Source organism: Streptomyces malaysiensis subsp. samsunensis (genome assembly GCF_024519315.1).
GTDB lineage: Bacteria > Actinomycetota > Actinomycetes > Streptomycetales > Streptomycetaceae > Streptomyces > Streptomyces malaysiensis.
The window spans coordinates 1-55,618 of record NZ_JANIIC010000040.1 but is presented as its reverse complement, the minus strand read 5'-3'; the positions used below and the strand labels follow the sequence as shown (position 1 = coordinate 55,618).

The 55,618-nt window shown below is 72.0% G+C and carries 52 protein-coding genes and 3 pseudogenes; 29 read left to right on the top strand and 26 right to left on the bottom strand.

The window, feature by feature from the left end; translation table 11 throughout:
* Positions 1-67: 67 nt before the first annotated feature.
* From NQU54_RS29960 to NQU54_RS29945, 4 genes are read right to left on the bottom strand one after another with little or no spacing between them, the layout of a single operon-like run.
* Positions 68-874 (bottom strand): class I SAM-dependent methyltransferase, encoded by an 807-nt coding sequence (locus NQU54_RS29960; RefSeq protein ID WP_372506080.1) that lies wholly within the window; start codon positions 872-874, stop codon positions 68-70.
* Positions 871-2,226 carry a helix-turn-helix domain-containing protein gene (locus tag NQU54_RS29955; RefSeq protein WP_257633776.1) on the bottom strand — a complete coding sequence of 452 codons (1,356 nt, stop codon included), beginning with the start codon at positions 2,224-2,226 and terminating at the stop codon, positions 871-873. The genes NQU54_RS29960 and NQU54_RS29955 overlap by 4 nt, the downstream gene beginning before the upstream one ends.
* On the bottom strand, positions 2,148-2,543 hold the full coding sequence (locus NQU54_RS29950) for an HAD family hydrolase (protein ID WP_257633775.1): 396 nt from the start codon (positions 2,541-2,543) through the stop codon (positions 2,148-2,150). Before NQU54_RS29950 ends, NQU54_RS29955 begins: the two co-directional genes overlap by 79 nt.
* Before the next feature lie 56 nt (positions 2,544-2,599).
* Entirely contained in the window at positions 2,600-3,970 is a 1,371-nt protein-coding gene (locus tag NQU54_RS29945) for an MFS transporter (RefSeq protein ID WP_257633774.1), read from the bottom strand.
* Positions 3,971-4,374: 404 nt separating this feature from the next.
* Between NQU54_RS29945 and NQU54_RS29940 the strand changes: the two genes are divergently transcribed.
* The gene (locus NQU54_RS29940; protein WP_257633773.1) at positions 4,375-5,361 is read left to right on the top strand and encodes a D-2-hydroxyacid dehydrogenase; all 987 of its coding nucleotides are present in this window, start codon (positions 4,375-4,377) and stop codon (positions 5,359-5,361) included.
* Positions 5,362-5,469: 108 nt separating this feature from the next.
* On the opposite strand, the gene NQU54_RS29935 is transcribed toward NQU54_RS29940, so the two are convergent.
* The gene (locus NQU54_RS29935; protein WP_257633772.1) at positions 5,470-7,176 is read right to left on the bottom strand and encodes a CocE/NonD family hydrolase; all 1,707 of its coding nucleotides are present in this window, start codon (positions 7,174-7,176) and stop codon (positions 5,470-5,472) included.
* Positions 7,177-7,270: 94 nt separating this feature from the next.
* On the opposite strand from NQU54_RS29935, the gene NQU54_RS29930 reads away from it, so the two are divergent.
* Positions 7,271-7,993 (top strand): TetR/AcrR family transcriptional regulator C-terminal domain-containing protein, encoded by a 723-nt coding sequence (locus NQU54_RS29930; protein WP_257633771.1) that lies wholly within the window; start codon positions 7,271-7,273, stop codon positions 7,991-7,993.
* Here NQU54_RS29930 and NQU54_RS29925 read toward each other — a convergent pair.
* Positions 7,990-8,448, bottom strand: a complete 459-nt coding sequence (locus NQU54_RS29925; RefSeq protein ID WP_167500028.1) for an RrF2 family transcriptional regulator — start codon at positions 8,446-8,448, stop codon at positions 7,990-7,992. The genes NQU54_RS29930 and NQU54_RS29925 overlap by 4 nt on opposite strands.
* A gap of 33 nt (positions 8,449-8,481) precedes the next feature.
* Entirely contained in the window at positions 8,482-9,708 is a 1,227-nt protein-coding gene (locus NQU54_RS29920) for an acyl-CoA dehydrogenase family protein (RefSeq protein ID WP_306279188.1), read from the bottom strand.
* A gap of 125 nt (positions 9,709-9,833) precedes the next feature.
* Between NQU54_RS29920 and NQU54_RS29915 the strand changes: the two genes are divergently transcribed.
* The gene (locus NQU54_RS29915; protein WP_257633769.1) at positions 9,834-12,824 is read left to right on the top strand and encodes a SpoIIE family protein phosphatase; all 2,991 of its coding nucleotides are present in this window, start codon (positions 9,834-9,836) and stop codon (positions 12,822-12,824) included.
* 93 nt (positions 12,825-12,917) lie between these two features.
* Here NQU54_RS29915 and NQU54_RS29910 read toward each other — a convergent pair whose 3' ends face one another.
* Positions 12,918-13,658, bottom strand: coding sequence for an SDR family NAD(P)-dependent oxidoreductase (locus NQU54_RS29910; RefSeq protein ID WP_257633768.1), 741 nt, complete (start codon positions 13,656-13,658; stop codon positions 12,918-12,920).
* A gap of 173 nt (positions 13,659-13,831) precedes the next feature.
* On the opposite strand from NQU54_RS29910, the gene NQU54_RS29905 reads away from it, so the two are divergent.
* Both NQU54_RS29905 and NQU54_RS29900 read left to right on the top strand, forming a co-directional pair.
* Positions 13,832-14,677 carry an SDR family NAD(P)-dependent oxidoreductase gene (locus NQU54_RS29905; protein WP_257633767.1) on the top strand — a complete coding sequence of 282 codons (846 nt, stop codon included), beginning with the start codon at positions 13,832-13,834 and terminating at the stop codon, positions 14,675-14,677.
* 96 nt (positions 14,678-14,773) lie between these two features.
* The gene (locus tag NQU54_RS29900) at positions 14,774-16,507 is read left to right on the top strand and encodes an IlvD/Edd family dehydratase (RefSeq protein ID WP_257633766.1); all 1,734 of its coding nucleotides are present in this window, start codon (positions 14,774-14,776) and stop codon (positions 16,505-16,507) included.
* A 34-nt stretch (positions 16,508-16,541) separates the two neighbouring features.
* Here NQU54_RS29900 and NQU54_RS29895 read toward each other — a convergent pair whose 3' ends face one another.
* From NQU54_RS29895 to NQU54_RS29880, 4 genes are all read right to left on the bottom strand, one after another.
* Complete coding sequence (locus NQU54_RS29895) at positions 16,542-17,552, bottom strand: alpha/beta hydrolase fold domain-containing protein (RefSeq protein ID WP_257633765.1); 1,011 nt, start codon at positions 17,550-17,552, stop codon at positions 16,542-16,544.
* Between the two features lie 137 nt (positions 17,553-17,689).
* Positions 17,690-18,409 carry a TIGR03943 family putative permease subunit gene (locus NQU54_RS29890; RefSeq protein WP_257633764.1) on the bottom strand — a complete coding sequence of 240 codons (720 nt, stop codon included), beginning with the start codon at positions 18,407-18,409 and terminating at the stop codon, positions 17,690-17,692.
* On the bottom strand, positions 18,406-19,419 hold the full coding sequence (locus NQU54_RS29885) for a permease (RefSeq protein ID WP_257633763.1): 1,014 nt from the start codon (positions 19,417-19,419) through the stop codon (positions 18,406-18,408). The genes NQU54_RS29890 and NQU54_RS29885 overlap by 4 nt, the downstream gene beginning before the upstream one ends.
* A gap of 128 nt (positions 19,420-19,547) precedes the next feature.
* Complete coding sequence (locus NQU54_RS29880) at positions 19,548-20,702, bottom strand: Gfo/Idh/MocA family protein (protein WP_257633762.1); 1,155 nt, start codon at positions 20,700-20,702, stop codon at positions 19,548-19,550.
* A 146-nt stretch (positions 20,703-20,848) separates the two neighbouring features.
* Between NQU54_RS29880 and NQU54_RS29875 the strand changes: the two genes are divergently transcribed.
* The gene (locus NQU54_RS29875) at positions 20,849-21,877 is read left to right on the top strand and encodes a LacI family DNA-binding transcriptional regulator (protein WP_257633761.1); all 1,029 of its coding nucleotides are present in this window, start codon (positions 20,849-20,851) and stop codon (positions 21,875-21,877) included.
* A gap of 187 nt (positions 21,878-22,064) precedes the next feature.
* Here NQU54_RS29875 and NQU54_RS29870 read toward each other — a convergent pair whose 3' ends face one another.
* Both NQU54_RS29870 and NQU54_RS29865 read right to left on the bottom strand, forming a co-directional pair.
* Positions 22,065-22,397, bottom strand: coding sequence for a hypothetical protein (locus NQU54_RS29870; protein ID WP_257633760.1), 333 nt, complete (start codon positions 22,395-22,397; stop codon positions 22,065-22,067).
* Between the two features lie 128 nt (positions 22,398-22,525).
* Positions 22,526-23,740, bottom strand: coding sequence for a helix-turn-helix domain-containing protein (locus NQU54_RS29865; protein ID WP_257633759.1), 1,215 nt, complete (start codon positions 23,738-23,740; stop codon positions 22,526-22,528).
* A gap of 239 nt (positions 23,741-23,979) precedes the next feature.
* Here NQU54_RS29865 and NQU54_RS29860 point away from each other — a divergent pair, with 239 nt between their 5' ends.
* From NQU54_RS29860 to NQU54_RS29820, 9 genes are all read left to right on the top strand, one after another.
* A complete protein-coding gene (locus tag NQU54_RS29860; protein WP_257633758.1) occupies positions 23,980-24,159 on the top strand; it encodes a hypothetical protein in 180 nt (59 codons plus the stop codon).
* Positions 24,160-24,161: 2 nt separating this feature from the next.
* On the top strand, positions 24,162-24,806 hold the full coding sequence (locus tag NQU54_RS29855; protein ID WP_257633757.1) for a TetR/AcrR family transcriptional regulator: 645 nt from the start codon (positions 24,162-24,164) through the stop codon (positions 24,804-24,806).
* An 86-nt stretch (positions 24,807-24,892) separates the two neighbouring features.
* Positions 24,893-26,122: a cytochrome P450 gene (locus NQU54_RS29850; protein WP_257633756.1), complete on the top strand. Its 1,230-nt coding sequence runs from the start codon at positions 24,893-24,895 to the stop codon at positions 26,120-26,122.
* Between the two features lie 17 nt (positions 26,123-26,139).
* Positions 26,140-26,334, top strand: coding sequence for a ferredoxin (locus NQU54_RS29845; RefSeq protein ID WP_069867705.1), 195 nt, complete (start codon positions 26,140-26,142; stop codon positions 26,332-26,334).
* A gap of 200 nt (positions 26,335-26,534) precedes the next feature.
* Entirely contained in the window at positions 26,535-27,299 is a 765-nt protein-coding gene (locus NQU54_RS29840) for an SDR family NAD(P)-dependent oxidoreductase (RefSeq protein WP_257633755.1), read from the top strand.
* Positions 27,300-27,453: 154 nt separating this feature from the next.
* Positions 27,454-29,058 (top strand): NAD(P)-binding domain-containing protein, encoded by a 1,605-nt coding sequence (locus NQU54_RS29835; RefSeq protein WP_257633754.1) that lies wholly within the window; start codon positions 27,454-27,456, stop codon positions 29,056-29,058.
* A gap of 9 nt (positions 29,059-29,067) precedes the next feature.
* Complete coding sequence (locus tag NQU54_RS29830) at positions 29,068-30,186, top strand: alpha-hydroxy acid oxidase (RefSeq protein WP_257633753.1); 1,119 nt, start codon at positions 29,068-29,070, stop codon at positions 30,184-30,186.
* Positions 30,183-31,655, top strand: a complete 1,473-nt coding sequence (locus NQU54_RS29825) for a cytochrome P450 (protein WP_257633752.1) — start codon at positions 30,183-30,185, stop codon at positions 31,653-31,655. The genes NQU54_RS29830 and NQU54_RS29825 overlap by 4 nt, the downstream gene beginning before the upstream one ends.
* Positions 31,652-32,929 carry a cation:proton antiporter gene (locus NQU54_RS29820; RefSeq protein WP_257633751.1) on the top strand — a complete coding sequence of 426 codons (1,278 nt, stop codon included), beginning with the start codon at positions 31,652-31,654 and terminating at the stop codon, positions 32,927-32,929. The genes NQU54_RS29825 and NQU54_RS29820 overlap by 4 nt, the downstream gene beginning before the upstream one ends.
* 139 nt (positions 32,930-33,068) lie before the next feature.
* Here the strand turns inward: NQU54_RS29820 and NQU54_RS29815 are convergent, their stop codons facing one another.
* Together NQU54_RS29815 and NQU54_RS29810 are read right to left on the bottom strand one after the other, a co-directional pair.
* Positions 33,069-34,643 (bottom strand): class I adenylate-forming enzyme family protein, encoded by a 1,575-nt coding sequence (locus NQU54_RS29815; RefSeq protein ID WP_257633750.1) that lies wholly within the window; start codon positions 34,641-34,643, stop codon positions 33,069-33,071.
* 163 nt (positions 34,644-34,806) lie between these two features.
* Positions 34,807-35,412: a GOLPH3/VPS74 family protein gene (locus NQU54_RS29810; RefSeq protein ID WP_257633749.1), complete on the bottom strand. Its 606-nt coding sequence runs from the start codon at positions 35,410-35,412 to the stop codon at positions 34,807-34,809.
* Positions 35,413-35,572: 160 nt separating this feature from the next.
* Between NQU54_RS29810 and NQU54_RS29805 the strand changes: the two genes are divergently transcribed.
* Positions 35,573-35,800 (top strand): hypothetical protein, encoded by a 228-nt coding sequence (locus NQU54_RS29805; protein ID WP_257633748.1) that lies wholly within the window; start codon positions 35,573-35,575, stop codon positions 35,798-35,800.
* Here NQU54_RS29805 and NQU54_RS29800 read toward each other — a convergent pair.
* Positions 35,743-36,429, bottom strand: coding sequence for a hypothetical protein (locus NQU54_RS29800; RefSeq protein WP_257633747.1), 687 nt, complete (start codon positions 36,427-36,429; stop codon positions 35,743-35,745). The genes NQU54_RS29805 and NQU54_RS29800 overlap by 58 nt on opposite strands.
* A 171-nt stretch (positions 36,430-36,600) precedes the next feature.
* Here NQU54_RS29800 and NQU54_RS29795 point away from each other — a divergent pair, with 171 nt between their 5' ends.
* Complete coding sequence (locus NQU54_RS29795) at positions 36,601-37,506, top strand: NADP-dependent oxidoreductase (RefSeq protein ID WP_257633746.1); 906 nt, start codon at positions 36,601-36,603, stop codon at positions 37,504-37,506.
* A 17-nt stretch (positions 37,507-37,523) separates the two neighbouring features.
* Here NQU54_RS29795 and NQU54_RS29790 read toward each other — a convergent pair whose 3' ends face one another.
* Positions 37,524-38,990, bottom strand: coding sequence for a glycoside hydrolase family 76 protein (locus NQU54_RS29790; RefSeq protein WP_206331455.1), 1,467 nt, complete (start codon positions 38,988-38,990; stop codon positions 37,524-37,526).
* An 18-nt stretch (positions 38,991-39,008) separates the two neighbouring features.
* Positions 39,009-40,220, bottom strand: a complete 1,212-nt coding sequence (locus tag NQU54_RS29785; protein ID WP_257633745.1) for a glycoside hydrolase family 64 protein — start codon at positions 40,218-40,220, stop codon at positions 39,009-39,011.
* A gap of 320 nt (positions 40,221-40,540) precedes the next feature.
* On the opposite strand from NQU54_RS29785, the gene NQU54_RS29780 reads away from it, so the two are divergent.
* From NQU54_RS29780 to NQU54_RS29770, 3 genes are all read left to right on the top strand, one after another.
* Complete coding sequence (locus NQU54_RS29780) at positions 40,541-41,119, top strand: DsbA family protein (RefSeq protein WP_257633744.1); 579 nt, start codon at positions 40,541-40,543, stop codon at positions 41,117-41,119.
* 143 nt (positions 41,120-41,262) lie between these two features.
* Positions 41,263-41,433: a hypothetical protein gene (locus NQU54_RS29775; RefSeq protein WP_257633789.1), complete on the top strand. Its 171-nt coding sequence runs from the start codon at positions 41,263-41,265 to the stop codon at positions 41,431-41,433.
* Between the two features lie 277 nt (positions 41,434-41,710).
* Complete coding sequence (locus NQU54_RS29770) at positions 41,711-42,361, top strand: TetR/AcrR family transcriptional regulator (RefSeq protein WP_257633743.1); 651 nt, start codon at positions 41,711-41,713, stop codon at positions 42,359-42,361.
* Here NQU54_RS29770 and NQU54_RS50665 read toward each other — a convergent pair.
* Genes NQU54_RS50665 through NQU54_RS29750 form a run of 4 tightly spaced genes read right to left on the bottom strand, consistent with a single transcriptional unit; the run spans position 42,256 to position 45,144 of the window.
* On the bottom strand, positions 42,256-42,561 hold the full coding sequence (locus NQU54_RS50665) for a hypothetical protein (RefSeq protein ID WP_502362206.1): 306 nt from the start codon (positions 42,559-42,561) through the stop codon (positions 42,256-42,258). The two genes, NQU54_RS29770 and NQU54_RS50665, sit on opposite strands and share 106 nt — an antisense overlap.
* A 52-nt stretch (positions 42,562-42,613) precedes the next feature.
* Positions 42,614-43,678, bottom strand: a complete 1,065-nt coding sequence (locus NQU54_RS29760) for a 4-oxalomesaconate tautomerase (RefSeq protein WP_257633742.1) — start codon at positions 43,676-43,678, stop codon at positions 42,614-42,616.
* On the bottom strand, positions 43,675-44,436 hold the full coding sequence (locus tag NQU54_RS29755) for a 4-carboxy-4-hydroxy-2-oxoadipate aldolase/oxaloacetate decarboxylase (protein ID WP_257633741.1): 762 nt from the start codon (positions 44,434-44,436) through the stop codon (positions 43,675-43,677). Before NQU54_RS29755 ends, NQU54_RS29760 begins: the two co-directional genes overlap by 4 nt.
* A 57-nt stretch (positions 44,437-44,493) precedes the next feature.
* A complete protein-coding gene (locus NQU54_RS29750) occupies positions 44,494-45,144 on the bottom strand; it encodes a GntR family transcriptional regulator (RefSeq protein WP_069867692.1) in 651 nt (216 codons plus the stop codon).
* A 195-nt stretch (positions 45,145-45,339) separates the two neighbouring features.
* On the opposite strand from NQU54_RS29750, the gene NQU54_RS29745 reads away from it, so the two are divergent.
* Positions 45,340-47,898 (top strand): polysaccharide lyase family 8 super-sandwich domain-containing protein, encoded by a 2,559-nt coding sequence (locus NQU54_RS29745; RefSeq protein WP_257633740.1) that lies wholly within the window; start codon positions 45,340-45,342, stop codon positions 47,896-47,898.
* Here the strand turns inward: NQU54_RS29745 and NQU54_RS29740 are convergent.
* Positions 47,885-48,600, bottom strand: a pseudogene (locus tag NQU54_RS29740) (APC family permease); the annotation flags it as partial. The gene NQU54_RS29745 and the pseudogene NQU54_RS29740 overlap by 14 nt on opposite strands.
* Here NQU54_RS29740 and NQU54_RS29735 point away from each other — a divergent pair.
* From NQU54_RS29735 to NQU54_RS29720, 4 genes and pseudogenes are all read left to right on the top strand, one after another.
* A pseudogene (locus NQU54_RS29735) lies at positions 48,594-49,142 on the top strand (polysaccharide deacetylase family protein); the annotation flags it as partial. The pseudogenes NQU54_RS29740 and NQU54_RS29735 overlap by 7 nt on opposite strands.
* Positions 49,143-49,194: 52 nt before the next feature.
* Positions 49,195-49,731: a DoxX family protein gene (locus tag NQU54_RS29730; protein ID WP_069867688.1), complete on the top strand. Its 537-nt coding sequence runs from the start codon at positions 49,195-49,197 to the stop codon at positions 49,729-49,731.
* A 130-nt stretch (positions 49,732-49,861) separates the two neighbouring features.
* The gene (locus tag NQU54_RS29725; protein ID WP_257633739.1) at positions 49,862-50,911 is read left to right on the top strand and encodes an alpha/beta fold hydrolase; all 1,050 of its coding nucleotides are present in this window, start codon (positions 49,862-49,864) and stop codon (positions 50,909-50,911) included.
* 65 nt (positions 50,912-50,976) lie between these two features.
* Positions 50,977-51,450 carry a hypothetical protein gene (locus NQU54_RS29720; RefSeq protein ID WP_257633738.1) on the top strand — a complete coding sequence of 158 codons (474 nt, stop codon included), beginning with the start codon at positions 50,977-50,979 and terminating at the stop codon, positions 51,448-51,450.
* 72 nt (positions 51,451-51,522) lie between these two features.
* Here NQU54_RS29720 and NQU54_RS29715 read toward each other — a convergent pair whose 3' ends face one another.
* Positions 51,523-52,290, bottom strand: coding sequence for an NPP1 family protein (locus tag NQU54_RS29715; protein WP_069867686.1), 768 nt, complete (start codon positions 52,288-52,290; stop codon positions 51,523-51,525).
* Between the two features lie 292 nt (positions 52,291-52,582).
* On the opposite strand from NQU54_RS29715, the gene NQU54_RS29710 reads away from it, so the two are divergent.
* The 4 genes and pseudogenes from NQU54_RS29710 to NQU54_RS50220 form a co-directional block, all read left to right on the top strand.
* A complete protein-coding gene (locus NQU54_RS29710) occupies positions 52,583-53,533 on the top strand; it encodes a formylglycine-generating enzyme family protein (protein ID WP_372506078.1) in 951 nt (316 codons plus the stop codon).
* A 56-nt stretch (positions 53,534-53,589) separates the two neighbouring features.
* The gene (locus NQU54_RS29705; RefSeq protein WP_257633737.1) at positions 53,590-54,804 is read left to right on the top strand and encodes an ROK family transcriptional regulator; all 1,215 of its coding nucleotides are present in this window, start codon (positions 53,590-53,592) and stop codon (positions 54,802-54,804) included.
* Positions 54,805-54,820: 16 nt separating this feature from the next.
* Complete coding sequence (locus NQU54_RS29700) at positions 54,821-55,078, top strand: ABC transporter permease family protein (RefSeq protein ID WP_257633736.1); 258 nt, start codon at positions 54,821-54,823, stop codon at positions 55,076-55,078.
* A pseudogene (locus tag NQU54_RS50220) lies at positions 55,063-55,161 on the top strand (ABC transporter permease); the annotation flags it as partial. The gene NQU54_RS29700 and the pseudogene NQU54_RS50220, both read left to right, overlap by 16 nt.
* Before the next feature lie 58 nt (positions 55,162-55,219).
* On the opposite strand, the gene NQU54_RS29695 reads toward NQU54_RS50220, so the two are convergent.
* The coding region (locus NQU54_RS29695; protein WP_257633735.1) for an RNA-guided endonuclease TnpB family protein at positions 55,220-55,618 on the bottom strand (399 nt) is incomplete at its 5' end.

Genomic DNA, 55,618 nt, shown 5'->3' with positions numbered 1-55,618 from the left:
CACCGTCATCGGCCCCGGCTTCCGGCCGAGTGTCATCGTCGGCCACGGGATCCGTGGCCCTCACCGCTCAGCGGGGCCGCCGTCCCCAGCAGGTGATGAGCGGCGCTGTGGTGACGTCCATGCCCTCACCGCGCAGATGGTCCAGATGGCGCTCGACCTCCTCCTCGGTGGCCGCTCCGCCCGCCACCAGTCGCCCGCGCAGCTGACGTACGGTGGCCGCCTCCAGCTCCCGGCAGGCCGGGGAGGTCAGCGGGAAGCAGCCCTCGGCGCGGACGTCGTGGAGTCCGGCGCCGCGCAGCAGGGCGGGCAGGGTGCGGCCGAAGGCGAGGTCCACACCGCGCTCGGCGAGCAGCGCGCGGAAACCGCGGCGGATCCGGTTGGCCAGCTCCTCGGCCGGACCGCGCTCATCGGGGCAGGCCAGGGGCTGGAGTGCCGGGTCGGCGTCCTCCACCACCAGCCATCCGCCCGGCCGCACCGCCTCGGCCATCCGCCGCAGCGCCTCGCCCCGGTCGGGCAAATGCACCAGCACCAGCCGGGCGTGGACCAGGTCGAAGCCACCGCCGGGTGGCTCATCGCGGGCCACGTCATGGCGCCGCACCTCGATCGGGCCCGCGGCCGGGCCGGACAACCGCGTCAGCCAGGAGGTGTCGATGTCGGTCACCAGCACCTGTCCGGTGGGCCCGGTCCGCTCGGCGAGGGCGGTGGGTATCGAGGGCCCGCCCGCTCCCACCTCCCAGCAGCGCCATCCGGTGGCCGGGCCGAGCCGGTCGAGGTGGTCCAGGGTCCAGGGGTCGAAGAGCTCGGCCAGCGCGTCGAAGCGCCGCCCGGCCTCGCGTTGCCGGTTGTCCAGCAGATAGCCGCTCTCGGATGTCATGCGCCCCATCCTTCCGCGCCGGCCGCCGTCAGCGTGTCCAGGGCGGTGACGGCGACATGGAGCTGGGTGCGCTGCGCACCGGACTCCAGATCGCGGCCGAGGAGCCGTTCGATGGTGTGCAGCCGCTGGTAGAACGCCTGGCGGGACAGGCCGATCTGTTTGGCGGCGATGGACTTGTTGTCCGCTGCGAGGTAGTGGCGCAGCGTGGTCAGCAGATCGCCGGCGTGCCGCTCGTCGTACTCGATCAGCCTGCCCAGATGGTGCTCGACGTACTTCTGCACACGGATGTCGTCGCGGAGCGCGTACAGCAGCTCGGGAAGGCCGATGTCGGAGGGTACGTGGAACGGCCGGTGCGGGGTGCCCGGGCCGATGGCGTCCACGACCTCCTCGGCCTCCCGGAACGCCCGTGCCACCTGGTCGATCTCCGTCACCCCCGGGCCGACCGCCACCACCGCCGCCGTGCCCAGAGTTTCCTCGGTGAGCCGGCTGACCCGCTCCACCACCGGCTGCCAGGCGCTGGCCCGGGCCAGTGCGAGCAGCACCCCGGTGCGGTCCGGGGAGAGCCGCCCCACCAGGGCCCGGATGCCGGAGTCGCGCAGGGTGTCGGCGAGCCGGTCGTCCAGGCCCGTCTCGTCGGCCGTGGCACCGTGGTGGCCGATGGCGAGGGCGATGAGGCGGTGGCCGACGACGGGTATGCCGAGGGCCTCGACGCGGATGCGGGCCTCGGTGCGTCCGCGGTAGCTCCAGCGCAGCAGTTCCCGCAGCGCGCAGGTGTGGGCCTGGCGGTCCCACTGGGCGTGGCCGGTCAGCCGGGCCAGGGTGAGGGCGGTGGCGGCGCGTTCCAGGATCATGGTGTGTTCCGGGTCGGCCGCGGTGGCGGCCGCGTCCGGCACCGCCACCAGCCGCCCCCAGCGCCGCCCGTTGTGCTCGACGGGCGCCACCAGCCAGTCCTCCGGCCCGCTGACCGCCGTGGTGTCGGGGGTCGGCGTGGCGCGGGAGCGGCGCGCCCACGCCTCCAGGACCTGGCCGGCCGTGCCGCCCGCCGTACGGGAGACCACCGCGTGGTGCAGCAGGTTCTCCAGGACCACCGGGCGGCCCATCAGATCGGCGGCGGTGCGCACCAGCTCGTCCGGGTCCGCGTTGCGCAGCGTCAGCGCGGTGAAGATCTCATGCACCTGCTGGGAGCGGCGCAGCAGCTCGCCCTGCGCGTCGAGGATCAGTGCGTGCACGGTCTGGGTCACCTCGATGAAGCGGATGCCCCGGGACAGCACGATCAGCGGGAGGTCCCGTGCGCGGCAGGCGGCCACCAGCTCCGGTGGCACCTGCTGGTAGCGGCGGCCGAGCTCCACCACGAGCCCCGCGGCGCCGATGTCGGCCAGCTGGTCGGCGTAGCCGCGCTGACGGCCTCGATCAGCGCCTCGCCGTCCTCGTCCCGGTACTCCAGGCCGTGCAGTGTCATGACATTGCGCAGGGTGCGGCGGAGGATCTCCCGGTAGGGCAGATACTCGTCCAGGACGCCCTGGAAGCGCATCACATACGCGTCGTGGTGGAACCGATCGGGGTCCACGCCGATCTCGGCGAGCCGGTCCTCGACGATCTCATGGGTGGCGGTACGGGTGTCGAAGTTGATGAGGGTGCGGTAGCAGTCGAAGGAGACCAGCTTGCGCATGGGCGAGTCCTTTCCGGTGGCGGCGCCGTGAAGCATTGTGACGGGGCGTCAGGTTGTCAGGGGCGGCGGCTGCTGGCTTCGGCCAGGCCGAGGTCCTTGGTCTCGGGGGCGAGGAGGACGGAGACCACCAGGCCGATGAGGGTGATCACCACCCCGATGGCGAGGGTGCCGAGGACCCCGAGGTCGGCGGTGGCCATCGGGAGCAGGAAGGTGCTGGAGGCGGAGCCCACCCGGCTCATGGCGGTGGCGACGCCGACACCGGTGGCCCGCAGATCGGTGGGGAACAACTCGCTGGGGTAGACGAACTGAAGTCCGCTGCCCGCGGCCTCGAAGAACTGGAAGGCGGCGAAGAGGGCCACCACCAGGGCAGCGTAGTGCAGTGGCAGCACGGTGAGCGCGATCAGGGAGACATTGACGCACAGGAAGCTGCCGATGAGCAGCGGACGCCTGCCGATGCGGTTGACCACGGCCAGCCCGATGCCGGTTCCGGCGACCGCGATGGTGGTGATCAGCGCGCTGGCGCCGAAGGTGCCGGTCACCCCGAAGGACTCCAGCATCTGCGGCTGGAAGGAGCGCACCGCGAAGGCCGGTGCCACCTGACAGATCCAGAACAGCGAGCAGAACAGCGCGGGCATCCCATAGCCGCGGCGGAACATCTCGGCGAGATTGCCCAGACCCGAGCCGCCGCGCCGGTCCTGGCGGACCTCGGCGAGCAGTTCCCCGGCGCTGACCTCCTGGCCGAGGTGACGGCGTACGACCTGTCTGGCCTCGTCCACCCGTCCCCGTGACGCCAGCCAGCGCGGCGATTCCGGAACACCCGCCCGCAGAAGGAGGAAGAGCACGGCGGGGACCGCGCCGGAGGCGAGCATCCAGCGCCAGGAGTCGTCACCGGTGCCCAGCAGCAGCCAGCCGGCCCAGTAGCTGACCCCGTAGCCGACCCACCAGGCCAGGACCAGCCCGGACAGGGCGGGGCCGCGCATCCGGCGCGGCACCAGCTCGGTGGTGAGGGCCGAGGCGATCGGGTAGTCGGCGCCGATCGCGACACCGATGAACAGCCGCAGCACCACCAGTTGCCACGCCTCGGTGACGAAGAACTGAAGCGCGGAGCCGATCACGAACGCGACCAGGTTGAGCACATACATCAGATGGCGGCCCACCCGGTCGGTGATCGGGCCGAACACCGCGCCGCCGAGGAAGACACCGATGAGGACGGACGCCGCGACGAGCCCGGTCCACAGCGTGTCCAGGTCCAGGGCCGGGGTGATCAGGCTGAGCGCGACGCCCATGATGCCGAGCAGATAGCCGTCGCAGAACGGACCGCCCATGGCGACGGCGACCATCCTGCGGTGGAAGGCGGTGACGGGGGCGTTGTCCAGGGTCTCGGCGGAGTTCCGGAGGGGCTCTCGGGAGGTTCTGGGAAGGGACATGCTTGCATCTCCTGGGGACGAGGAGGGGCGCTGCGGCGCGGGCCGATGCCATGCCGGGGCGGTGGCGGGCATCGTGTGTCAAGCATTCGGTGGGCACGCACGGCGGGGTACGCGGCGGGACGGACGCGTACGGCGGGTACGCGGCGGGGCGGGGTGTGCCCCGGGGACGGGGATGGGCTCCGGAGCGACCGGTGGCGCGTTCCGGCTGGCCATCACCCTGGTTCAGCCGTCGGCCACCGTCAACGTCCACCGTGTTCCGTCCCTCGTCATCGGGTGGACACTCTGTCCGTTGCCCATCGGCGTGGCGGCGGCCACGCTTGAGGCGTCCGCACGTACCCGGCACGCCCGTGGGAGGCCCGCCATGACCGATGCCACCGCCGCGGCCGCCGCCGTGGGAGCCGGACGTGGCTGACCGGCTCGTCGTCCTGTACCGGGACCATCTGCCGCCCGACCGGGCGCGGATCGAGTCCCTCGCCGAGACGGTGTACGCCACCGAGGAGGAGCTGCCGCTCTTCCTCCCCGGCGCGGACACACTGCTCGCGTGGTGGCCGCTGTCCTCCGCGGTGGCCTCCGCCTGGCCGGACGACCCGGCGAAGGCCCCGCGCTGGGTGCATGTGGCGGCGGCGGGGGTGGACCCGTTTCTGTTCCCCGCGCTGACCGGCAACCCCGAGGTGGTGCTCACCAACTCGCGGGGCGTCTACGACCGGCCCATCGCCGAGTACGTCCTGGGGCTGATCCTCTCCCTCGCCAAGGACTTCCCCGGCACCTGGGAGCATCAGCGCCGCCGCGAGTGGCGCCCCTCGGACAGCGAACGCATCGGCGACCGCACGGTCCTGGTCTGGGGCACCGGCTCCATCGGGCGTGCCGTCGCCCGTCTGCTGCGCGCGGTCGGCATGCGGGTCGGCGGCGCCGGCCGCCCACCACGGGCCGCCGACCCGGACTTCGGCGTGGTGCACGGCCCGGCGACCCTGCGCGCGGCGCTGGGCGAGGCGGACTATGTGGTTCTCGCCGCCCCGCTCACCCCCGCCACCCGTGGCATGGTCGACGCGCCCGTACTGGCGGCGATGAAACGGGGCGCGCGGCTGGTCAACGTCGGGCGTGGCCCGCTGGTCGATGAGCAGGCCCTCGTGGACGCCCTGGCCCAGGGCAGGCTGGCCGGGGCGGCGCTGGATGTCTTCGCCCATGAGCCGCTGCCCGTGGAGTCGCCCCTGTGGGAGATGCCGGGCGTCATCGTCTCCCCGCACACCGCGGGCGAGGTGACGGACTGGCGCGGAGACCTCGGCGAGCTGTTCCTCGACAATCTGATCCGCCGCGGTGAGGGCCGTCCGTTGCGCAATGTGGTCGACAAGGCCCTCGGCTATGTGGTGGACGAACCGGCGCCGCCACGGTAGGAAGCCCGCGGCGGCGCGGGGCTCCTGTCGCGGCCGGGTGTCCGCCCGGTGCCGGGCGGGCCGGTGCGCCGGCTGCCGGCGCGCCCCCTGCACGCGCCGGTCGCCGGTTCACCGCTCGGCGCGGACCCGGGGGAGCTCCAGCGCCGAGGTCCCGTGCACGGTGATGCGCACGGGCGTGAGGGTGGTCGCGTCGAGCGTGGGCTCGCCGCTTCCGGTGTTGCGTGCGAAACGGGGGTGGGCGCCCCCGCTGATCTGGAGGCGGACCCGGTGGCCGGGGGCGAAGCGGTGGGCGGTGGAGCTCATCGGCACGGTGACCTCCAGGGGATGCTCCGGCCCGGTCGGCAATCTCATCAGCCCGTCGCACACATTGATCGAACGGCCCTCTTCGTCGACATCACACAGGCGGGCGAAGACATCGGCGTATCCGGTGTCCGTGGAGATCCGCAGCCGCGCGGCGACCGGGCCGAGGACGTCCACCGGCTCGTCCAGCGGCTCGCTGGTGAACGTCAGCACATCGGGGCGCGCCTCGAGTTCGCCGTTGTCACGCCTCCCGGCGGTGCCGGAGACCAGCGGCCCGCCGATGGACGGGGTGGGGTCGGCCGGGTCGTAGCGGAAGGAGGCGAGGGCGTCACGGGAGGATGCCGGGGAGCCGGACACCTCGGGTGGCCGCCGGGCGAGCCTCCCGTCCGGCGCGAGGTGCCACTGGCCGGTGGCCGTGGGCGGCGGCCAGTCGTCGAGGTCCCGCCACTCCCCCTGACCGCCGATGTGCGCCCGCACCCGGGCCGGGCGCAGCCCCGAGGGGTCGTCGCACAGATGCGCGCGCAGCCAGGCGAGGCTTTCGGCGAACACCTCCGGCCAGCCCTCCTGGAGCGCGGAGGTGTGCGTCCACGGGCCGATGAGCAGGGAGGTGTCACAGCCGGACCGGCGCAGCCTGGCGTACTGCTCGACGGTCTGGTCCACCAGGGCGTCCTGCCAGCCGCTGATCAGACAGGTGGGAGTGCGCAGCCCGTCGGCGGCGCCACCCGTGGACGCGCCCTTCCAGAACGGGTCGCCGGCGTCCGGATGGGACATCGCTCCGTCCAGCCAGGGCACATCGCCCCCGAGGCCGCGCACATACGATCCGCGCAGCGGCAGCGCCCGCGTCATTCGCTTCAGATGGCGCCGCAGGCGCAACGTGGCCCGTACGAAGGTGCCGAGCCCCCGGTGCTGGGAGGTCATACCGGAGCCGACGAGCAGGGCGTTCTCCAGTTGGAGCGCGCCACCGCGGTGGAACAGGGCGTGCGGGTCGTGCAGCCCGACCTGCACCACCATCGCCCGCAGCTCCGGCGGCGGGTCCAGGGCGAGCGCCCACTGCACATAGCCGAGATAGCTGGGGCCGAGGGTGCCCAGCGCGCCGTTGAACCAGGGCTGGTCCCGCAGCCAGTCCACGGTGGCCCGGCCGTCGGCCGCCTCATTGCGCCACAGGTGGAACTCGCCGCCCGAGCCGCCGGTGCCTCGGCAGCTCTGGAGGACGACATGGAAGCCCTGCTCGGCGAAGAGCACACCGTACATGGGCGACCAGGGCACTCCCCTGCCGTAGGGCGAGCGCACCAGCAGGGTGGGGAAGTCGCCCTCCGCGCGGGGGAAGTAGTGGTCCGTGCGGAGGGGGCTGCCGTCGGCGGCCGGCACGTCGAGGTCCGGCTCCCATCCGGCCTCGTATCGCCTGGCCGGAAGGCCACGCCAGAGCGCCCTCAGCAGCCGCGCCGACAACGGCGGTTTGCCGGAGGGCGGCACCCAGGTGGCCCCGGACACCCCATCGCGCGTGGGTGACGTCATCGTGTACCCCCCCTAATCTCGTACCGCGTACGAGAATAGTGGATGCTTGGATGGTTTCCGCAAGTAGCCATGGCGGGGAAGGAGCGATCAGGTCGTGGTCAGCGGTGATGGGCCGGGCGCCGGGGGCGTCGACCCCCAGCAGCTGTGGCTGAGTTCCCCTCGCCCCCGCAAGGGGCGCAAACCCGCCTTCAGCCGCGCGGCGATCACCGCCGCGGCCGTCGCCCTCGCGGACGCCGAGGGAATCGACGCGGTCACCATGAGACGGGTGGCCTCGCAGGTCGGAGCCGGTGTGATGTCGCTGTACAGCTACGCTCCCGACAAGGAGACGCTGCTGCACCTGATGGTCGACCACGTCAGCGGCGAACTGTCACCGCCGGCCCCGCCGACCGGCGACTGGCGCGCCGATCTGAAGGCCATCGCCCATGCCCAGCGCGCCCTGATGCTCCGCCACCCCTGGCTGCCCACCGCGCTGTTCAACCGCCGCTGGTCCCTGGGGCCCAACACCCTGGCCTTCGTGGAGCACGCGCTGGCCGCCCTGCGGCCCACCGCGCTGGACGGCGCCGCGAAGCTGGAGGTGTTCAGCCTGATCACCGGTTTCGTCGCCAGGCTCGTCGCCGACGAGATCGCCCAGGCCGCGCTCGCCGGCTCGCCCGAGCGGGCCGCCGCCGAGGCCCGCTACCTCGCCGCGGTGGCCGCCGACGGACACCATCCGGAGCTCGCCGAGGCGCTCGCCGCCCCCGTGCGCCCGCTCACCCCCGACGCCACGTTCGCCCGGTTGCTCGACCGCATGGTCGACGGTCTGGACACCGGCCCCTAGGGGTTGGTCCACGCCTCCGGGTCCTCGGCGAGGCCGAGGACGTCGCCGGGCAGCTTGGCCGCGGCCACCTCCGCGAGGGTCACCTCGCCGAGGATCTTGCGCACATTGGCCCGTACCGCGATCCACAGCGGCAGCAGCGACTCCGCCGGTCCGCGGTACGACAGCTCGGGCGGGCGCACTCCGCGCACCGACACCAGGGGGCCGTCGACCACCCGGATCACCTCGGCGATGCTGATCGTGTCCGCCGGGCGGGCCAGCCGGTAACCGCCCTTGCCGCCGCGCTGGCTGGCCACCAGTCCGCCCCGGCGCAGATCGCCCAGGATCCCTTCGAGGAACTTGTGCGGTATGCCCTGCGCGCCGGCGATCACCTCGGCCTTGACCGAGGTGTCCTCCCCCGCCGCGGCCAGTTCCAACGCCGCCCGCACCGCATAGTCCGCCTTCGCCGAGATCCGCATGCGCCGATTATCCGCCACCGGCCCGCCGGGCCCTCAGAAGGGCAGGGTGAACGGGGGGTGCTCGCCGTTGAGGAAGTAGTCCCCGACCTCGTGGAGCCGGTGGGCGACGGGGTCGTAGAGCGTATGGGTGCGCGCGTTGCGCCAGAAGCGGTCGAAGCCGTAGGCGGAGGAGGCGGAGCGCGCGCCGACGACGTCCAGGGCGCGCGCGGTGGCGTCGTGGGCCGCGCGGGCGGCGGCGGCCTCGGCCGCGGCGGCGAGCACGGTGATCTCGGCGCATTCGTCGTAGGTCAGGGCCTCACCCCGCGCCAGCCCGCCGTCCAGGGCCTCCAGCGCCTGATCGGCGAGGGCGGCGGCGGAGAAAGTGGCGACGGTGAGCTCTCCGTAGGTGGTCAGCGCGTACGGATCGCGCGGGGAGGTGTGCGGCCAGGGGGCGTGCACCGCCCTGGTGTACTCGCGGGCCTCGGCGAGCACTCCCTGCGCGATCCCGAGACATATCTGCGCCGAGACCAGACGTCCGGTCGGCGCGGACAGACCGCTGAAGGGCGAGAGGGTGTCCTCGTCCCAGGAGAGCGGGCCGAGCACCGCGCCGTCCTCGACCGGCACCCCGTCGAACTCCACACTTCCGCCGGCCGCCAGCCGCTGCCCGAAGGTGTCCCCGTCGTCGCCGCCGCACACCACACCGGGATGGGCGGTGTCGATGAGTACGGCCAGCGGTTCGCCGGTGTCGGCGTGGGTGGCCCGGACGGCCAGCCGGTCGGCGACCAGGACACCGGTGGCGTACCCCTGGCGCCCGTTCACCACCGGGCCGTCCCTGCCGGGGGTGAACGTCAGCCGTGGCTCGCGGGCGGCCAGACCGCCGCCCCAGCACCACTGACCCGCCGCCGACTCCTTCTCCAGCCGGGCGGCGAGCTCGGCACCGCCGAAGAAGCGGGCGCTGAAGGACAGCAGATAGTGACAGCCGAGCACCTCGCCGATCGCGCCATCGGCCGCGGCGATCTTCCGCACCACGGCGCAGGCCGTGGACCAGCCCGCTCCCCCGCCCCCGTGCTCGACGGGGATCAGCAGGGTCAGGAGGCCCGCCTCGCGGAGCCGGGCGATCTCGCCGTACGGCGTCTTGCCCGCCTGGTCGCGGGTGACCGCGTCCGTGGCGAGGTCATCCGCCGCCTCGGCGGCGATCTGAAGCCACCACGCTCGGCCGGGTGCTTCGGCCGCCGCATTCACCACCGTCACGCCCGCTCCCCTCCATCCGCCGGATCCCATCATTCCCTATTTTTCCAGTAGGGAAAATAGGGAACTTGACGGCGGACGTCCAGCGAGTGATGTTGGGCATATGCCAGTGCTACGTTTGTTCGAGAATGCCCTATTCCATGAGGTGAGGTTCCGGGATGGTGGAGCGGCTCGGCACAGACATGGCGGAGCGTTCCCACTCATGGGGTGATGAACGGCTCTCCCTGCTCTCGGCGGTCGGCACCGCGCTCACCGACCGTGAGGTGATGCGGCACGCCCTGGACCAGGCGGTCTCCGAACTCGGTGGGCTCGCGGGGCTGGTGCACTGGTCCTGCGGCCCGGCCGGCAGCCGTACGCTGCGCCTGGTCCTCGCCAGCGGGCTGCCGCTGCCCGCCCTCAAAGGGTGGGAGGAGATCCGCGAGGACGAGGCCCCGAACGCCCCCGCCCGAGCCGTGCGCGACGCCCGCTTCGTATGGCTTCCGGCCGCCCCCGACGCGTCCCCCGGCCCCGGGGAGACCGGCCGTACCTCCTCGGGGACGCTGCCGCCGGGGACCACGGTGGCGGCCGTTCCGCTGTCCGGGCCGGGCGGTCCGGTGGGCGCGCTGTCCGTCCTCACCGGCCCACGGGAGCCGACTCCGGAGCAGACCGGCTTCCTCGAGGCGGTGGGACGCTGGGCGGAGCGCCGCCTCTCGCGCTCGACGGCGATCGGCGGCTGCGACGAACACCCGTGGTGGCAGCAGCGGCCGGGCGGCTCGGTGGTCCAGCAGTCCCTGGAGGCGGTCAAGGCCGGCTCCTGGGAGTGGGGCATCCGCAGTGGTGAGATGCGCTGGGACCGGGCGGGCCTGGCGCTTCTGGGCATTCCCGGCAGCTATGAGCGGCGGATCGAGAGCTGGATCAACCTGATCCACCCCGAGGACATGCCGCGGGTGATGGCCGCCACCGAGAAGTCGCTCCGCGAGCGGAGCTGCTACGAGGCCGAGTACCGGGTCCGCCGCCCCGACGGCACCACCGGCTGGGTGCAGAGCCGCGCCCATCTCGAACTCGACGAGGGCGGCGAGCCCGTCCGCATGATCGGGAAGATCTGGGACACCACCGAGAGCCGGATGGCCCGGGAATCGGTGGGGCAGGCGCTGCGGTACATGAGCGACGCGTTCTTCGCGGTGAACCGGGACTGGCGGATCACCTTCCTCAATGTCGAGGCCGAGCGGCTGATCGGCGCGGCCGGAGAGGTGCTCGGCCGACCGCTCTGGGAGGGCCCCGCGGGCACGGTCCCCGAGCTGGAGGACCGCTGCCGGCGCGCCGCCACCGACGGCAGGCCGACCGGGTTCGACATCCGGTGGCCCACCGATGACCGCTGGTATCACATCCGGCTGGTCTCGGTGCCCGATGGGCTGACCGCCTATCTCACCGATGTCACCGAACGGCGCACCCAGGCCGCGCGGCGCGCGGCGGCCGAGCGTATCGGCGCCGAACAGGCCGCCAGGATAAGCGAGTTGAGCAACGCTCTCGCCGACGCGGTGACCACCAAGGACGTCGTCCGGGTCGTCGCCGCGCATGTGCTGCCGCCGTTCGGCGCCTCGGGTCTGCTGATCCTGTGGCTGGAGGGCGGCCGGCTGAACGTGGTGGGCTCGGTCGGCTATTCCCGCGCCTTCATCAGCATGGTCGACGGGGTCCCGGCGTTCGGGGGCTACCGTCTGCTCAACGAAGTGCTCGGCTCGCGCCGTCCGTGCTTCATCTCCTCGACCGAGGAGTACCAGCAGCTGTTCCCCGATCTGGCCGGCAATCCCGCCATCGCCCGGAAGAACGCCTGGGCCGTGCTCCCCCTGATCGCCTCGGGCAACGCCATCGGCACCTGCACCGTCTCCTTCGACGAGCCCCACGACCTGTCCGCCGATGAGCGCACCCTGCTCACCGCCCTCAGCGGAATGGTCGCCCAGGCGCTGGCCCGGGCCCGTCTCTACGACACCGAGCACGCCCGCGCCCAGGCGCTCCAGCGCGGTCTGCTGCCCCGGGCGCTGCCCTCCCTGGCCGCCCTCACCCCCGCGGTGCGCTATCTGCCCGCCAGCAGCGGTACGGACATCGGCGGCGACTGGTACGACGTCATTCCCCTGTCCGCGGAGCGGGTGGCCCTCGTCATCGGCGATGTGATGGGCCACGGTCTGGCCGAGGCCGCCACCATGGGGCGGCTGCGCACCGCCGTGCACACGCTCGCCAACCTCGAACTGCCCCCCGAGGAGGTTCTGGCCCATCTGAACGAGGTCGTCTGCGATCTGGGCGACGACTCCTTCGCCACCTGTCTGTACGCGCAGTACGACCCCGTCACGGGGCTCTGCTCGCTCGCCCGCGCCGGTCATCCGCCGCCGCTGATCGTGGACCCCGAAGGTGGCGTGGAGTGCCTGGACCCGACGCCCGATCCGCCGCTGGGCGCCGCCGAGCCCCCGTTCTCCACCGTGGATCTCCGGCTGCCCGACGGCAGTCTGCTGGTGCTGTACACCGACGGTCTGGTGGAGTCCGCGGCGCGCGACATCGACACCGGCATCGCCGAGTGCACCCAGGTGCTCACCAGCGACTACGGCCGGCTTCTCACCTGCCCTCCGCGGCGTTCGCGCATCGGCGTCCGGGGAACGGGCGGCCGGCAGGCGGTGGACCACGACCGGCTCGACCGGCTCTGTGACCTCCTGGTCGGGGCCATGCTGCCCGCCCAGCGGCTGACCGCCGACGACACCGCCCTGCTGATCGCCCGGCTCCACGGGCTGGAGTCCGGGAACATCGCCGGGTGGCCGCTGCCGGAGGGCCCGGTGGCCGCCGGACTCGCCCGTACCCGGGTCCGTGAACAGCTCCGGGCATGGGGGCTCGACGAGCTGGTCGCGACCACGGAACTGCTGGCCAGCGAGCTCGTCGCCAATGTCGTCCGGCACGCCAGGGGGCCGACCCGGCTCCGGCTGATCCGCGGCAGATCGCTGATCTGCGAGGTCTCGGACGCCGGCGCCGCCGCTCCACGGATCCGCCGGGCCACCGAGCTGGACGAGGGAGGCCGGGGGCTCCAGCTGGTCTCCGCGCTCTCACAGCGCTGGGGGACCCGCTACACCGACGAGGGCAAGTGCGTCTGGACGGAGCAGCCCATCGCATGGGCCGGCACCCCGCGCTGACGGTCGTACACACCCACCGGCGGCGGCCAGGGCACCCGGCCGGGCTCGCGGTGGCCGTCGCATCCGCCGCCCGCGCGCCCGGCCGGGCGTGTGTCAGCCGAAGGCGGGCTCGCCGCCCCGGGCCTCCAGGACCGCACCGGTGATGTAACTCGCCCGCGGGGAGACGAGGAAGACAACGGCCTCGGCGATCTCATCGGGCTCCGCGGGCCGGTCGAAGACCGTGGCCCGCGCCACGGTCCGGAGCGCCTCCTCCCCCATCTCGGCGGTGCCCGGGGTACGGACCGGGCCCGAGCGGACGGCGTTGACCCGGACTCCCCGGCCGCCGAACTCATCGGCCCACACCCGGGTCAGCAGCTCCAGCGCGGCCTTCGAGGCGCCGTAGGCCCCTGCGTTGCGGGCGGGGGCACCCGCGGCGATGGTGCTGAGGTTGACGATGACCCCGTGGCCACGGGCGGCCATGCCCGGTGCGAGCCGCCCGACCAGCAGAAGCGGTGCGCGCGCGTTGATGGCCATATGGACGTCGAACATCTCCGGCGAGGTCCCGGCGGTGTCCGCGAACCGGTAGACACCGGCGTTGTTGACCAGGATGTCCACCTCCCCCGCCTCGGCGGCCAGCCGCCGCACATCGTCGGCCTCGGCCAGATCCGCGGCCACGAACCTGGCCCTGACCCCCGCCGCCGACACCTCCTCGGCCACGCTCGCACCCCGTCGCGCGTCCCGGCCGTGGACGACGACCTCGGCTCCCCGCGCCGCCAGGCGCAGCGCCACGGCGCGGCCGATCCCCGCCGTGGCACCCGTGACCAGGGCAGTGGCACCGGACAGTTCACCACTCATGCGGACACTCCTCACGTAGGCCGGACGCCGGACCACTCCGCGCGTACCGGATGATTACCGCACCCGCCCACGCCCGGCCGAACGGCTCGCCGCCCCTGGGGCTGAACGGGCGCGCCGGGCCGATGAGATGACACGCGCTTCCGCGGGGCGCCGGTCTTTGCTGTACTGCGGGGGTGCGCGATACATCGTCAACCAGCCATGTCGCCCTGGTGACGGGGGCGAATCAGGGGATCGGCGCCGCGACGGCACGAGCGCTGGCGGCCCGCGGGGTCGCCGTGCTCTGCGCCTATCTGCGCCCATCCGGTTCCCGCGAAGGCTCCGGCGAAGGGGACACCCCGGATCCCTCCCACACCGCGGACCCCTACCACGCCGCGCGGTCCGTCGACGGCGAAGAGGTGGCGGCGGAGATCCGCCGGGCCGGAGGGCGGGCCGAGGCATTCGAGGCGGACCTCGCCGACCCCGCGGTTCCCGGGCGCCTCTTCGACCTCGCCGAGGACCGCCTGGGCCCGGTCGACATCCTGGTCAACAACGCCTCGGGGTGGATCCAGGACACCTTCACCCCCGATCCGGCCGACCGCTTCGACCGGCCGCTGCGCCCCGTCACCGCGGAGACCTGGTCCCGGCAGTTCTCGGTGGACGCGATGGCGCCGGCGCTGCTGATCGGCGAACTGGCCCGCCGCCACCGGGCACGCGGCGCCGGCTGGGGGCGGATCGTGGGCCTGACATCGGGAGGAGAACTCGGTTTCCCCGGAGAGGTGTCCTACGGTGCGGCGAAGGCCGCGCAGACCGACTACACCCTCTCGGCCGCCGCAGAGCTCGCCGGCCTCGGTATCACGGCCAATGTGGTGCGGCCGCCCGTGACCGACACCGGGTGGGTCACGGACGAGGTCCGGCGGTTCGTCGCCTCGAGCCCCACCCATTTCCATGTCGCCGATCCAGCCGAGGTGGCGAAGACCATCGTCTTCCTCGCCTCGGACGATGCCGCGCTCATCACCGGAAACGTCATCACCCTTCGCTGAGGAGGCGCTTACCGACACGGCTCGTCGCGCAGAAGGCTCCTCGCACCGCCGGACACCTCGTAGACGCCATCACCGTTCGCCAGAGGGAGTGCAGAAGTGACTGACACGGGAACACACGGCCGTCGGCGCAGCTCGGCCTGGTTCGGCGCGGAGGGCCGCTCCGGCATGGTCTACCGGTCCTGGATGCGCAACCAGGGCTATTCCGGGGAGGTGTTCGACGGCCGTCCGGTGATCGGCATCGCCACGACCTGGTCGGAGCTGGCGCCCTGCAACAGTCATCTGCAACGGGTGGCGGAGTCGGTCAAGCGCGGGGTCTGGCAGGCCGGTGGCTTTCCGCTGGAGTTCCCCGCGATGGCGCTGGGCGAGACGCTGATGCGGCCCACCGCGATGCTGTACCGCAATCTGCTGGCCATGGAGGCCGAGGAGCTGATGCGGGCCAATCCGCTGGACGGTGTGGTGCTGCTGTCCGGCTGTGACAAGACCACCCCCGGTCTGCTGATGGCCGCCTCGAGCGTCGATCTGCCGGCCGTCATGGTCACCGGCGGCCCGATGCTCAACGGCAAGTACCGGGGCGCGGACGTGGGCTCCGGCACTCAGGTGTGGCGGTTCGAGGCCGAGCTGGCGGCCGGGCGGATGACGCAGGAGGAGTGCTTCTTCGCCGAGGGCTGTATGGCCCGGTCCAACGGGCACTGCATGACCATGGGCACCGCGTCCACCATGGCGTCGATGGCCGAGGCGCTCGGTATGCAGCTGCCGTATTCGGCGAGCTGGCCGGCGGTGGACTCGCGGCGGTACGAGACGGCGCAGCGCGCCGGGCAGCGGATCGTGGCCATGGTGGAGGAGGATCTGCGGCCGTCGCAGATCATGACCCGGGAGGCGTTCGAGAACGCGATCCGGGTCAACGCGGCCATCGGCGGTTCGACCAACGCGGTGATCCATCTGCTGGCCATCGCGGGGCGGCTGGGGGTGCCGCTGAGCCTCGACGACTTCGACGCGCTGGCCCGGGAGGTGCCCACACTGGTCGATCTCCAGCCCTCCGGACGGTTCCTGATGGAGGACTTCTGCTACGCCGGTGGGCTGCCGGTGGTGATGCGCGAGCTGGGGGCGCTGCTGCACACGGACGCGGCCACGGTGAGCGGGCACACGGTGGCGGAGAACGTCGCCGACGCCGAGTGCTGGAACCGTGAGGTGATCCGGACGCTGGACGAGCCGTTCCAGGAAGCGGGCACCGGCACCGCCGTGCTGCGCGGCAATCTCGCGCCGAACGGCGCGGTGATCAAACAGTCCGCCGCCTCGCGCCATCTGCTCCGGCACCGCGGCCGGGCCCTGGTGTTCGACACACCGGAGGACTACATCGCCGTACACGCCGACGAGGACCTGCCGGTGGACGAGAACACCGTGCTGGTGATACGGGGCAGCGGCCCTCGTGGCTACCCGGGCATGCCCGAGGTCTCCAATGTGGTGCTGCCGCCCAAGTTGCTGCGCAAGGGCGTCGAGGACATGGTGCGCATATGTGACGGCCGGATGTCCGGCACCGGCTTCGGCACCGTGGTCCTCCATGTGGCCCCCGAGTCCGCCGTCGGCGGCCCGCTGGCGCTGGTGCGCGACGGCGACTGGATCACCCTGGACGTCCCGGCGCGCACGCTGGCCCTGGAGGTGGGCGAGGAGGAGCTGACGCGCCGAAGGGCCGCGTGGGAGCCCCCGCCACCGGTCGCCGACCGGGGCTGGAGCAGGCTCTACACCGACCATGTGCTTCAGGCGGACCAGGGCCTGGACCTGGACTTCCTGGTCGGCTCCAGCGGACATCCGGTGCCCCGCGAATCACACTGAGTCCCTCGCGGGGCGCCTCTGGCGGGCGTGCCGGTCAGTGGGCCAGCAGCCTGCGCAGCCACCGCAGCCGCGCCTGCCACGCGTCCCGCGAGATGGCCGCCTGCGGTGCCATGCTGTCGAATCCGTGGAAACCGCCCGTCCAGACGTGCAGTTCGGCCTCTCCCCCGGCCTCCCAGATGCGGCGGGCGTAGTCGACGTCCTCGTCGCGGAAGGTCTCGGCGGACGCCACGTCGACGAACGCGGGCGGCAGGCCGGACAGATCCGCCGCACGGGCCGGTGCGGCGTAGGGCGAGACGTCGTCGGTGCCGCGCGCGGCACCGAGCAGCGCCGTCCACCCGGCCTCGTTGGCGGCCCTGTCCCACACCCCGACGCCGGTCATCTGGCGGGCGGAGGGCGTGTCGTTGCGGTCGTCGATCATGGGGCACATCAGCACCTGCCCGAGCAGGGCGGGGCCGCCGCGGTCACGGGCCAGCAGGGCGACGGCCGCGGCGAGGCCACCACCCGCGCTGCCCCCGACGACGATGACGCGCTCCGGGTCGATGCCCAGCTCCGCGGCGTGTTCGGCCGTCCAGACCAGACCGGCGTAGCAGTCCTCGACCGGCCCGGGGTGCCGGGTCCCGGGTGCCAGGCGGTACTCGACGGAGACCACGGAGAGCCGCAGTTCCTGGGCGAGGTCGAGCATCTCCGGTACGCCCGTGCGGTTGTCCCCGACCGTCATACCGCCGCCGTGGATGTGGTAGAGCGCGGGCACCGGGGTGGCCGCGTCCGCCAGGCGGCAGATCAGCAGTGAGACGTCCGGCGCGCCCGCCGGGCCGGGGACGGACCGCTCCTCGACCCGGAAGGCCCCGTCGCGCTCCAGGGTCTCGTTCGTCACCGGCCGCATCCCGGGCACGTCCTCAGGAGGTGTCGCACCCGGGTCGGCCCCGGACCCGCCGGGCGGCATGAGCTCATGGATGGCCGCGAGCGCGGTGGCGAGTTCCGGGTCGAACGGCGGCGGCGGGCCGAGCGGTGCCGTGGCCGCACGGTCGGGGGAGGTGTGCTCCATGGTCGGCTCCCAGGGTCGTGGCAGGAGGAATCTCCTATGGTCGGGCGCCCACTGCCCCAAGATCAGCAGCCGCGCGGCGGGATTCTACCGGCCGGGTGGCGGGCGGGATGTGGACCGGTTTGACGCGTGGTCGGCCATCAGCCGTTCCAGCTCTCGTCGTACGGATCGCGCGGGGCCGGGACCGGCCTGGACCGGCTGACCTCGAGGTACGGGATGGCGCCACCGCCCACCGGGTCCTTGGTCCGTTCGCTGGTGTAGGTGCCGATGACCTGGAGCCAGGTGTCGGGTTGCAGCACCGGTGGGATCCGCCCGGTCAGGCCGATCTTGACGGGCTGGGCGTCGGCGGCGCAGCAGTTGAGGGCCATGCGGACGAGGTAGGGGGCGCCGTGGCCGTCGAGGGCGACGAAGCCGGTGATCTCGACCCTGCGGTGCTCCAGGGAGCGCCCGTGGTCGTACACCGCGCGCCCGGCGTAATCGGCCACGTTGAGCGGCAGCGGGTCACCTGCGGGGAGGTCGGGGAAGCCCCAAGGGCGTTGCAGCGCCGTACCGGTGTGCATGGCGGTGTACGAGCCCAGCGCGGGCGGCGCCACCAGGATGAGGGCGAACAGCGGGAGCACGAGCAGCCAGGAGACACGTGGCTCCCGGTGGGCATGGCCTCCGTCTGCGTCCCCCGCGTCCCGCGGTCGCCGCTCGTACCAGACGGTGGCGACGGCGGCCGCGATCAGGACGACGCCGGCCGCGAGGAGCAACGGGCGCAGCCCCGCCTTCACATAGCGCAGATAGAGGTCGGTGAATCCGGCCCGCAGCACCGCCACGCCGACCAGGAACAGCACGATCGCCTGAGCCTTGCGGTTCACAGCAGCACCGCCCCGACCAGGGCCGACACCAGAACGGCGAGGACGAAGGTGGCGGGGGCGAACCGCAGCGCGAACCCGCGGCCGAACGTGCCGGTCTGCATGGCGAACAGCTTCAGGTCGATCATCGGCCCGACGACCAGGAACGCCAGCCGGGCGGTGAGCGGGAACTGCGACAGGGACGCGGCCACGAAGGCGTCGGCCTCGGAGCAGATCGACAGCAGCACCGCGAGGACCGCCAGCGCGAGGACCGATACGACCGGGTCATCCGCGGCGCCACGCAGCCAGCTCGCCGGCACCACGGCCTTGAGGGTGGCCGCGGCCATCGCGCCGACGACGAGGAACCCACCGGCGTGCATCACATCGTGGCGTACGGACGCCCAGAACGCTGCGCCCCTGCCGTGGCCGTGGAAGGAGGGGCGGGCCGGGGGGCGCAGCCAGTCGGCCCGCCCCAGCCGCTGCCACAGCCAGCCCATCGCACACGCCACGAGCAGACTCGCCACGAACCGGGCCAGCACCATCTCCGGTTGGCGGGGGAACGCCACGGCGGTGGCGGTCAGCACGATCGGGTTGATCGCCGGGGCGGACAGCAGAAACGCCAGCGCCGCCGCGGGGGTGACGCCCCGGCGCACCAGCGCCCCGGCCACCGGCACGGAGGCGCATTCGCAGCCGGGCAGCACCGCCCCGGCCACCCCCGCCACCGGCACCGCGAGCGCGGGCCGGCGCGGCAGCGCGCGGGCGAAGAACGACGGCGGGACGAACACCGCGATGAGCGCCGACAGCAGCACTCCGAGCACGAGGAACGGCAAGGCCTGGAGGACCACCGCGACGAAGACGGTCATCCAGCTCTGCGCCACCGGGGCCGACAGCGCACGGCGGATCGGCCCCTGAGCGACCACCACCAGGAGCAGCAGCATGATCAGGCCGAGGGCGGAGTCGAACCTCCCGCCCCGCGGATCGCCCGCGGCGCGGCGGCCGGCCCCGGTCGGGGCGGCTTTGGTCGTGGTGGTCACGGGTGAGGCACCTCCGGCGTCGAGGGTGCGTGGCGGTGTTCCACGCCCCCTCCAGTACGCCGGTACGGCCCCGAGTGCTCACCGCGTCCACCATGAGCTGGAAGTCACCCTGTCGTCCGCCACTTCGCTCAGCCGGGGCTCACCCAGGTGCCCAGATCGGCGGAGCGGGTCATGGCGTCCAGCACGGTGGCGCTGTGCACGGCGTCGTCCAGGGTGGCGCCGTGGGCGGTGCCCTCGGCGATGGAGCGCATGAAGTGGTACGCCTCGATCACCTTCAGATCGTCATAGCCCATGCTGTTGGCCGAGCCGGGCTGGAAGGCGGCGTACTCGCCGTGGCCGGGGCCGATGTACACGGTGGAGACGGGCTGGTCCTGGTAGGCGCTGCCACGGCTGACGCCGAGTTCGCCCATGCGCCGGAAGTCCCAGAAGACGGCGCCCTTGGTGCCGTGGATCTCGAAGCCGTAGGTGTTCTGCTCGCCGACCGAGACCCGGCACGCCTCCAGCACCCCGCGGGCGCCGGAGGCGAAGCGCAGCAGACACGAGACGTAGTCCTCGTTCTCCACCGGGCCCAGCTCACCGCCGGTGGCCCGGGTGTGGCCCGCGGTGGCGCCGGTGGGACGGGCCCGCTCGGGCACGAACACGGCGGTGTCGGCGGTCAGGGTGTCGATCTCACCGAGCAGGAAACGAGCCAGGTCCACCCCGTGCGAGGCGAGGTCGCCGAGCACGCCGCTGCCGCCACGCGCACGTTCGTACCGCCAGGTCAGAGCGGACTCGGGGTGGGCGGCGTAATCGCTGAAGAGGCGGATACGGGCGTGGGTGACGGTGCCGATCTCCCCGGCGGCGATCATGGCGCGCGCCGTCTGGACGGCGGGTGCGTTGCGGTAGTTGAAGCCGACCGCGCCCTGGACACCGGCCTCGGCCACGGCGCCGGCGACCGCGCGGGCGTCGTCGGCGGTGAGCCCGACCGGCTTCTCGATCCAGATGTGCTTGCCCGCCCGGGCCATGGCGACGCCGATCTCGCGGTGCAGAAAGTTCGGCGCGGCGATGCTCACGGCCTGGACCCGGGGGTCGGCGGCGACCTCGCGCCAGTCCCGGACGGCGGTGGCGAAGCCGTACCACTCGGCGGCCTCCTCGGCCCGTCCGGGCACCTCGTCGGCGACGGCGACCAGTTCGGGCCGTACGGACAGCCGCGGGAAGTGGTGCGGCAGCCGGATGTACGCCTGGGTGTGCACCCGTCCCATCCAGCCGAATCCCACGACGGCGACCCCGAACGTACTCACCATGGCTGCCCTTCTTTGGAGCTTCTTCGGAACCTTCTTCGAAACCGTCTTTGGACCGTTCCATACTTCTCCCGACCCACACTGGAAGCCCTATCCGCAGGTGTCAACCCCTTTGACAACCGCGTCCGCCTTATGGAACGGTCCACACCATGAGACCACCGACGATCCGCGACGTCGCCGAACGGGCCGGAGTGTCGAAGTCGCTGGTCTCCCTCGTGCTGCGCGGCTCCGAGCAGGTGCGCCCCGAGAAGCGGCAGGCCGTCCTGACCGCCGTCGAGGAGCTCGGCTACCGGCCCAACGCCGCCGCGCGCAGCCTCAGCGAGCGGCGCACCCGGACCGTCGGGGTGCTCCTCAACGATCTGCGCAACCCCTGGTTCGTGGAGCTGCTCGACGGCCTCAACTCCGAGCTGTACGCGAGCGGTCTGCGGACCCTGCTGGCCGACGGCCGGCTCAACCGGCGGCTCGGCGAGGACCTCACCCACACCTTCACCGAGCTGCGGGTCGACGGCCTGATCGCCGTGGGCACACTTCCCGATCCGGCGGCGGTGCGCACGGCGGCCGCGCGGGTGCCCACGGTGGTCGCGGGCACCCGCGAGCCCGTGCTGCCCGACGTGGACATCGTGGCGGGCGACGACGAGCGGGGCGCCCGCCTCGCCACCGAGCACCTCATCGGCCTGGGCCACCGGCGCATCGCCCATATCGCCGGGCAGGGCGTGGTGGGCGAGCTGCGCCGCCGCGGCTTCGAGGCGGTGACGCGCGAGCACGGCCTTGCCGGGTCGGCCACCGTGGAACAGGGCGATCTGACCGAGGAGGGCGGCTACCGGGCCACGGTCCGGCTGCTGAGCGCGCCACAACGGCCCACCGCCGTCTTCGCGTTCAACGACATGGCCGGAGTCGGCGCCCTGTCGGCCGCCGAGGAGCTCGGCCTGCGGGTGCCGGGCGACCTCTCCCTCGTCGGCTACGACAACACCTACCTCGCGCGGCTGCGCCATCTGTGGCTCACCACCGTGGACAACTCCGGCCACGACATCGGCCGCCGCGCCGCACGCCGCCTGCTGGACCGGATCGCCGACCCCGGCCGCCCCGGCGAGGTCGCCCTCACCACCCCGTCCCTCGAAGTGCGCGGCACGACGGCGCCACCGCGACCGGCGGACCGACCCCCGCGCACGGACCATTGACGCCCCGTCGCCCGCTCCCGCCGGGTGGCCGTGGGTGTCTGTAGCTGGAGGCGGTCGGCGGTGTGGTATGGCGCCGTTGCGTACCACTGAGGCGGCGGTCCGTGCAGCGTGGCCTTCACATAGGACCGGAAGTACGTCCAGCCCTCAGGCAGGGGCGCGGTCATCGGTGTTGGCTCGACGTGTCGGCTCATGACTTGGCCTCCGGAACACCCTCCGCCTCCGGCTCCAGCGGGTTCGGCGCGGGGAGACGGCCGCCCCGGGACTCCGCCACGAGCAGCACGTCCCCGAGGCACTCCGTGAGTCGCTTCAGCAGATGGGCGCACTCGGTCGGTGCGACAAGGAGACCAGCGTCCAGGATGCCCCGGCTGAGCGACATGACGGCCTGTGCCGTAACGATCTGCTCTGCTTCGATCCGGTCAGCCAGGCGTGCGACATGGCCGTCGGGTGAGTCATCAGGTGTGTACGTGCGCTGGCCGTTTTGACCCGGCCATGGCAGTAAACGTAGGCGGGTAGCCTTCATGCGTCGCGCTCCTTCGAAGCGTGGCCATGCCCCCGGCCGGTTCGCCCCGGTGCGGGGGTCCTTAACAGCCTGAGCCTGACGGGCGCCGCGATGAAGCGACAGGGAATGCGTTACGCAGTCCGGCGACGTTAATCGGCGACACCCAGGAACTCGGCGATCGGCTTGAGCCCGGTCGGCCGTGACGACCAGTTCCACAGGTCCCGCACGACAGCGACGGCGAGTGTGTGATGCCGCATCCACGCTGGGGCGTTGCGCTTCAGGGACTCCAGCGCCTTCACGGCACCTACTCCGTTGCCCAGGTCGGCGTGGGCGCGTGCGACGTCGAGCAGCAGCCATGTCCGCCACGACGGCGGGGTGTCCTTGGACAGTCGCATCCCACGGGCGAGGGTCAGAGCCTCGCTCGGCCGCTCGTGCTGGACGGCCAGGCGGACCCGCTCAATGCGCACGGAGGACTTGCTGAAGACACTCAGCAGCTTGCCGTCCTGTGGCTTCGGCATCCTCGCCAATCGCTCAGCGGCCTTCTCCGCGGTCACCATCATGTCGCTGGCACGCTCATAGTCGCCGCTCCGAGCGTGGCTCGTCGCGGCCGACATGAGGAGCCCGCCCCAGACTCGCATCCCCTCCGGAGTACCGCTGTGATCGCGTTCGACCCGATCAGCGGCGTGGACAGCCAGCCCACGTGCGTCGTCCAGCCTCGCCTGACGCTGGTACGCCCACGCGACGGAATTGGAGATCATGGGGGCCAGGAGCGGGTCCGACGAGGCGTCAGCGGCGGCTATGGCCCGTTCCAGGGACGACAGGGCGAGATCCGTCTTCCCCATCCGGATGGCGAGGTGTCCGCCCAGCTGAAGTGCCTTGCTCAGCGCTGCCTGCCCTGCCGCGCGCTGGTCGGCGTCGCCGACAGTGGCAGCGAACCGGGCGTCGGTGATCAGGCCCGGCAGTGCGCTGAGCAGCTCTTCGAACGCTGCCGCGTGGTAGAGCGTCCACCCGCCCGCGATATCACGCCGGACCCGCTCCAGGGTCAGGGTCTCCAGGTCGCCGGGCGGGGCAGGTGGGGCGAACAACGGCGGCATGATGGCGCGACGGACGGCGACGAGTTGCGGGGAATCGGATTCTCCCGTCGACGGAGCGCCTGGAGGGTCGCCCACCAGGCTCGTCAGCTCTACGCCAAGCCCTGATGCAAGAGCGTGCAGCGTGGGCAGCCGCACGGAACTGTGCGGCTTCTGTTCCAGCCGACGAATGGTGTCGACAGACACACCAGCCTGCTCTGCCAAGCCCTCTTGTGTCAGCGTCGCCTGACGGCGGAGACGCCTCACACGGTCCCCCAGGTACTCCGTTGCCATACAACCAAGCTACTCCGAGCCTGGACTTGGGGGGCGTCGTCAGCCTGACGATGGCTCCCGAACACAAAGCCCCATCGAATGATCCCGACAGGGGATGAGGCACTGCGGTCATTCCCTCTGACGGTCGCCAACGCACCGGGCGACGGCGGCCGAAAGTCTTAAATCAATCGCTTGACTTAAGGTGGCCCATGCGATTGCCTGATCTTGTCGATGACCGCCTCGGGCCGAGGGAGAGCGTCGTGGATCAGGGAGACGGCGAGGTGGCCGGCACCGTACTGCCGCGCGGCACCGCCGTGGTGTGCGGCATGGCCGTCGCCGACCGTGGACCGTCCCACGAACCCGCGCTCACCGTAGGGCAGTTGCGGCAGTTGGCGGGCGTGGCCACAGGCGGGCCGCGCGAGCTTCCGGGGAGGTGGTGACCATGGCGGGCAGGGCCGTACGGTATGAGCGGGCCGACGCCACGCGCGAGGCGATCCTCGCCGCCGCGGAGCGGCTGTTCGCCGAGCGCGGGGTGTACGCGGTCTCCAACCGCCAGGTCAGCGAGGCCGCGGGACAGGGCAACAACGCGGCCGTCGGTTACCACTTCGGCACCAAGGCCGACCTGGTGCGGGCAATCGCCCGGCAGCACGCCGAGCGCATCGAGAGGATGCGCATACGGCTGCTGGACGAGATCGGCGACTCCACCGACGTACGGGACTGGGTGGCCTGCCTGGTGCGCCCGGCCGTCGAGCATCTGGCGGAGCTGCCCAGCCCGACCTGGTACGCCAGGTTCTGTGCCCAGGCGATGACCGACCCCGCGCTCCAGGAGATGATGGCCGAGGAGTCCCTGGCCTCTCCGGCGCTGCGGCGTACCGTCGAAGGATTCAACCGGTGCCTTCCCGAGCTGCCGCTCGAGGTGCATATCGAGCGCGGCGCCATGGCGCGCAATCTGATCCTGCACATGTGCGCCGAGCGGGAGCGCGCACTCGCCGAGCACACCGCCACACCCCGGTCCAGCTGGCACGACGCCGCCACCGGCCTGATCGACGGAATCGTCGGACTGTGGCTGGCACCCGTCACCCGCTGATCGCGGGGCCACACACCAGCGGCCCGTGCGGGCCGCCGATCGACAACGGGGGTTCCACCACACACCTCGTACGAATTGAGGGAGCGATGACCAGCACAGTCAACCCGCTGGACGAGCGCGATGCGAAGGCCCCGGAGTATCCGATGGCCAGGGCGGCGGGGTGCCCGTTCGACCCGCCCCCCGCCCTGCGGGACAAACAGCAGGAGGGGCCGCTGGCGAGGGTCCGCCTCTGGGACGGCAGCACCCCGTGGCTTGCGACCCGGTACGCCGATCAACGGGCGCTGCTGGCCGACCCCAGGGTCAGCGCCGACATCAACCGGCCCGGCTATCCCCGGCAGGCCCCGATGCCCCCGGGAGGCACGGGGGTCAGCTTCATCCTCAAGGACGACCCCGAGCACGCCCGGCTGCGGCGGATGGTGACGGCGCCGTTCGCCATCAAGCGGGTGGAGGCGATGCGGCCCGGTGTGCAGAAGATCGTGGACGATCTGATCGACGAGCTGCTGGCCGGTCCGAACCCGGTGGACCTGGTGGAGGCGTTCGCCCTGCCGGTGCCCTCGCTGGTGATCTGTCAGCTGCTCGGAGTGCCCTACAGCGACCACGACTTCTTCCAGGACAACAGCAAGGTCATCATCAATCGGAACGTCACTCCCGAGCAGCGGTCGGTCGCCCATGGGAATCTGCTCGCTTATCTGGACGATCTGATGGGCGAGAAGATCGCCCGCCCCGTCGACGATCTGCTCTCCGGGCTGGCCGGGCGAATCACGGCGGGCGAACTCGCCCGCGACGAGGCGGCACAGATGGGTGTGCTGCTGCTGATCGCGGGACATGAGACCACCGCGAACATGATCGCGCTCGGCACCCTCGCCCTGTTCGAGCACCCCGATCAGCTCGCCCTGCTGCGCGACACCGACGATCCCCGGCTGATCGCCTCGGCCGTGGAGGAGCTGCTGCGCTATCTGCACATCACCCACAGCGGGCGGCGCCGGGTGGCGACGGCGGACATCGAGATCGGCGGGGAGGTCATCCGCGCGGGCGAGGGGCTGATCCTGGCCAATGACATCGCCAACCGGGATCCGGACGTGTTCGCCGAGCCCGACCGGCTGGACCTCCGGCGCGACGCCCGCCGCCATGTGGCCTTCGGCTTCGGGGTGCACCAGTGCCTGGGCCAGCCGCTGGCCCGGATGGAGCTCCAGGTCGTCTACAGCACCCTGTACCGCCGCATCCCCACCCTGCGGTCGGCCGCCGAGCTGGATCGGATCCCCTTCAAACACGACGGATCCGTCTACGGCGTCTATGAACTTCCCGTGACCTGGTGAAGAGAGAGGAAACCCCGATGAAGGTGACCGTCGATCAGGACAAGTGCGTCGCGTCCGGCCAGTGTGTGGTCGCCGCGATGGAGGTCTTCGACCAGCGCGAAGAGGACGGCATCGTGGTGCTGCTCAACGCCGAGCCCCCGGCCGAGCAGGCCGACGACATCCGGCACGCCGCGGCGGTGTGCCCGGCCGTGGCCATCGAGGTCCGGGACTAGGGCCGGGTCCGGGACCGGGACCAGGACCGGGACCGGGACCGGGCCGCGGACCGTACGGCCGCGAGCGGGCGGCGGCGCGGGCGTTTCCCCGCCCGCGCCGCCGCCACCCCGTGCACACCACAGTGGGATGCGCACGGTCCGCGGAACACATCGATCTCGGACATGTCCATCTCGTACGACATGGAGAAGGGAAGACAACCGTGAACAGCACCGGTCTTCAGGATCGCGCCGTCATCGTCACCGGAGCGGGATCGGGGATCGGCCGGGCCGCGGCCCTGACGTTCGCCGCCGAGGGGGCGAAGGTGCTGGTCGCGGACCTCGACCGGGACGGCGCCGAACAGGTTGTCGCGGCGATAGGGGCGGCGGGCGGGGTGGCCCGCGCGGCCGTCGGCGACCTCGGCGACCAGCGGGTGGTGGACGAGGTCGTCGCCACGGCCGTGGAGGCGTTCGGCGGTGTGGACGTCCTGGTGAACAACGCCGGCATCATGGACCGCTTCTCGGCGGTGGCGGACACCGACGACACCGAATGGAACCGGGTGCTGCGGGTCAATCTGACGGCCCCGTTCATGCTCACCCGGGCCGCGCTGCCGCACATGCTGGCGGCCGGCCGGGGCTCGATCGTCTTCACCGCCTCGGAGGCGTCGCTGCGCGGCAGTACGGCCGGCGCCGCCTACACCGCCTCCAAGCACGGTGTGGTGGGCCTGGTGAAGTCCCTCGCGGTGATGTACCGGGAGCAGGGGATCCGGGCCAACGCGATCGCCCCCGGCGGCACCGCCACCGCCATGCGGGTCGACGCCCGGCCGGGAGAACATGGCCCGGCCGTCATCGGAGCCCATACCTCGAGCGTCGGCAGGATCGCCACGGCCGAGGAGCAGGCCGCCGCCATCCTCTTCCTCGCCTCCGACGCCGCGAGCAATGTCAACGGCGTCCTCCTGCCCGTGGACAACGGCTGGTCGGCCGTCTGATCCGACGCCGGGCCCATCACACTGGCCTGTTTTCGATGTTGCTCAAGGTGACAGCGGCTCATTAGAGTGGTTGTTGAGACTTAAAGGAAAATTGTCACGGCTTTCCCCTGTCATCGCGCTCCCCACGGCATCGCGCTCTTGAAAGGAAGGCACTGTGCACAACCAATCTCTCCACTCTTCCGAGGCTCTTGACTACCTTGTCATCGGGGCCGGCCCCGCCGGCCTCCAGCTCGGGCACCTGCTGGCGACGGCGGGCCACACGTACCGGATCCTGGAAGCCGGAAACAGACCGGGCACCTTCTTCCAAAAGTTCCCCCGCCACCGTCAGCTGATCTCCAGCAACAAGGTGCACACCGGTATCGACGACCCCGAGTTCAACCTCCGGATGGACTGGAACTCCCTGCTGTCCCCCGATCCGGAGCTGCTGTTCACGCGTTACAGCAAGCGCTACTTCCCGGCCGCCGACGACTATGTGCGTTATCTGGCCGACTTCGCCGAGGCGTTCGACCTCGACATCGCCTTTGACACCCGGGCGGTGCGGATCCGACGCGACGACGACGGCTTCACCGTCACCGATCAGCACGGCGGCGACCACCGGGGCCGCCGGTTGGTGATGGCCACCGGAGTGAGCCGGCCCTATATCCCCGATGTGCCCGGTATCGAGACCGCCGAGGACTACTCCGATGTCTCGGTGGACCCCGAGGACTTCACCGACCAGCGTGTCCTGATCCTCGGCAAGGGAAACTCCGCGCTGGAGACGGCCGACAACCTCATCGAGACGGCCGCCGTCATCCATGTGGCCGGACCACACGGCCTGCGGCTGGCGTGGAAGAGCCACTATGTGGGCCATCTGCGTGCCGTCAACAACAACTTCCTCGACACCTACCAGCTCAAATCGCAGAACGCCATACTCGACGGCAATGTGCTCTCGATCGAGAAGGAGCCGGGCGACGGCGGCCGGTACCGGGTGCGGTTCAGCTTCTCCCGGGCCAACGAGGTCGTGAAGGAGATCCCCTACGACCGGATCATCGTGTGCACCGGCTTCCGCTTCGACGCCTCGCCGTTCGACCCCGAATGCCGCCCCGAGCTGGTCATCAACGACCGCTTCGCCGCCCTCACCCCGGCGTACGAGTCGGTCAATGTGCCCGGGCTGTACTTCGCCGGCACCCTCACCCAGCAGCGCGACTTCAAGAAGTCCACCAATGGCTTCATCCACGGATTCCGCTATGGCGTACGGGCGTTGAGCCGCATTCTCGACGAACGCCACCATGACCGGGCCTGGCCGGTGCAGCCGCTGGCCACCGATCCGGCCGCGCTGGCGGACGCCGTGGTGGCGCGGGTGAACCGCAGTTCCGCGCTGTGGCAGCAGTTCGGTGTGATCGGCGATCTGCTGGTCGCGGCAGACGGCGATCAGGCCCGCTACCACGAGGAGGTGCCGGTCGCCTACGCCCATGAATCCCCCCTGACGGCGGGCGCCGACTACTTCGTCGTCACCCTGGAGTACGGCCCCGACCACGACAAGGTCGACCCCTTCGACATCACGGTGCGCCGGGCGGCGCAGAACTCGGTCGGGGAAGCCTTCGACGCCTCCTATCTGCATCCGGTGATCCGCCACTTCCGGGGCGGTGAGCTGCTCGGCACCCACCACATGGCCGAGAACCTGGAGAACGAGTGGAACCACCCGAAGGTCCACCACGCCCCGCTGGTCGAGTTCTTCGCGCGTAAGCTGGACGCGCAGCCCGCCGGCGCGGGGCGGTGACACCGCGCCATGCTGATGACCGTCCAGGACTTCGAAACCGCCGCCCGGACGAGACTCGACCCCGTCCACGCCGACTTCATCGCCGGTGGCGCCGGGGACGAGATCACCGTACGGGCCAATGAAGAGGCGTTCCGGCGGCTGCGGCTGCTGCCCAGGGTGCTGCGCGGCAACACCGAGCGGGCGCTGGACATCACCGTGCTCGGCAGCCGCGCACGGACGCCGATCCTGCTCTCGCCGACCGCCTTCCACAAACTCCTCGTCGAGGAAGGGGAGTTGGCCACCGCACGAGCCGCCACGGCCGCCGGCGCGATCATGATCGTGAGCATGGCCTCCACAGTGGCGGTGGAGGCCATCGCGGAGGCCACCCGTGGCGCCGATGAGGGCGGCGACCCGGCGCCCCTGTGGTTCCAGCTCTACCTCCAGCCGGACCTGGAGTTCACCCGGTCCCTGGTACGGCGGGCCACCGACGCGGGGTGCACCGCGCTGGTGGTCACCGTGGACTCCCCGGTGCGCGGCGCGCACGAGCGCGATGTGCGCAACGGCTTCCTCGACCTGCCGGACGGACTGCGCTGCGAGCACATGGTCGATCCGCGCGAGGGCGGCCGGGTACGGCCGATCGCCATGTCGGCGGAGATCTCCTGGACCCATATCGACTGGCTGCGCGGGATCACCTCGCTGCCGATCCTGCTCAAGGGCGCCCTGCACCCCGAGGACGCCCGGCTGGCGGTGCGCCATGGCGTGGACGGGCTGCTGCTGTCCAACCACGGGGGCCGTCAGCTGGACACCGTGCCCGCCACGGTCGAGCTCCTCCCCGAGATCCACGCGGCGGTGGCCGGACGGATCCCGATCGTGCTGGACGGCGGGGTGCGGCGGGGCACCGATGTGGTCAAGGCGCTGGCGCTCGGCGCGTCCGCCGTGGGCATCGGCCGGCCGGTGATGTGGGCCCTGGCCGAGGGCGGCGAGAAGGGCGTACGGCGGCTGCTGGAGCTGCTGCGCGAGGAGCTCGACCAGGCCCTCGCGCTGTGCGGCGCCTCCGGTGTCCAGGACCTCACCCCGGATCTGGTGCGCGCCCCGGTGTGGCCTCCCGCCGACGCGTCCGCCGCCCTGCCCGGTGGAGTGGTCTCATGAGCCGCCTCGGACGGGCGGCCACCGGTGCGGCGGCCGTGGCGCTGACGGCCAGCCTGCCGTACTGGCTGCCCCGGCTGGTGATCGACCTGCGGGTGCGCCTCTTCGCGCGGGTCAACGGCGAGGAGGGGATTCCGGCACCCGGCCGTGAGGTGCCCGTCGAGGAGTTCAAACGGGTCTACGGGCATCCGGCCGCGAACGGCCGCAGCCGCGGCGCCGCCCTGTCCGACCTCTTCTGGTACTGGCTCTCCCCCGGCCCCGAGGTCCACCAGGAGCATCTGGAACCCGGCCCCCGGTACGACGAGGTGGCCAGGACGACCCGGCAGATCCTCGCCGGGCTCTCCCGCGAGCGGTGGAGCGAACTGGTCGGCCGCTGCACCCGGCGGGTGCTCGATGAACTCGACCAGGACACCGGCGGATACGGCACCCGGGAACACCGGGTGCGGCTGCGCGACTTGATGATGCCGGTGTGGGCCGAGGTCTACTACGAAGTGGTCTTCCGCGAACCGTGCCCACGCCATGTCCGGGACCTGATCGTCGGCAACGCCGACGACGTGGTCAGCGCCCTGAAGTGCACCAGCCTGCGCCATATGGACCGGCGGAACCGGCTCACCGCGTATCTGCGCGAACGGCTGGCGAGCGATCCCCCGCCGGTGCCGCTGCCGTCGCTGCTCAGCCGGCGGGAGCAGGCGTACTACCTCCAGGGCACGTTCTTCAACACCGCCGTGGTGCAGACGTCGGAGGCGATGGCCCATCTGCTGCTGGCACTCGCCACGCACCAGAGCGTCCAGGACCGACTGCTCTCCGGCGAGGAGGACGCCGACTACCTGGACCATGTCATCAACGAGACGCTCCAGCACTTCCCGCTGTTCGGCGTGGCCCACCGCATCACCACCGGGGAGATCCCCCGGGGCGACGGACCTCCGATACCCACGGGGTCGGTCCTGCTGTTCAACTACCCCGAGTATCAGCGATCGGGAGCCACCGGTCCGCAGCGGTTCGACCCCGGCCGCTGGCTGTCCGCCGACACCCGGCCCTCGGCCTTCATCCCGTTCGGGGTGACCGCCAACCGGCCCTGCCCGGCCCGTGGTTTCGCAGTGCTGACCATGCGGGTCGCGGCCGAGGAGATGCTGCGGCGCTTCCGGCTGGAGTCCACGGCCGAGCACACCCGGTCGCTGCCCAGCCGCGGCCCCTGTCTGCTGATCCCGCACACCGACCGGCCGGCCACGGCGGGCCGGAGACCGGCCGTGCGGGCGGCGAGGCTCGCCGGGATGCGGCTGGGCGACCGGTGGGCGGCCATCCCGCGCAGCCTCACCCAGCTGGTGCTCGGCGGCTACATGGTGTGGGACGCCCAGCGCCAGGGACTGTGCCGGAACTACTTCGCCGCGGCGTCCGGTGATCTCGCCGAACCCGCCGTCGCCGTAAGCCGAACCCGCCGTCGCAGTAAGCCGATGAGGAGGGTGAGACGATGACTCCCACAGAACTCGCCCCCGCCTTCTTCATCGCGGCCGTGGTGATCCTGCTGACCTGCCGGCTGGTGGTGCTGATGGCGGGCCGATTCGGCCAGCCGCCGGTGGTCGGGGAGATGATCGCCGGTGTGCTGCTCGGCCCGTCGCTCTTCGGGCTGGTGGCGCCGGGCGCCTCGGACGCGGTCTTCCCACCGGAGCTCAAACCGGTGCTCTATGTGGCCGGGCAGATCGGCCTGGTGGCGCTGATGTTCCACGCGGGGTACGAATTCAGGGCCCACGCCGGCAAGGGGCTGGCCGGAACCGCGGTGACGGTCTCCGCCGCCGGGGTGGTGGTCCCGCTGCTGCTGGGCGTGGGGCTGACCTTCGCCGCCCACGGCCACGTTCCCCTCTTCGTCGACGGGGTCTCGGTCTGGGTGACCGCGGCCTTCGTCGGGGTCGCCCTCGCCATCACCGCCTTCCCGATGCTGGCGCGCATCATCACCGAGCAGGGGATCTCCGGGACCCGGCACGGCTCGCTGTCCCTCGCCTCGGGGGCCACCGACGACGCGGCCGCCTGGCTCATGCTCGCCGGAGTGCTGAGCGTGGCCTCGGAGAAGACAGGTCCGATCGTCAAGGCGCTGGGCGGTTCGCTGGTGTTCGTGGCCGTCCTGTTCCTGGTGGGCCGGCGTCTGCTGGCGTGGATCATGACCAGGCCGGGGCTGAGCGATGAGACCCGGCTGCTGTTCACGGTCGCGGTGCTGTTCTGCGGCGCCTGGTTCACCGACACCATCCAGCTGTACGCGGTCTTCGGGGCGTTCTGCGTCGGGCTGGCCATGCCGCGCCACGAGGCGTCCGAGCGGGTGGTGCGGACCGTCCAGGGGGCGACCCAGGTCATCTTCGTGCCGATGTTCTTCACGTACTCGGGTCTGAACACACGCTTCGACGTGTTCGCCGACCCGGCCGTGATGGCCTTCGGTGCGGCCTGTGTCGTGCTCGCGTCGGTCGGCAAGTTCGGCGGTTGCTGGGCGGCCGCCAAGCTCTGCGGGGAGCCGGGTGCGGTGGCGGTCAGGGTCGGCGCACTGATGAACGCGCGCGGGCTGATGCAGCTCATCGCTCTCAACATCGGGCTGTCGGCCGGGATCGTCGGCGATGAGCTGTTCGCGGCGCTGGTCCTGGTGGCGCTGGTGACCACCGTGATGACGGTCCCGGTGCTCAACTGGCTGGACCGCAGGGACGCCAGGTCCCGGACGGCCGGGGAACCGAGCGGCACCGCGGCGGCGGTGCCGACCGGGAGCTGAGCACCGCCCCGCGCACGGAAGACGTCCCGGCACGCACTCGGCGTGCCGGGACGTCCTGGTGTGTCAGACCACCGTCGGCCGTGACTCGTCGCGGGCCGGCGTCCCCCGGCCGGACCGGCGACCCCGCGCCGTCACGCCGTCACGCCGTCTCCAGCGGCCCGGTGACCCGCGACAGCAGCGCCCGCTTGTCCGGTTTGCCGCTCGGCGCCACCGGCACCTCGGTCACCACGGTGACGGTGGCGGGCACACTCGCCTCCCCCAACTCGGCCGCGACGAGGGCGCGTACGGCGTCGAGATCCGGTTCACGACCCTCGGCCGGGACGACGAAGGCGTGTGCGGCCTCGCCGGTGCGCTCGTCGGGCGCGCCCAGCACATACGCCTGGTCGACATCGGGGTGGGCGGCCAGCGCGCGTTCGATGGCCCCGGCGTAGTGCACGATCGCGTTGATGATGACCACGTCCCGGGCCCGCCCGGTGAGCCGCAGAAAACCGTGTTCGTCCAGGTGTCCGACGTCGCGGGTACGCACCCACCCCGCCCGCAGGACCTCCCGGGTCTGCTCCTCGTCCTTCCAGTAGCCCGCCATCGCGGAGTCGGTGCGCACCCATATCTCGCCGGTGGTCCCGGCGGGCACCGAACGCCCCTCGGGGTCGCGGACGTCCAGCTCCACACCGGACCACGCCCGGCCCACCGAGTCGTACACCTGGTCCGGCCACTGGGCCATATGGTCCGGGGTGAGCAGGGTGAGCATGCCGGTCTCGGTCTGCCCGTACCCCTGGTGCACCACCGGGCCCAGCCGCCGGGCCGCCTCCGCGAGCCGGTGCGGGGCGAGCGGGGATCCGGCCACGAGCAGCGCCCGGAGGCTGCTGGTGTCCACGCGGTCGGTGCGCAGCACGTCCAGCACATGGTGCAGCCGGGGCACGGTCATCAGACACGCGGTGATCCGGTGGCGCTCGAAGACCTGGGGGAAGGCGAGCGGCGGTTCGGGAATGACGGCGGTGCCACCACCCATCAGACAGGCTCCGAGATGCTCGAAGATCACCGCGCTGGTCAGGGTGCCGAAGAGCAGATACCGCTCATAGCGCGCCGCGAGCCGTGCGGTCCCCTCGGTCCAACGCGCTGGCTGCCAGGCCCAGTTGAGGGCGAGCGAACGGTAGGTCTGCGTACAGCCCTTGGGTTGTCCGGTGCTGCCGCTGGTGAGCGTCACCATGGCGATGTCCTCGGGACGGCCCTGGGCGGTCAGCTCCCCCGTGGCCTTGGGGTGGGCGTCCAGGAGGTCCGGGCCCAGCCGCACCACGGTCACCTCGCGCGCCGCGTCCAGCAGTTCGGGGGTGGCGCCGGTCTCGTCGGCCACCAGGACGTCGATTCCGTCGGAGAGGACGTAGCCGAGATGGGCCGGGGTCATACCGGGCCGCAGCCCGGTCACCCGGCAGCCCAGCAGGTAGGCCGCCATGAGCACCGCGAAACCCTCGGGTGTCACATCGGTGGCCACCGCGACCGACCGCCCCGGGCCGAGTCCGGCCGCCCGCAGCCCGTCGGCGCACCGGCCGATGAGCTCCAGCACCTCGCCACGTGAGAGGACGCGTGAGCGGTGTTCGAAGGCGGGCAGCTCCGGCCGCGCGTGGAAGGCGTCGATGACGGCCTGGGGGAAGGGCGCCGGTACGGGCTCGGCGTCGCGGTGGGATCTGTGACCGGACGCTCCGGCTAACGTGTCCATGTGCGTCTCCGTTCGGGGGGTGGTGCCCACTGGGACGTGGTGGATCACCGGACACGATACGGCCGTACGGCCCTCCCGGGGCCGGAGTTCGGGATCATCGACGGCGGTGCGGCACCCCTGGTGGCGTTCTGCTCCTCCCGGCGCCGCCCGCACCGTCACGCGGTCATTCGGCGCGCCAGACGTTGTCGAAGGCCGCTTCCTCGATGGCCCGCCGCTGCCGTTCGGCCTCCAGCTCCATCACGGCGTCGTTGACGGCGGCGAGCACGGTCACGGCCGCGTCGCCGGCCGCCGCCGAGGCGTCTCCCGCGGGCTCCTCGCGGACCCCGATGGCCGCCGCGAGGGACGCGAGGACGGGCTCGTCCGAGGCCCAGCGGTCCGTCGCGCGCCGACGCGCGGGTGAGTCGACCGGCACCGCCTGACCGGCGCGCACCGGCAGCCAGCCGTGGCGCCGCCGGGTGATCTGCCCCGCGGCCTCCAGGGCGTCCAGGTAGGCCGAGGACAGCCCGCGGCCCCTGCGCCACAGCCACTCGCCGACCGGTTCGTAGGGCGGCTGGCGGACGAGCGACGACACGGCCTCGTCCAGCAGACGGTCCCCGGTCGGGGGGCAGAGGCGCGGCACGATCCGCTCGTCCTCGAACCCGAGGGCCTCGGCGTCGAGGAGGTCGATCAGCTCGGCTCCCGCGAGCGCGAGCGAGAGGTCGCCCCGCTCCAGGGGGCGGGTGGGCGCCACGTCCAGGGTGACGATCATCAGGTCCCGCGGTGTGGTCATGAATCGCTCCGCTCGCCGTCCCTCAGCAACCATACGTCCCCCGGCGTTCGGCTGTCCGCCGGTGCGGTCCCGCGCGTGCGCCACGTCACCGGCCGCTCAGGAGCCGGTCGCCCCCACGCGTGGGCCAGCGCGGCCGCTTCGCCACGCGAGGTGACCCCCTGTGGACGCGGCGCACCGGATGCGGCGCGCCGTCCTGGCCCGGTCCCTGCTCGTCGAGCATGGCGTGCACCACGGCCCGCACCACCGCGCGGGCCGTATTGGCCACATCGGCGGGGAGCGGCCGGTCCGCGCCCTCCTCCGTACCGGGCGGGCCCAGGTCCAGCCGTACGGTCAGGCCGCGCAGCTCCAGGCGAAGGCGTCACCGGCGGGCTCCTCCACCAGCGCCTGATCGCGGTCGGTCCGGGCGCGCAGCTCGGCCAGGGCGGTGACGGCGAAGTCCACCGCGCGGGCCCGGGCGGTCGGATCGTCCAGATCGCGGCGGCGCAACACACCGAGCAGGGCGGACAGGGCGGTTCCGTGGGCGTCGACGAGCTCGGCGATGGCCGTGGCCCGCGCCGCGGCCGCGGCGCGGGACTGGGCCAGCACCCCGGGCACCGCCTCGGTCGCCATCCGGTCGCGGTGCGCGGTCACCAGGTCCCACAGGACGCGGGCCGTCGCCAGGGCCGCGGCCGGGACGGGGGCCTCCTCGGTCCGTACGAGGACGAGCAGCGCGCCCCGCGCGGTGGCGTCGCTGTACAGGGCCAGCACGGGCACATCGGCGCCCCCGATCCGGGCCCGGCCCTGCCAGCTCCCCTCGGCGCGCGCCGCCGGGGAGAGCGCGGCCAGCTCGGTGGTGGTGATGGTGGCGCCGGGGTCACCGGAGGGGTGTCCATGGGTCTTGAACGGTGAGTGCGGGCAGTTGCCGGAGAGCTCGGCCACCGCCCGGTGCGGAATCGCGTCAAAGAGCGCGGCGGACAGGCGCGGGAGGATATCGCCCAGGGGCGCCCGGATCACATCGACCGCGGCCGTGAGGTCCATGTCCGTCAGCGTAGTGGGGCCCCTTCGCGGGCCCGGCCGTTCCTTCGGCCAGGTGGAACCGGCTGAAGGAACGGCCGGGGCGGGGCATGTCCCGGCCGAGGATGGCGTTGTCGCTACAAACGGCCCCTCGACAGGGCTGGTGCCCCAACAGGGCTGACGGGAGTGAGAGAGATGAAGGCAATCGTCTACGAGGAGTACGGCGGCCCCGAGGTGCTGCGGCTGAAGGAGACGGAGGAGCCGCATCCGGGTCCCGGGCAGGTGCGGCTGAAGGTCGTGGCCGCCGCCGTGAACCCCATCGATTACAAGATCCGCCGTGGCTGGATGCCGCAGATGGGCCCCGGGCTCCCCGCCGTCCCCGGCTCGGAGGCGGCCGGGATCGTCGACGAGGTCGGCGAGGGGGTCACTGATCGGTCGGTGGGCGATGAGGTGCTGGGCTGGACGGACACCGGCGCCTACGCCTCGTACGCCCTGGCCACCAATGTCGTCCCCAAGCCGGCCGACCTCGACTGGGAGACGGCCGCCGCGCTGCCCGTGGCCACCGAGACCTCGGCGCGCGTGCTCGACCTGCTGGGGCTCAAGGAAGGCGAGACGCTGCTGCTGCACGGGGCCGCCGGTGCGGTCGGCGGGGTCGGCGTCCAGCTCGCGGTGGCCCGGGGAGCCACCGTCATCGGCACCGCCTCGCCCGCCAACCACGACTATCTGCGCTCGCTCGGCGCGATCCCCGTGGCGTACGGCGAGGGCCTGGCCGACCGGGTGCGCGCCGTGGCCCCGAAGGGTGTCGACGCCGTCTACGACGCGGCCGGTCAGGGCGCCCTGCCGGTCTCGATCGAGCTGCGGGGCGGCACGACCGACCGCATCGTGACCATCGCCGACCCCGCGGCCGCCGATCTCGGTATAACGTTCTCCGGAGGCGGCGGTGGCCGCCCCCTGGAGGACATCGCCGGGTACGCCCGGCTCGCCGCGGAGGGCCGGCTGCGGGTGCCCATCGTGCGGAGCTTCCCGCTCGCCGACGCCGCCGAGGCCCATGAGCGGAGCGAGGCCGGCCACAGCCGGGGCAAGCTCATCCTGCGGCCCTGATGAAACGCTGTTGTGACCTAGGGGGCGGCGTTCATCAGGTCGAGCGCACTGTGCTGTCGTGCCGCGTCGGTCTTGTCCAGCGGTCCTGACCAGCGCAGTCCGTACTGGTCCAGGGCGTTGCGGTCGGCGGCGTAGGCGCGGTCGGCCTGCCGTTTGAGGTAGGCCGTGTAGGGGTGGTCGGCCAAGGCCGCGTTCAGCTTGGCCAGCCCCCGCACATGGGCGCCCTTGAACGACGGGCCGTCGGCGCCGCAGTCGCCGGTCTCGCACGGGTCCCTGAGGATGCCGTCGGCCGTGTTGAGCTGGGACGACGTGGTGGCGGCCGTGGCGATGCGGCGGGCCGTGGCGAGCACGGAATCGTCACCGGTCGCCTTGTGCAGCTCGGTGAGGCCACCGAGCAGCACGCCCTGGTTGTAGGACCAGACGGCGCTGCCGTTGTTCTTGCACGTGCCCAGGTCGATGCCGTCGTTGACGAGGTTCGAGGAGTTCACCATGCCGGTGCCCTGGAACCACGTCCATTCCGCCTTCGCCCGCTGGAGGTAGGTGGTGTCGCCGGAAATCCGGTTGTGCAGGGCGGCGTTCAGCTGGAGGTAGAGGGAGTTGGCGATGGCGTTCTTGTAGGTCTTCGCGGTGCTCCACCACACGCCGCCACCACAGGTGGAGTCCCAGTAGGAGGCCATGTAGTCGGCGTCGGCGCGGGCGGTGGCCAGATAGCGGGAGTCCCCGGTGAGGTCGTAGGCGGCCACCCAGGCCAGACCCCACCAGCCGGTGTCGTCGATGTAGTCGTTGCGGAACTGCCCGCCCTGCGCACCGAGGTTGAGGTCGTAGGTGCGGGCGATCGCGTATTCGTAGCTGTGCATGCCGGAGACGCGGATGTTGTCGATGACGGCCGTGAGGGCGTTGGCCGAGTTCCACCAGCCGGTGGTGGAGAACAGCCCGGTCCCGTAGGAGTAGTAGGCCATCTGCGCGGTGGCGGCGGCCGTGCGGCGGTCCCACGCGTTCCAGGTGGTACGGGCCCAGGGGGTACAGGCGATGTCGGGGCGGTCACCGGCCTTGCCGCAGGCCCGTAGCGCGCCGACGCCATGGGCGCCCCAGTCGTCCACGTTGTACATGAGGGTGCGCCAGCCGCGCTGTCCGGCGGGGATGGCGGTGTTGCCGAGGCGGCTGCCGGAGGACCAGGTCCGGCCGCCGTCGAACGAGCGGTCGAGCCACACCTCGTCACCGGGGCTGCCGTTGTCGATGGAGGCCCAGCCCATGGCGTCGGCGTCGTCGAAGTGCAGGGCGATGGAGCGGGAGAAGAGGGTGGCCGTCACGGGGTTGCGGCTCTGCGGGGCGAGCGCCGGGTCGCGGCTGTCGCAGTACTTGTTGCAGATGGTGGCGGACGGCGCCGCCTGGGCCGTGGCCGGGAGGAGCAGCGGGGCCAGCAGGGCGAGCGCTCCGGTGGCGAGGGCGGCCAGGCGGGTGAGCGGCGGTCTCTTGCGTCTCATGCCGTGCCTCCTGTCGGCCTAGTTGAAGGGGTCCAGGGTGATGGACGCCTGCTGCGGATTGCCGTCGTGGACGAGCGACTCGTGCTGGCCGACGTCGTCGAAGGCGAAGGCGTACGCCTTGCCGTCGGCCATCTGGGCGTGGATCGCACGGGCGTAGTGGTTGGTCACGGCGTCGGTGTAGAACCCGGCGTCACTCGTGTCCGGCTGATTGGAGTTGGTGAGCAGGGTCGTGCGGTTGTAGCCCGCGCACAGGGTTCGCGAAATCGGGCCGCGCACCTGGTCGTTGGGCGCGTCGAGCCGCTTGTAGCAGCCGAAGACCGAGTCGGAGTCCGGCCTCTGGAAGCTGGTGACCACGGCTCCGGCGCTGTTGGTGAAGTTCATGACATCGCCGGAGACCCGGCCGAAGTACTTGGTGTCCGGCCGGTCGGCGAAGGGAGTGACCGTGAGGGTGGCGCCGGTGTACTTCTGCCACACCCGGTTGATGTAGTCGTCCATCGCGCTCGCGGGCAGGGCACCCGCCTCGATGCCGTGTCCGGGCGACAGGGCCCGCAGGACGCTGCCGTCCGGCCGGGTCTGGATGAGCTTGCCCCAGCCGCCCGACTGTGCGCGCAGCGCGTTGAAGACGCCGTTGTAGCCGCCGGACTTGAGGTGCCCGGTGGTCTTCACGCTGCCGTCGCCGCCCTGCACCCCCACCGCGTACGGCGCGGAGAACATGTCGACCTGGGTGCTGTTGATGTACAGCCCGGAGACGTCGAGGGTGAACTCGCTCCAGTTGAACAGGATGTTCCGGTTGGGGTCCGAGGGGTTCTGCACGGCGGGCTGCACCAGGCCGCCGGTGGTGAGCCTGAAGTCCAGCTTCTGGCCGTAGGAGAAGTAGACCCGGCCGGAGAGCTTCGGGATGCGGATCGTCACGGACTGGCCGTTGGCCGGTCCCGCGATCGACGCGTCGGGGGCCGGGGTGGGCGGGTTGCCGCCGGCTGGCCAGGGGTGGAAGGTCCCGGAGGCGTCGGCCCAGCCCTGCTGCCCGGTCGAGAGCAGGGTGCCGAGCGTATAGACGTAGATCTGGTCGCCGCGCCCGGAGTTGTTGGTGAACTTCAGCGGGATCGTGCTCGGCACGGCCGCCCGGGCGGACGCCTCGGGGGCCAGTGCGGTGGTCATGCCCAGGGCCAGCAGCAGGGCCGACGCCCAGCAGGGCAGGGTCCGGAATCGGATGGAGACGCGTCTGGACATACGTCACCTCTCGCGCGGCCGCACGGCCGCGTCGCGGGGGAATGGGGAGGGTGCTCGTGAAGCCAGGTTGCGGGGGTCATCATGGCAGCGAACATGACACTGGTCTAGACATACTCACGTTCCGACATCAGCGCACCGGCGGGTGCGGAGCCTTGAGATCATGGGCGTCTGCCGGGTCGGGATCGTCCCGTTTGACTCGGAGACCGCTCCCGCCCGGTCAGGAGACGACGCGCACCCCGCGGGTCATCCGCCTCCATACGGGTACTCGCGGGCTGCGGCCGACGTCCCCCGGCCGTTTTCCCGCTGGGAGGAGACCCCGTATGTACGCGCAGGCGCAGCCCCGCCCGACGCACGTGCCGGCGGGGGTCAACGCGGAAGGCGATGGCATCGTGCTCGGCGACGGAGCGGTGATGATCGACGCCTTCATCGACTTCCAGTGCCCTTACTGCCGGATGTTCGAGGAGTCGTCGGGGCCGATGCTCGACACCATGGTCGAGACCCGCCGGATCACCCTGACCTATCACCCGATAGCGTTCCTCGACGAGATGTCGACCAACTGGTACTCCACCCGGGCCTCGGCCGCCTCGGGCTGCGCGGCCGACGGCGGACGGTTCCTGGAGTATCTCTACATCGTCTTCGCCAACCAGCCGCCCGAGGGCGGGCCGGGACTCACCGACGAGGAGCTCATCGCGCTCGGCACCCCGGTCGGGCTGACCGGCTCCTTCGCGGGGTGTGTGCGCGAGGAGGCCCACCTCGACTGGCCACCGTATGTGACCGCGCGGGCGGCCGCGCGGAAGGTCGGCGCCACCCCGACGGTCCTGGTCGACGGGGTGCTCGTACGGCCTCATCAGAGGCTGATCAAGACGGCCGTGGAGGCCGCCCTCCGCGCCAGGGGGTGATCGGCGGACACCCCGGGAAGGGATCCGCCGGACAGCCTGCGTCCCGAGCAGCGACGGGACCGGTCCACCACCCGGCCACACCGCACCGACGTGGGCATTCGAGGTAAAATCGGCAGCGTCCGCACTAGGAGCGGAGGCATCACATGACCGAGCCAGCCCCCTCCCACGTCGAACACAAGCGGGAAGCCGACCACCCGGACGTGCCGTGGACGACCCCCTCGCAGGCCGAGGGCGAACGCGACGACGAGCGGGACACCGGCCACCCCGACGTACAGAGGACGACTCCCTCACAGGCCGAAGGGGAACGGGACTGAGTGGATCGGCGGGAAGTCGGCCGCGGTTCGAAACGGGCCCTGAACGGGCGCGGGAAACCACTCGACCGTCCACCACGGCGCCGCGGGCGATCGACGGCATCTCCGTGTACTTCCAGCGGAGCGCTTGGGCACCACCCCTCTCGGCACCCGGGCCCGCCACCGGTGATACCCACCGGCAGGCGGGCCCAGCCATGCGGCCCGGCCCGGAGGCTGGAGGCGGCGGCCGATCCTCGTGTGAGGGGCGGCTATCCTGATCGCGGTATCCCGGGGAGGCTGGATGGCACGCGCGACACGGACGGCCGGGACGGGCGGCACCGGCCCATCGGCGACCCGCCACCACGGCAACCGGCATGGGCGCAGCGAACAGGCCCGGCTTGCGGTGCTGAACGCGGCCGACGACCTGCTGGTCGAGAAGGGCTTCGCGGGCGTCACCATGGAGGGCATCGCCACCCGGGCCGGGGTCGCCAAGCAGACCATCTACCGCTGGTGGAGCGCCAAGACCGACGTCCTCATGGACGCCTTCCTCCAGGACGTGGCCGAGGACCTGGCCGTGCGCGACTCCGGTGACCTCGCCGTGGATCTGCGCGCCTATCTGCGCGACCTGGCCTGGTTCCTCAGCGCGTCCGATTCCGGCGCCGTCTTCAGGGCGCTGATCGCCCAGGCGCAGCACGATCCGGCGTTCGCCCAGGACTTCCGGGCCCGATGCCTCGACCAGCAGCGCCACCGCGACCGCCGGGCCCTGGAACGGGCCGCGGAGCGCGGGGAGTTGCCGCCCGACCTGGATCTGGTGGCCGAGGCCGACCAGCTCATGGGCCCCCTCTACTACCGTGTGCTGGTCACCGGCGAGCCCGTTGGCCAGGACTTCACCGACCGGCTCGTCGACGCCTTCCTCCACCGCCACGGGCTGACGGCTCCGGCGACGGACTGACTCCCGGAGGCACCCGGCCGGGCGGAGTCACCGCCCGGCCGGCGGCGTGATCGCCGCGGCCGGGAGACCGTCCAGGAACAGGGCCCCGCGAGCAGCGCGGCGCTTCCGCGCGGTGTGACGTCCCGCGCGCGCAGCTCCGTGTCCAGCGCGGCCAGTGCGGCGGCCCCCTCGGACGTGGCGGTACCACCCGCCTCGAGCACGGTGTGCGCCTTGCGAACGGGTCCTGACGGGCGGGCGCGGCGGGGCACCGGATCAGGCGGGCCGGGGGAAGACCGTGCCGTCGAAGATCTTCCGCGCGGTGCGTACGACGGCCGTTCCCCGTGCCGCGGGCGTGGCCCCGCTGTGGTCCACGGCCGTGTCGATGTCCAGGAAGCCGGTGGGGTGTTCGATGCGCAGCCGCTCCCCCGTCGCCGGGAGCCGGGCCACGTCCTCGCCGACGTTTCCCTCGACACACAGCCCGGCGGCGACACTGGCGGCGCCCAGGACGCCGATCGCCGTATGGCAGCGCACCGGGATGAAGGTGCGGGTCATCACGGTGCCACCGTGCACGGGCGGGGCCAGCAGGCTGAGCTTGGGCACGGTCGTGGCGCTCACATCGCCCAGGCCCATCAACCGGCCCGCCGCCAGCCGGATCTCCTGGAGCCGGGCGCCGAGCGCCGCGTCCGCCTCCAGCTCCCCGGGGTCCTCATAGCCGGTGACGTTCAGCGCGGACGCGGCGATCAGCACGGTCGGCATGCCGTTGTCCACGCAGGTCACCGGGGTGCCGTCGATGAGGTCGCGGGCGTGGCCGGTGGGCAGCAGAGGGCCGCCGCCCTGCTGGAAGGCGATCACCATCGGGGCGGCGGAACCCGGGACACCCGAGATCTCGGCCGAGCCGGTGTAGTCCACGCACCGGTCCGGGGTGGGAACGGTCACGGTGGCGTGGTCACCGCTGTTGACCATCCTGATCCGCACCGGTGTCCGCCCGTCCCGGGCGGCCACCAGACCCCGCTCCACGGCGAAGGGGCCGACCCCGGCCAGGAGGTTGCCGCAGTTCTGCCGGTCGGAGACCTCGGCCAGGTCCACACCGATCTGGAGGAACAGATAGACGACGTCGGTCTCCGGGTCCTGGGAGGCGGAGACGACGGCCACCTTGCTGGTCAGGGGATGTGCTCCGCCGAGGCCGTCGATCTGCCGCGGATCGGGGCTGCCCATGATCCGCAGCAGCAGGTCGTCACGGGCACCGGGGTCGGACGGCAGGTCCTCCGCGAGGAAGTAGCCGCCCTTGGAGGTGCCGCCGCGCATCAGCATGCAGCGCACGCCTTCCGGCCCGGTCATGAGACGGCCCCGCCACGGGCGCCTTCGGCGTACTCTGCGTATGGCTGGTACCGCACCCCGAGCCGGGCGAGGGTCTCCCGCAACCCGTAGCGGTCCAGGCCCAGTTGGCCCTCGGCGAAGGCGGCCCTGGTCGCCTCCTCCTTCGCCGTGCGCGCCTTGGCCGCCTCGACGGCCGTGGCGGCCGACTCGCGCGGTACGCACATCACCCCGTCGTCGTCGGCGAGGATCACATCGCCGGGGCGTATCCACTGCCCGCCCACCACCACGGGCACATTGACGGATCCGGCCGTGGCCTTGACGGTGCCCTGCGCACACACGGCGGCGGACCACACGGGGAAGCCCATCGCGCGCAGTTCGGCGGTGTCGCGCACCCCGGCGTCGATGACCAGGCCGCGCACGCCGCGGTGGTGGAGCGCGGTGGCGAAGAGCTCGCCGAACATGCCGTCCGTGGACGGCGATGTGGTGGCGACGACGAGGATGTCGCCCTCGGCGCACTGCTCGACCGCGGCGTGGATCATCAGGTTGTCGCCGGGCCAGCACAGCGCCGTGACCGCGGTGCCCGCGATGCGCACGTCCTGCTGGACGGGGCGCAGCCCGGGGCCGAGGCAGCGGGTGCGGCCCATGGCCTCGTGCACCGTGGCCACGCCGTACCCCCGCAGGGCGTCCACATGCCGGGCCTCGGCGCGTGGCGGGCCGGTGACGATCAGACCGCTCGGCCGTGCGGCAGCGGGCAGGTCACCCGCGCTACCGTGCGTCATTGCTGGTATCTCCTTGCTGGACAGGTCGTCGCCCCACCCCGCGGCGCGAACCGCGCGTCATTCGCTCAACGCGTCGATCACACTGGTGAGGTGGGCACGGACGGCCGCTTCGGCCGCCTGTGGGTCCCTGGCCCTGATCGCTTCGATCACGGCCAGGTGTTCACCCAGGGACCGCTGGGCACGCCCCGGCCGCAGCGCGAGCTGGAAGCGATGGCGCACCAGCTGTGCGTTGAGCCGCTCCAGCAGCTCCACTGCCACCTGCTGACCGGAGAACTCCCGGATGCGGGCGTGCAGTTGGTGGTTGAGGTCGGAGTAGGTCAGCGGTTCGCCGTCGGCGACCGCCTTGGACATCGCCGTGCCCAGATCGGCCAGTTCGGCCAGTTGCTCCTCGCCGGCCTCGACGGCCGCCTTGGCGGCGCACAGCCCTTCCAGGACCATGCGGCATTCGGTGATGGCCACGGCCTCCTCGACGCTCACCACCCGCACCCGTGAGCCACGGTTGCGGATCCGCTCGACCAGACCCTCGGACGCCAGATCGATCAGCGCCGCGCGGATGCTCGCCCGGGTCACACCGAACTGCTCGGCGAGCTCGTTCTCCACCAGCCGCTGGGCCGGCGCCATCTCCCCGCGCGAAATCGCCTGCCGCAGCTGCTCCAAGGCATGCTGCTTGGCCTGCTCTCCGGTGCCTGGACGAGCTTCGTTCGGCATCGTGTGCCCTCCCTGAGTGAGTGCCTGTCGAAGGTAAATCTAGGCCAACAAGATTGTCAACGATTCTGTTGCCCATATTGGCGACATGCAGCCGCCCAGGTTCCCCGCTTCCGGTCCCGTGACAGGGGGTGCCGGGGTTGCTTGAATGGTGCGGCGGTTCCCCCATCGGATCCCGTCGACCGTTGGAGCGTGCCCGTGCCCCTCTCGCGTCGTGCTCTCGTCTCCACGCTCCCGGCCGCCGCCCTGGCGGCCATGGCCCTGCCGCTTCGCGCGGCCGCGACCGGTGGGACGGCGGGAGGTGGGGCGACCGGGGCGGCTCACACCCGGCTGATCGAGAACACCGTGGCCGCCTTCGCCGGAACACCGGACGTAGGCGCCCGCCCCGAGGTGCGCGCCAAACTCGCGTCCATCGCCACGACCGCCCGCTCCCGCCTCACCGCGATGGACCGCGCCGGGCAGGGCGAGCTCTTCCAGGGCATCCCACTGGGCACGAGCGATCCCAACCTGGTCACCTCCTACCAGTACCTCTATGAGATCGCCCTCGCCACCCGCACACCGGAAGGCGGCACACCATCCGGACCGGCCGGTGACACCGGCGTCCAGCGGCGCGTCATCGACGGGCTGATATGGCTCCATGAGCACTACTACGGCGACCAGTCGAAGGGCTACTACGGCAACTGGTTCACCTGGGAGATCGGCATCTCCACCCACGTCAGCAAGATGCTGGCGCTGCTCGCGGACGAACTCGCCGCCTACCGGCCCGAACTCGCCGCCACCTACGTCGCCTCGATGGACGCGTATCTGCGCAACGGCAAGGACCGTGACGTCGACCTCGACTCACGTTTCCACACCGGCGCCAACCTCGCCGACATCACCACCAACCGCGTCCTCCAGGGCGCCGTCCTCGGCGACGACGCCCGGATCACCAAGGCCGTCGCCGACCAGCTGACCGTCCTGGCGACCATCGACCCGTACGACCTCCGGCACGGTGTCACCGACGGCTTCTACGCCGACGGCTCCTTCATCCAGCACGCCTCCGTGGCCTATACCGGCTCCTACGGCAGGGGGCTGCTCACCCGCGTCGTGCAGACCATCAAGATGCTCGACGGCACCGGCTATACGGCAGATGACCGGCTGGTGCGCGTCGCCCAGGGGTGGGTGGTGGACGGCTTCGCACCGCTGATCTTCGAGGGCTGGCTGATGGAGATCGTCAAGGGCCGCGGGGTGTCCCGGCCTGCGACGGGGTACGCCGATACGGCCGAGGTGGTGGAGGCCGTGGTGGACCTCTCCGCCCACGCCACCGGCGCCGACGCCACGGCGCTGAAGGGCTATGTGGCGTATCTGCGGCAGACCTCGAAGGCCACGCTCGACCCCTCGGCCTTCGTGTCCCCGGTGAGCATCGCGGCTTACGCCGACATCCTCGCCGACTCCTCGATCCCGGCCCGGGACCTCGGGCCCGCCGAGCGCCATGTCGCGTTCAACGCGATGGACAGAACCGTCCACCGGCGCCCCGGCTACGCCTTCGCCCTGGCCCGGAGCTCGTCCAGGATCAGCCGGTACGAGTACATGAGCGGCGAGAACCTGATGCCCTGGTTCCAGGGGGACGGCGCCCACCATCTGTATCTGTCCGGCCAGGACCAGACCCAGGCGTTCGGCATCGACTACCTCACCACCGTCCCGCCCCACCGCCTCGCCGGTGTCACCGCCCCGGTGGAGACCCGCCGCACCGTCCCCGAGCTGTACGGCACGCTCTGGTACGACAACCCCGAGCGCGGCTTCACCTCCTCGTCGGAGGCGCAGAACACCTATGTCTACTTCCCCCGGAGCACCCACCCGTTCTCCGGTGGCGCCGCCCTGGGCCCGTACGGTGTGGCGGGGTTCGTCCAGTCCGACGATGTGGCGTACGCGGCGAAGCAGTCGGGCGGCCTCCCCGACGACTTCGTGGTGTACCGCGACGCCGATGCCACCAAGTCGTGGTTCCTGTTCGACGACGAGATCGTGGTACTGGCCGCGGGCGTCGGCGACACCGCCGGCCGCGCGGTGACGACGACCCTCGACACCCGGATCGCCGCCCCCTCGGACACCCTCGCCCTCACCGGGCGGCTGCGCGGCGGCGCCCCCTGGTCCGGCACCGGCACGGCCCCGCTCGAATGGCTGCGGTACGCCAATGCCACGCGGGCCGCCTCGGTCGGATATGTCTTCCTCGACGGGCCACCGCCCACCGTCACGCTCGACACCGTCACCCGCAGCCGCCGCGCCGTGCGCCTGTCCAACCCCGACCTCCCGGTGACCAAACAGCTCTTCGCCGTCACCGTGGAGCGTTCGGCCGACGCGCCGCACACCTCGATGGCGTACGCCCTCGTCCCCAACGCCACCGAACACCAACTGGGCGCCTACGCCCGCCGTCCGCTCACCGTCCTGGCCAACACCACCCGGCTCCAGGCCGTGGTCCACCGGGGCCTGCGCATCACCGCGCTCAACGCCTTCACCCCCGGCACCCACCGCGCCGGGCGGCTATGGGTGCGCGGGCCCGGCTCGGTGCTGCTGCGGGAGAGGCAGGACGGCACCGTGGCGATAGCGGTGTCCGATCCGACCACCGAACGCGACACGGTCCCGGTGGTCATCCGGGGCCGGAGGACGCGGGCCGTGGCGGCGGACGACGGTGTCCGGGTGGGCCGGGTCCCCGGGGGCACCCGGATCGTCGTCACCACCCGCCACGCCTACGGCCGCAGCTTCACCGCTACGCTGCGCTGATCTGCGATGTCCGCAGGTGCTGGGCGCCCGCGCGGACCGCCCACCCGAACACGGCGAGCGCCAGGACACCCACCACCAGGGTGTCGTACGGCGCCGGGAGGCGAGCGGAACCGCCGAAGGTACCCAGCCACGACAGCGCGGTCAGCGCGGCCAGATGGACGACCAGCCAGGCGCCGCGCCGCAGCTCCACCCCCAGGGAGGCGCCTGCGTCCGCACGGCGCTGAAGCAGGAACAGCACCGCACCCAGCAGCACGAACGGCAGGGCGAGCCGCAGATCGTGCCAGCCCGACCAGTAGACGAACTCGGTGGCCACCACGAAGCTCACCGGTGCGATCCAGCGCACCCCCGGCACCTGGCCCTCGGCCAGAGCCACTCCCCGCTCCCGGTCATGTGCCCGGAACACCGCGACGGCGACCGCCGAGGCCGCGTAGATCAGTACATATCCGCGCCCGGCGCGCCATCCTGGTGGGCGTCGATGGCCACGCCCACGTAGGCCGATCCGCCCGGTGAGATCACGGCGTCGGTGTAGAGCAGCGTGGCCAGCCAGTGGAGATTGAGCACCAGGGCGAGCTGCCCGAAGGGCGACTCGAAGTCGACTCCCTTCCAGCCGTGGCCCAGCAGCGAATCGGGCACCGTGAAGAGGAAGGCCAGCTGGAGCCCGAGGTAGACCAGCACGGCGAGGCCGATGCCGGTGAGCCGAGCGGGCCGGGGCCCGGGTCACCGTCCTCGCGGTCGGCACCTGGCTCGACGAGCGCCCGGAGATGGCCCGGCGGATCCTGGACGGCGGCCATGAGCTGGGCAACCACACCATGCGGCACCGCGCCGTGTGCGCACTGCCCGCCGACGAGGCGTACGCGGAGATCACCGAGTGCGCGGACCGGCTGCGCCGCCTCACCGGGACCATCGGCAGCTGGTTCCGGCCGTCCCAGGCCCGTACCGCCACCGATCTCGTGACAGCCTGGCGGACCGCGCCGGATATCCGCACGTCCTCTCCTACGACGTGGACTCCCTCGACTTCCAGGACCCGGGGCCCGACGCGGTGCGGGACGCGGTCCTCGGCCAGGTCCGCGCCGGTTCCGTGGTTGAGTCTGCACTTCGGCCACACCGCGACCCTGACCGCGCTTCCCGCGATCCTCGACGGGCTGCGCCGGCGCGGGCTGCGCACGGTCACCACGGCGGAGCTGATGCACTCCGATGGCGTAGCAGCGACGGCGGGCCCGGGGACGCGTACCGAGACTGGGTGAGACTCCGGGCGGCCGCCCGTGGTGTTGCCCGTACGGGAGCGGAGGAGGCCCCATGCCCCAGCGCAAGGATCTGGGACTGCTCGCACTGCGCCTCGGCGTGGGCGGGGTCCTGGTCGCACACGGCACGCAGAAGCTCTTCGGCTGGTTCGGCGGCGACGGGCTGGCCCGCACCGGTGAGAGCATGGAGGCGATGGGCTTCCGCCCGGGGCGGACCAGTGGCCTGGCGGCCGGGCTGGGCGAGGCGGGCGGCGGGCTGCTGCTCGCGCTCGGTTTCGCCACTCCCGTGGCCGGGGCGGCGGCCGCGGGGACGATGGCGGGCGCGGTCTCGGTACACGCCCCGGCCGGGTTCTTCGCCACGTCCGGCGGTTATGAGTTCACGGCCCTGCTCGGTTGCTCGGCGGCGGCGCTCGGCATCTCGGGGCCCGGCCGCTACTCCATCGATCACCTCACCTGCCATGTGCTGGACCGGCCGTGGCTGATCGCGGCGGCGTTCACCACGAGCGCGCTGGCGGCGGCCGGGGTCATCAAGCGCCGGTTGGCGGTGACCGCGGAGCGCGAGCTCGTCGACGAGGAGGAACTGCTCGAGTAGGGACCGCCCACTCCGCTCCTCTTCCCGTCACCTGTCCGGCAGGTGACGCACGGCGTGCGAGGGTCACACCCGTGCGCCATGGTGGATGCCAGGGCCGGGGAACGGCCGCGCTGGCGGAGGGCGGGTGCGGATGGTCAACAGGCGCAGCTTCTGGAAGATCGTGGGTGCGGGTGCGGTCGGGGCGCCGTTCGCCGGCCTGACCGCCGGCTCGGCCCGGGCCGCGGGGGTCCCCCCGGAGGAACGGACACCGGCCGGGCGGCCCCACACCTCCTTCGCCGCCCTGCGGCAGATCAAGGCCGGGGAGCTGAACGTCGGCTACGCCGAGGCCGGTCCGGCCCATGGCCCCGCGGTCGTTCTGCTGCACGGCTGGCCCTATGACATCCACAGCTATGTCGATGTGGCGCCCCTGCTGGCCGCCGAGGGCTATCGGGTGGTCGTTCCGTATCTGCGCGGCTACGGCACGACGCGTTTTCTGTCGCCCCGGACGTTCCGCGACGCCCAGCAGTCGGTGTTCGCCCTCGATCTCCTCGCCTTGATGGACGCCCTCGGGATCGAGCGGGCGATCCTCGCCGGATACGACTGGGGCTCGCGAACGGCGGACATCGTCGCGGCGCTGTGGCCGAAGCGCTGCAAGGCACTGGTCTCGGTGAGCGGCTATCTGATCACCAACCGGGAGAAGAACAAGCAGCCGCAGCCGCCCAAGGTCGAATGGGCGTGGTGGTATCAGTACTACTTCGCCACGGAGCGGGGTGTGCTGGGGCTGGAGAACGCGGAATACCGACGCGAACTGGCCAGGCTCGTCTGGCGGTTCAACTCGCCGACATGGCGTTTCGACGAGGCCACCTTCGCCCGCACCGCCGCCGCCTTCAAGAATCCGGACTACGTCCGCATCGTGATCCGCAACTACCGCTGGCGGCTGGGGCTCGCGGAGGGCGATCCCCGCTACGACGGTTTGGAGCGGCGCCTCGCCAAGGGCCCCGTCATCGGTGTCCCCACGGTCACGCTGGACGGCGGACGCGATCCCTTCACCCCGCCCGGGGGCGGTGCCGCGTACCGGGACAAGTTCTCGGGTCCGTACGCCCACCGGACGCTCAGGGACATCGGCCACAATGTGCCCCAGGAGGCTCCCGAAGCCTTCGCCGAGGCCGTGGTCGAGGCCGACCGGCTGCGACGGCGCTGAGCACCGCCGCCGGGCACGGGCCGCCATGAGAGACCACGGGACGCCACGTCCGAAGGGGGCAGGGGATGGCGGAGTTCGAGGTGGCCACCGGCGCCGCGGAGGTCCCCGACGGCGGCGACGGCCGGGGCCGCCGGGCCGCGGTACGGACCGCCTTCGAGGGGCTGCTCCAGATCCGCCGGCTGATGAACACCGACGCCGCCGACCCCGGAGGTGTGCCCGCCGAGTGGGAGCGGCGTCAACCGGTGCGGGCCGTGGCCATCGCCCTGGAGGCGGCCGGTGTTCCGCCGTCGGCCATGGACACGGAGGGCCACCGCACGGCGACCGGCTACTGCCTGGGCGCGGCGGAGCGTCCCGAGGCGGTGCGGGTCGAGTGGCTTGGGCCGCCGGGGAGTGGCGCCGGGTACGCGGCGGAGGACGCGCTGCGGAACTGTGCGGCCGTGCTGCGCCGGCTGGGCTGGGAGGCGCTGGAGTACCGGGGCCCGCGCCGCCACCGCTACCTCGAGGTCGAGCCGCCCCCGGCCGGACCTCCCCGGCGCTGACCGGCCGACGGGCGGACCCCGGCCCCGGGAGGCGGGGGCGGTGCCAACCGCTTCGCCTCCCGGGGGCGTTTCTCACGCGTTGGGGTCGAAGGGGATCTCGGACGGCTTGGCCCCCGCGAGGTGTGAGTTGAACGCGCTGTCCTTGAGACCGAAGTTGGCGCTGCCGAAGTCGGCCTGGCTCAGCTTGTCGCGCAGCCCTGCGGGGTAGCCGTTCCAGCCGACCAGCGCGGGGTACTGCCAGGTGTGGTAGTGGTTCTCCGGCGGCTCGTCGTTGGTGTTCGCCGGGCGGAAGCAGTGGGTGCTCAGGCCGTCCTTGTGGTACACGACCTTGGGGTGGGTCCCGTCCCAGAGGATCTGGTCACGGGGGTAGATGTTGAACTTGCCGTGGGCCGAGGTGGCGACGTACTTGGCCTCGTTGTCCTGCACCCACACCACGACGTGCTCCCAGTCGTGGCGGTGTCCGCCGAGACCGCTCCCGGCCACGGCCTGGTCCTTCTCGAAGTACAGGCCGTAGATGATCGCGCACCAGCCGTTGTTGCACTTGGAGCGGGCGTACCCGTTGGTGTTGTCGAGGTCCCAGGAGTCACGGCACTGGCCGTTGAGGGCCCCGCTGGGGTTGAGCCCGCCCGCGATCGTGCCGTCGGGGCCGATGGCGGGCGTGGGGTAGCAGCCGTCGGTGTCGTAGTCGAACGCCGGCTGGAACGTCTGCTCCGTGCCGTCCGCGTTGGCGGGCAGCGCCGTGGGCGGGTCGGCGAGCGCACTGCCGGGAAAGGCCACGACCAGGGCGATGGCGCTGCCGAGGATGGCGGACACTCTGCGGATCCGCGAACTCTTCTTCACTGCGTCCTCCTGAACGACCGCGGCGTGGCTCCACACCGGGGTGGGGGGTTGGCATGCTCAGGTCAGCATGATCGCATTCCTTGATCGGCGGCGGGAGATGTCGCCGTGATGAAGAGTCAGCCAACAGCTGTAGCAGGTGAGATGGGGTGGCAACAGGAGGGGAGCGGGCACCGGGCGCGGGACTCGGCGGATCCGCGGCCGGTTTCGGGTGAAATACTCGGCGCCGACCGCGGGCAGCGTTTCCGCGGGGCGTCACGCCCGCCACCGTCTCGCAGGCCCGGGAGAGATTCGCATGGACCGTATCCAGGCACGCCCCACCAGCTGTTGTGCGCCGTCCCGCGGCGGCGGCCCGGCCGTCACCGCCCCCTCGGCCACGGCGCGGACCGGCCACCACGACGCGGACATGGCGCCGCTGCCGGGCGGGACCTTCCTGATGGGCACCGAGGACGCGGAGGGTTTCCCCGCCGATGGCGAGGGGCCGGTCCGGGAGGTGACCGTCGCCGCGTTCCGGATCGATGTGCACGCGGTGACGAACGAGCGGTTCGCCCGTTTCGTACGCGAGACCGGCCATGTCACCGAGGCCGAACGGTTCGGCTGGTCGTATGTGTTCGCCGGGTTCCTGCCCGCGGCACTGCGCAAGGGCGCGCCACGCCCCGAGGGGACGCCCTGGTGGTGCGGGGTCGAGGGGGCCACATGGCGGGCGCCGGAGGGGCCGGGCAGTGACGTCGGCGAGCGGGGCCGCCACCCGGTGGTCCACATCTCCTGGAACGACGCGGTGGCGTACTGCCGCTGGGCCGGGGCCCGGCTGCCCACCGAGGCCGAGTGGGAGTACGCCGCCCGCGGCGGGCTGGTGGGGCGCCGGTATCCGTGGGGCGATGAGCTGACCCCCGGCGGTGTGCACCGCTGCAACATCTGGCAGGGGCGTTTCCCCGTCAAGAACACGGCCGAGGACGGCTATCGGGGGACGGCCCCGGTGGACGCCTTCGAGCCCAATGGGTTCGGTCTGTACAACGTGTCGGGGAATGTGTGGGAGTGGTGTACCGACTGGTGGTCCACCGACCACACCGACCGGCCGCGCACCGACCCCAGCGGCCCGGCCACCGGCATCGGCAAGGTGATGCGCGGCGGCTCCTATCTGTGCCATCAGTCGTACTGCAACCGCTACCGCGTGGCCGCCCGCACCTCCAACACCCCCGACAGCTCCACCGGCAACCTCGGCTTCCGCTGCGTCCGCGACGTCTGAACCCTCTTTTTTCCGGGGTGTTGACGTAATAGATGGGCGTGCGCATGCTGGTCGGCATGCACCCCCATCAGGACGGCCCCCTGGCCCGGCTGCGGCGGGGACACGAAGACTTGGTACTGGAGCTGTTGCGCAAACACGGCCCGCTCAGCCGGGCCGAACTGGGACAGCACAGCGGGCTCTCCCGGACCACCCTCAGCGATATCGTCACCGAGCTGATCGAGAGCGGCGCCGTGGTCGCCACGGCGCCCGGAACGGCCCCGCGCAGACGGGGACGGCCGGTGGAGGCGCTGACGCTCAACCCCAGCGCGGGCCAGGCCATCGGCATCGACTTCGCCCGCCGGGCGGTGCATGTCTCCGCGGTCAATGTCGCCCATGAGGTGATCGGGTCGGCCAGTGAACCGCATGACCCGGGACTGCCCTGGGAGGAGCGGATCGCCCTGGCCGAGCGGCTGGTCGGCACGCTCGCCGACGGCGCCCTGCGGCTGGGCGCGCTGAACGCCATCGGGGTGGGCGTGGTCGGCCCGGTCGGCGATCCGGACTCCGGGCCCGCGCAACCCTGGCCGTCCACCGATCTGCCCGCCCTGCTGCGCAAGCGTTTCCAGGCCCCGGTGCTGGTGGACAACAACACCCGGCTCGCCGCGCTCGCCGAGGCGACCTGGGGCGCGGCGGCGGGCGGCCGGGATGTGCTGTATCTGCGACTGTCGCACGGTGTGGGCGGCGGGCTGGTGGTGGCGGGCGCCCTGCACCGCGGGGCGTACGGGCTGTCCGGCGAGTTCGGGCATATCGCGGTCGAGTCGGGCGACGGACGATGTTCGTGCGGCGCCACCGGCTGCCTGGAGACGGTGGCCTCGGTGGGCGCCGTGCTCGCCGCCTACCGCCGCGCGGGCGGACACGCGGACGGTCTGGCCGAGCTCCTCGGGGCGCTGGAGGCCGGCGACCCGGTGGCGCTGCGCACGCTGGAGGCGGCCGGCACCCATATCGGCACCGTACTGGCGGCGGTGTGCAACGCGGTCGGCCCCGGGGTGATCGTGCTCGGCGGTGAACTCGCCACGGCCGGCACACCACTCTTCGAACCGGTCGAACGAGCGCTGCGCGCACACATCATGCCGATCTCACGGGACCGTGTGGACCTCAGGCCCGCGACGCTCGGCGAAGCCGGTGGCGCCCTGGGCGGTATCGCCCTCGTCCTGCATGAATCCCCCTGCTCAGCCATTACCCGGCCGCTCCGGGCTGACCCGGCCCGGCCCCGGGCCGAAGAGGAGGACCCATGAACTCCGCGAGGCGTCCATGACGGTGGTCACCGCGCCCGAGAAGACCCCCACCACACCGGAAGCGCCACGCGGCGCACGACGTACCGTCCGCCCCCTCGTGTTCAATCTGATCGCCCTCGTCCTGGGCGTCGCCCTCTGGGCGATGACGGCCGCCGCGGGGCTCGCGGACATCCCCGGACCGCTCTCGGTGAGCTCCAGGGCGCGGGAACTGCTCTCCGACGGAACCCTCACCCAGGACGCGCTGGCCAGCCTGCGGCGCTCTTCGTGGGTCTGATCAGCATCGGTGTCATCGGCCTGGTCATGGACCGGCTGTTGCTGCTGGCCGAACGCCGTCTCACCGCGTGGCAGCGTCGATGAGCCCCAAGATCTCTTTCCGGGACGTGGTCAAGACCTACCCGTTGACTTCCTCCCCCGTCTAGAGGCGGGGGAGTCCAGCGGTCGCCCGCTGGATTTCCTGCTTCACCGACGACCGCCCCGTCCGGGAGGACTCCCGTTGAGGTCTTACACCGTCTCCACAGGCAGACGCCGCCAGCCCGGCGGCCAGGATGTTGCGCGCCGCGTTCACGTCGCGGTCATGCACCGCACCGCAGTCGCACGTCCACTCGCGGACGTTCAGCGGCAGCTTCTCGCAGACCGTCCCGCACGCCCCGCACAGCTTACTGCTGGGGAACCAGCGGTCGACCGTCACGAGTTCGCGCCCGTGCCAGGCGCACTTGTACTCCAGCATGGAGCGCAGTTCCGTCCACGACGCATCGGAGATGGCGCGCGCGAGTTTCCCGTTCTTCAGCAGATTGCGGACGGTGAGGTCCTCGAT

What these genes read in the sequence shown, in the direction of transcription:
- NQU54_RS29755 (WP_257633741.1), bottom strand. Translation starts at nt 44,436, where the DNA reads ATGACGCACGGTAGCGCGGGTGACCTGCCCGCTGCCGCACGGCCGAGC.
- NQU54_RS29785 (WP_257633745.1), bottom strand. Translation starts at nt 40,220, where the DNA reads ATGTCCAGACGCGTCTCCATCCGATTCCGGACCCTGCCCTGCTGGGCG.
- NQU54_RS29750 (WP_069867692.1), bottom strand. Translation starts at nt 45,144, where the DNA reads ATGCCGAACGAAGCTCGTCCAGGCACCGGAGAGCAGGCCAAGCAGCAT.
- NQU54_RS29800 (WP_257633747.1), bottom strand. Translation starts at nt 36,429, where the DNA reads ATGGACCTCACGGCCGCGGTCGATGTGATCCGGGCGCCCCTGGGCGAT.
- NQU54_RS29720 (WP_257633738.1), top strand. Translation starts at nt 50,977, where the DNA reads ATGGCGGAGTTCGAGGTGGCCACCGGCGCCGCGGAGGTCCCCGACGGC.
- NQU54_RS29865 (WP_257633759.1), bottom strand. Translation starts at nt 23,740, where the DNA reads ATGGCAACGGAGTACCTGGGGGACCGTGTGAGGCGTCTCCGCCGTCAG.
- NQU54_RS29795 (WP_257633746.1), top strand. Translation starts at nt 36,601, where the DNA reads ATGAAGGCAATCGTCTACGAGGAGTACGGCGGCCCCGAGGTGCTGCGG.
- NQU54_RS29730 (WP_069867688.1), top strand. Translation starts at nt 49,195, where the DNA reads ATGCCCCAGCGCAAGGATCTGGGACTGCTCGCACTGCGCCTCGGCGTG.
- NQU54_RS29810 (WP_257633749.1), bottom strand. Translation starts at nt 35,412, where the DNA reads ATGACCACACCGCGGGACCTGATGATCGTCACCCTGGACGTGGCGCCC.
- NQU54_RS29950 (WP_257633775.1), bottom strand. Translation starts at nt 2,543, where the DNA reads ATGCGCAAGCTGGTCTCCTTCGACTGCTACCGCACCCTCATCAACTTC.
- NQU54_RS29960 (WP_372506080.1), bottom strand. Translation starts at nt 874, where the DNA reads ATGACATCCGAGAGCGGCTATCTGCTGGACAACCGGCAACGCGAGGCC.
- NQU54_RS29945 (WP_257633774.1), bottom strand. Translation starts at nt 3,970, where the DNA reads ATGTCCCTTCCCAGAACCTCCCGAGAGCCCCTCCGGAACTCCGCCGAG.
- NQU54_RS29815 (WP_257633750.1), bottom strand. Translation starts at nt 34,643, where the DNA reads ATGGACACGTTAGCCGGAGCGTCCGGTCACAGATCCCACCGCGACGCC.
- NQU54_RS29830 (WP_257633753.1), top strand. Translation starts at nt 29,068, where the DNA reads ATGCTGATGACCGTCCAGGACTTCGAAACCGCCGCCCGGACGAGACTC.
- NQU54_RS29935 (WP_257633772.1), bottom strand. Translation starts at nt 7,176, where the DNA reads ATGACGTCACCCACGCGCGATGGGGTGTCCGGGGCCACCTGGGTGCCG.
- NQU54_RS29825 (WP_257633752.1), top strand. Translation starts at nt 30,183, where the DNA reads ATGAGCCGCCTCGGACGGGCGGCCACCGGTGCGGCGGCCGTGGCGCTG.
- NQU54_RS29920 (WP_306279188.1), bottom strand. Translation starts at nt 9,708, where the DNA reads ATGGGATCCGGCGGATGGAGGGGAGCGGGCGTGACGGTGGTGAATGCG.
- NQU54_RS29850 (WP_257633756.1), top strand. Translation starts at nt 24,893, where the DNA reads ATGACCAGCACAGTCAACCCGCTGGACGAGCGCGATGCGAAGGCCCCG.
- NQU54_RS29870 (WP_257633760.1), bottom strand. Translation starts at nt 22,397, where the DNA reads ATGAAGGCTACCCGCCTACGTTTACTGCCATGGCCGGGTCAAAACGGC.
- NQU54_RS29820 (WP_257633751.1), top strand. Translation starts at nt 31,652, where the DNA reads ATGACTCCCACAGAACTCGCCCCCGCCTTCTTCATCGCGGCCGTGGTG.
- NQU54_RS29855 (WP_257633757.1), top strand. Translation starts at nt 24,162, where the DNA reads ATGGCGGGCAGGGCCGTACGGTATGAGCGGGCCGACGCCACGCGCGAG.
- NQU54_RS29700 (WP_257633736.1), top strand. Translation starts at nt 54,821, where the DNA reads ATGACGGTGGTCACCGCGCCCGAGAAGACCCCCACCACACCGGAAGCG.
- NQU54_RS29775 (WP_257633789.1), top strand. Translation starts at nt 41,263, where the DNA reads ATGACCGAGCCAGCCCCCTCCCACGTCGAACACAAGCGGGAAGCCGAC.
- NQU54_RS29925 (WP_167500028.1), bottom strand. Translation starts at nt 8,448, where the DNA reads ATGCGGATCTCGGCGAAGGCGGACTATGCGGTGCGGGCGGCGTTGGAA.
- NQU54_RS29875 (WP_257633761.1), top strand. Translation starts at nt 20,849, where the DNA reads ATGAGACCACCGACGATCCGCGACGTCGCCGAACGGGCCGGAGTGTCG.
- NQU54_RS29705 (WP_257633737.1), top strand. Translation starts at nt 53,590, where the DNA reads ATGCACCCCCATCAGGACGGCCCCCTGGCCCGGCTGCGGCGGGGACAC.
- NQU54_RS29725 (WP_257633739.1), top strand. Translation starts at nt 49,862, where the DNA reads ATGGTCAACAGGCGCAGCTTCTGGAAGATCGTGGGTGCGGGTGCGGTC.
- NQU54_RS29915 (WP_257633769.1), top strand. Translation starts at nt 9,834, where the DNA reads ATGGTGGAGCGGCTCGGCACAGACATGGCGGAGCGTTCCCACTCATGG.
- NQU54_RS29845 (WP_069867705.1), top strand. Translation starts at nt 26,140, where the DNA reads ATGAAGGTGACCGTCGATCAGGACAAGTGCGTCGCGTCCGGCCAGTGT.
- NQU54_RS29895 (WP_257633765.1), bottom strand. Translation starts at nt 17,552, where the DNA reads ATGGAGCACACCTCCCCCGACCGTGCGGCCACGGCACCGCTCGGCCCG.
- NQU54_RS29880 (WP_257633762.1), bottom strand. Translation starts at nt 20,702, where the DNA reads ATGGTGAGTACGTTCGGGGTCGCCGTCGTGGGATTCGGCTGGATGGGA.
- NQU54_RS29790 (WP_206331455.1), bottom strand. Translation starts at nt 38,990, where the DNA reads ATGAGACGCAAGAGACCGCCGCTCACCCGCCTGGCCGCCCTCGCCACC.
- NQU54_RS29770 (WP_257633743.1), top strand. Translation starts at nt 41,711, where the DNA reads ATGGCACGCGCGACACGGACGGCCGGGACGGGCGGCACCGGCCCATCG.
- NQU54_RS29910 (WP_257633768.1), bottom strand. Translation starts at nt 13,658, where the DNA reads ATGAGTGGTGAACTGTCCGGTGCCACTGCCCTGGTCACGGGTGCCACG.
- NQU54_RS29760 (WP_257633742.1), bottom strand. Translation starts at nt 43,678, where the DNA reads ATGACCGGGCCGGAAGGCGTGCGCTGCATGCTGATGCGCGGCGGCACC.
- NQU54_RS29710 (WP_372506078.1), top strand. Translation starts at nt 52,583, where the DNA reads ATGGACCGTATCCAGGCACGCCCCACCAGCTGTTGTGCGCCGTCCCGC.
- NQU54_RS29780 (WP_257633744.1), top strand. Translation starts at nt 40,541, where the DNA reads ATGTACGCGCAGGCGCAGCCCCGCCCGACGCACGTGCCGGCGGGGGTC.